45 protein-coding genes and 1 tRNA gene (2 of these 46 cut by a window edge) are annotated in these 57,671 nt (G+C 63.9%); 30 read left to right on the top strand and 16 right to left on the bottom strand.

Translation table 11 applies throughout. The annotated features are described in order from the left end of the window. The 7 genes from AB7290_RS35060 to AB7290_RS35030 form a co-directional block, all read left to right on the top strand. Window positions 1-3,123, top strand: the 3' portion of a protein-coding gene (locus tag AB7290_RS35060) for a DUF3237 family protein (protein ID WP_161495858.1). Its footprint begins 96 nt before the window's first position; the window shows 3,123 of its 3,219 coding nt (coding positions 97-3,219); its start codon lies beyond the left edge, outside the window; it ends in the stop codon at window positions 3,121-3,123. A 929-nt stretch (window positions 3,124-4,052) separates the two neighbouring features. Next, window positions 4,053-4,670 (top strand): DUF3237 domain-containing protein, encoded by a 618-nt coding sequence (locus tag AB7290_RS35055; RefSeq protein ID WP_161495857.1) that lies wholly within the window; start codon window positions 4,053-4,055, stop codon window positions 4,668-4,670. 126 nt (window positions 4,671-4,796) lie between these two features. Beyond that, entirely contained in the window at window positions 4,797-5,705 is a 909-nt protein-coding gene (locus AB7290_RS35050; RefSeq protein WP_071917688.1) for an encapsulin, read from the top strand. A 121-nt stretch (window positions 5,706-5,826) separates the two neighbouring features. After that, the gene (locus AB7290_RS35045; RefSeq protein ID WP_085402187.1) at window positions 5,827-6,408 is read left to right on the top strand and encodes a hypothetical protein; all 582 of its coding nucleotides are present in this window, start codon (window positions 5,827-5,829) and stop codon (window positions 6,406-6,408) included. Window positions 6,409-6,766: 358 nt separating this feature from the next. Further along, window positions 6,767-9,712 (top strand): FAD-dependent oxidoreductase, encoded by a 2,946-nt coding sequence (locus tag AB7290_RS35040; RefSeq protein WP_201266197.1) that lies wholly within the window; start codon window positions 6,767-6,769, stop codon window positions 9,710-9,712. Window positions 9,713-9,900: 188 nt separating this feature from the next. Then, the gene (locus AB7290_RS35035) at window positions 9,901-10,599 is read left to right on the top strand and encodes a VOC family protein (protein ID WP_085402185.1); all 699 of its coding nucleotides are present in this window, start codon (window positions 9,901-9,903) and stop codon (window positions 10,597-10,599) included. A gap of 9 nt (window positions 10,600-10,608) precedes the next feature. Beyond that, window positions 10,609-10,863 (top strand): hypothetical protein, encoded by a 255-nt coding sequence (locus tag AB7290_RS35030; RefSeq protein ID WP_085402184.1) that lies wholly within the window; start codon window positions 10,609-10,611, stop codon window positions 10,861-10,863. Here the strand turns inward: AB7290_RS35030 and AB7290_RS35025 are convergent. Further along, entirely contained in the window at window positions 10,853-14,236 is a 3,384-nt protein-coding gene (locus tag AB7290_RS35025; protein ID WP_354079037.1) for an adenylate/guanylate cyclase domain-containing protein, read from the bottom strand. The two genes, AB7290_RS35030 and AB7290_RS35025, sit on opposite strands and share 11 nt — an antisense overlap. A 697-nt stretch (window positions 14,237-14,933) precedes the next feature. Between AB7290_RS35025 and AB7290_RS35020 the strand changes: the two genes are divergently transcribed. Together AB7290_RS35020 and AB7290_RS35015 are read left to right on the top strand one after the other, a co-directional pair. Then, entirely contained in the window at window positions 14,934-15,164 is a 231-nt protein-coding gene (locus tag AB7290_RS35020) for a hypothetical protein (RefSeq protein ID WP_085402182.1), read from the top strand. A gap of 70 nt (window positions 15,165-15,234) precedes the next feature. Continuing rightward, window positions 15,235-15,633 carry an ester cyclase gene (locus AB7290_RS35015; protein ID WP_085402181.1) on the top strand — a complete coding sequence of 133 codons (399 nt, stop codon included), beginning with the start codon at window positions 15,235-15,237 and terminating at the stop codon, window positions 15,631-15,633. 220 nt (window positions 15,634-15,853) lie between these two features. Here AB7290_RS35015 and AB7290_RS35010 read toward each other — a convergent pair. Both AB7290_RS35010 and AB7290_RS35005 read right to left on the bottom strand, forming a co-directional pair. After that, window positions 15,854-15,929 (bottom strand) — tRNA-Ile (locus AB7290_RS35010). Window positions 15,930-16,275: 346 nt separating this feature from the next. Then, a complete protein-coding gene (locus tag AB7290_RS35005; protein WP_085402202.1) occupies window positions 16,276-17,253 on the bottom strand; it encodes a Bug family tripartite tricarboxylate transporter substrate binding protein in 978 nt (325 codons plus the stop codon). A 107-nt stretch (window positions 17,254-17,360) separates the two neighbouring features. On the opposite strand from AB7290_RS35005, the gene AB7290_RS35000 reads away from it, so the two are divergent. Then, a complete protein-coding gene (locus tag AB7290_RS35000; RefSeq protein WP_085402180.1) occupies window positions 17,361-18,338 on the top strand; it encodes a TAXI family TRAP transporter solute-binding subunit in 978 nt (325 codons plus the stop codon). Between the two features lie 125 nt (window positions 18,339-18,463). Here AB7290_RS35000 and AB7290_RS34995 read toward each other — a convergent pair whose 3' ends face one another. Beyond that, window positions 18,464-19,693, bottom strand: a complete 1,230-nt coding sequence (locus AB7290_RS34995; protein ID WP_085402179.1) for an ABC transporter substrate-binding protein — start codon at window positions 19,691-19,693, stop codon at window positions 18,464-18,466. 98 nt (window positions 19,694-19,791) lie between these two features. Beyond that, a complete protein-coding gene (locus tag AB7290_RS34990) occupies window positions 19,792-20,685 on the bottom strand; it encodes a helix-turn-helix transcriptional regulator (protein ID WP_063985273.1) in 894 nt (297 codons plus the stop codon). A 326-nt stretch (window positions 20,686-21,011) separates the two neighbouring features. On the opposite strand from AB7290_RS34990, the gene AB7290_RS34985 reads away from it, so the two are divergent. Genes AB7290_RS34985 through AB7290_RS34970 form a run of 4 tightly spaced genes read left to right on the top strand, consistent with a single transcriptional unit; the run spans window position 21,012 to window position 26,144 of the window. Further along, window positions 21,012-21,845, top strand: a complete 834-nt coding sequence (locus tag AB7290_RS34985; protein WP_085402178.1) for a substrate-binding domain-containing protein — start codon at window positions 21,012-21,014, stop codon at window positions 21,843-21,845. A 54-nt stretch (window positions 21,846-21,899) separates the two neighbouring features. Next, entirely contained in the window at window positions 21,900-23,006 is a 1,107-nt protein-coding gene (locus AB7290_RS34980) for a molybdopterin-binding protein (protein ID WP_085402177.1), read from the top strand. A 12-nt stretch (window positions 23,007-23,018) separates the two neighbouring features. Continuing rightward, entirely contained in the window at window positions 23,019-24,968 is a 1,950-nt protein-coding gene (locus tag AB7290_RS34975; RefSeq protein WP_085402176.1) for a molybdopterin biosynthesis protein, read from the top strand. Between the two features lie 45 nt (window positions 24,969-25,013). Continuing rightward, window positions 25,014-26,144 (top strand): FAD-dependent monooxygenase, encoded by a 1,131-nt coding sequence (locus AB7290_RS34970; protein WP_085402201.1) that lies wholly within the window; start codon window positions 25,014-25,016, stop codon window positions 26,142-26,144. Between the two features lie 33 nt (window positions 26,145-26,177). Here AB7290_RS34970 and mobA read toward each other — a convergent pair whose 3' ends face one another. Further along, entirely contained in the window at window positions 26,178-26,813 is a 636-nt protein-coding gene (gene mobA, locus AB7290_RS34965) for a molybdenum cofactor guanylyltransferase MobA (RefSeq protein ID WP_085402200.1), read from the bottom strand. Beyond that, complete coding sequence (gene fdhD, locus AB7290_RS34960) at window positions 26,800-27,690, bottom strand: formate dehydrogenase accessory sulfurtransferase FdhD (protein ID WP_085402175.1); 891 nt, start codon at window positions 27,688-27,690, stop codon at window positions 26,800-26,802. Before fdhD ends, mobA begins: the two co-directional genes overlap by 14 nt. A 209-nt stretch (window positions 27,691-27,899) precedes the next feature. Here fdhD and mobB point away from each other — a divergent pair, with 209 nt between their 5' ends. From mobB to ybaK, 8 genes are all read left to right on the top strand, one after another. After that, the gene (mobB, locus tag AB7290_RS34955; RefSeq protein ID WP_085402174.1) at window positions 27,900-28,427 is read left to right on the top strand and encodes a molybdopterin-guanine dinucleotide biosynthesis protein B; all 528 of its coding nucleotides are present in this window, start codon (window positions 27,900-27,902) and stop codon (window positions 28,425-28,427) included. Between the two features lie 9 nt (window positions 28,428-28,436). Next, window positions 28,437-29,693 (top strand): molybdopterin molybdotransferase MoeA, encoded by a 1,257-nt coding sequence (locus AB7290_RS34950; protein WP_085402173.1) that lies wholly within the window; start codon window positions 28,437-28,439, stop codon window positions 29,691-29,693. A gap of 43 nt (window positions 29,694-29,736) precedes the next feature. Beyond that, complete coding sequence (locus tag AB7290_RS34945) at window positions 29,737-30,000, top strand: sulfurtransferase TusA family protein (protein WP_085402172.1); 264 nt, start codon at window positions 29,737-29,739, stop codon at window positions 29,998-30,000. A gap of 319 nt (window positions 30,001-30,319) precedes the next feature. Continuing rightward, window positions 30,320-31,975, top strand: coding sequence for an OFA family MFS transporter (locus AB7290_RS34940; protein WP_085402171.1), 1,656 nt, complete (start codon window positions 30,320-30,322; stop codon window positions 31,973-31,975). Window positions 31,976-32,085: 110 nt separating this feature from the next. Further along, window positions 32,086-32,358, top strand: coding sequence for a hypothetical protein (locus AB7290_RS34935; protein WP_063985265.1), 273 nt, complete (start codon window positions 32,086-32,088; stop codon window positions 32,356-32,358). A gap of 152 nt (window positions 32,359-32,510) precedes the next feature. After that, window positions 32,511-34,214, top strand: coding sequence for an NADH-ubiquinone oxidoreductase-F iron-sulfur binding region domain-containing protein (locus AB7290_RS34930; protein WP_085402170.1), 1,704 nt, complete (start codon window positions 32,511-32,513; stop codon window positions 34,212-34,214). Beyond that, the gene (gene fdhF, locus AB7290_RS34925; protein ID WP_085402169.1) at window positions 34,211-36,979 is read left to right on the top strand and encodes a formate dehydrogenase subunit alpha; all 2,769 of its coding nucleotides are present in this window, start codon (window positions 34,211-34,213) and stop codon (window positions 36,977-36,979) included. Before AB7290_RS34930 ends, fdhF begins: the two co-directional genes overlap by 4 nt. 144 nt (window positions 36,980-37,123) lie before the next feature. Then, complete coding sequence (ybaK, locus tag AB7290_RS34920) at window positions 37,124-37,597, top strand: Cys-tRNA(Pro) deacylase (RefSeq protein WP_085402168.1); 474 nt, start codon at window positions 37,124-37,126, stop codon at window positions 37,595-37,597. Between the two features lie 10 nt (window positions 37,598-37,607). Here the strand turns inward: ybaK and AB7290_RS34915 are convergent, their stop codons facing one another. Next, a complete protein-coding gene (locus tag AB7290_RS34915; RefSeq protein ID WP_085402167.1) occupies window positions 37,608-38,291 on the bottom strand; it encodes a GntR family transcriptional regulator in 684 nt (227 codons plus the stop codon). A gap of 150 nt (window positions 38,292-38,441) precedes the next feature. On the opposite strand from AB7290_RS34915, the gene tcuA reads away from it, so the two are divergent. The 4 genes from tcuA to AB7290_RS34895 all read left to right on the top strand — a co-directional run bounded on the left by tcuA (window position 38,442) and on the right by AB7290_RS34895 (window position 41,732). Then, the gene (tcuA, locus tag AB7290_RS34910; protein ID WP_085402166.1) at window positions 38,442-39,833 is read left to right on the top strand and encodes an FAD-dependent tricarballylate dehydrogenase TcuA; all 1,392 of its coding nucleotides are present in this window, start codon (window positions 38,442-38,444) and stop codon (window positions 39,831-39,833) included. Further along, entirely contained in the window at window positions 39,820-40,926 is a 1,107-nt protein-coding gene (gene tcuB / locus AB7290_RS34905; RefSeq protein ID WP_085402165.1) for a tricarballylate utilization 4Fe-4S protein TcuB, read from the top strand. The genes tcuA and tcuB overlap by 14 nt, the downstream gene beginning before the upstream one ends. Window positions 40,927-40,996: 70 nt before the next feature. After that, window positions 40,997-41,155 carry a DUF5993 family protein gene (locus AB7290_RS34900; RefSeq protein ID WP_201266196.1) on the top strand — a complete coding sequence of 53 codons (159 nt, stop codon included), beginning with the start codon at window positions 40,997-40,999 and terminating at the stop codon, window positions 41,153-41,155. Between the two features lie 25 nt (window positions 41,156-41,180). After that, complete coding sequence (locus AB7290_RS34895; protein WP_354079026.1) at window positions 41,181-41,732, top strand: disulfide bond formation protein B; 552 nt, start codon at window positions 41,181-41,183, stop codon at window positions 41,730-41,732. Here the strand turns inward: AB7290_RS34895 and AB7290_RS34890 are convergent. Then, window positions 41,725-42,420, bottom strand: a complete 696-nt coding sequence (locus tag AB7290_RS34890; protein WP_085402164.1) for an esterase/lipase family protein — start codon at window positions 42,418-42,420, stop codon at window positions 41,725-41,727. The genes AB7290_RS34895 and AB7290_RS34890 overlap by 8 nt on opposite strands. Further along, window positions 42,413-45,817, bottom strand: coding sequence for an acyl-[ACP]--phospholipid O-acyltransferase (locus tag AB7290_RS34885; protein WP_354079024.1), 3,405 nt, complete (start codon window positions 45,815-45,817; stop codon window positions 42,413-42,415). Before AB7290_RS34885 ends, AB7290_RS34890 begins: the two co-directional genes overlap by 8 nt. A gap of 679 nt (window positions 45,818-46,496) precedes the next feature. Between AB7290_RS34885 and AB7290_RS34880 the strand changes: the two genes are divergently transcribed. Further along, a complete protein-coding gene (locus tag AB7290_RS34880; protein ID WP_085402161.1) occupies window positions 46,497-47,129 on the top strand; it encodes a TetR/AcrR family transcriptional regulator in 633 nt (210 codons plus the stop codon). Window positions 47,130-47,142: 13 nt separating this feature from the next. Here the strand turns inward: AB7290_RS34880 and AB7290_RS34875 are convergent, their stop codons facing one another. The 4 genes from AB7290_RS34875 to AB7290_RS34860 form a co-directional block, all read right to left on the bottom strand. Next, on the bottom strand, window positions 47,143-49,731 hold the full coding sequence (locus AB7290_RS34875; protein WP_245344127.1) for an autotransporter outer membrane beta-barrel domain-containing protein: 2,589 nt from the start codon (window positions 49,729-49,731) through the stop codon (window positions 47,143-47,145). Between the two features lie 312 nt (window positions 49,732-50,043). After that, the gene (locus AB7290_RS34870) at window positions 50,044-51,357 is read right to left on the bottom strand and encodes a GGDEF domain-containing protein (RefSeq protein WP_085402160.1); all 1,314 of its coding nucleotides are present in this window, start codon (window positions 51,355-51,357) and stop codon (window positions 50,044-50,046) included. Between the two features lie 246 nt (window positions 51,358-51,603). Beyond that, window positions 51,604-52,908, bottom strand: a complete 1,305-nt coding sequence (gene pncB / locus AB7290_RS34865; protein WP_028159033.1) for a nicotinate phosphoribosyltransferase — start codon at window positions 52,906-52,908, stop codon at window positions 51,604-51,606. An 80-nt stretch (window positions 52,909-52,988) separates the two neighbouring features. Next, window positions 52,989-53,918, bottom strand: a complete 930-nt coding sequence (locus tag AB7290_RS34860; RefSeq protein ID WP_085402159.1) for a LysR family transcriptional regulator — start codon at window positions 53,916-53,918, stop codon at window positions 52,989-52,991. Between the two features lie 95 nt (window positions 53,919-54,013). Between AB7290_RS34860 and pcaH the strand changes: the two genes are divergently transcribed. After that, window positions 54,014-54,796 (top strand): protocatechuate 3,4-dioxygenase subunit beta, encoded by a 783-nt coding sequence (gene pcaH / locus AB7290_RS34855; RefSeq protein WP_041955084.1) that lies wholly within the window; start codon window positions 54,014-54,016, stop codon window positions 54,794-54,796. A gap of 4 nt (window positions 54,797-54,800) precedes the next feature. After that, entirely contained in the window at window positions 54,801-55,427 is a 627-nt protein-coding gene (gene pcaG, locus AB7290_RS34850; RefSeq protein ID WP_085402158.1) for a protocatechuate 3,4-dioxygenase subunit alpha, read from the top strand. 24 nt (window positions 55,428-55,451) lie between these two features. On the opposite strand, the gene AB7290_RS34845 is transcribed toward pcaG, so the two are convergent. Together AB7290_RS34845 and AB7290_RS34840 are read right to left on the bottom strand one after the other, a co-directional pair. Then, window positions 55,452-56,066, bottom strand: coding sequence for a LabA-like NYN domain-containing protein (locus AB7290_RS34845; RefSeq protein ID WP_085402157.1), 615 nt, complete (start codon window positions 56,064-56,066; stop codon window positions 55,452-55,454). A gap of 321 nt (window positions 56,067-56,387) precedes the next feature. Then, on the bottom strand, window positions 56,388-57,293 hold the full coding sequence (locus AB7290_RS34840) for a helix-turn-helix domain-containing protein (RefSeq protein WP_085402198.1): 906 nt from the start codon (window positions 57,291-57,293) through the stop codon (window positions 56,388-56,390). Window positions 57,294-57,344: 51 nt separating this feature from the next. On the opposite strand from AB7290_RS34840, the gene pobA reads away from it, so the two are divergent. Beyond that, on the top strand, window positions 57,345-57,671 hold the 5' portion of the coding sequence (gene pobA, locus AB7290_RS34835) for a 4-hydroxybenzoate 3-monooxygenase (protein WP_085402156.1). The gene runs 846 nt beyond the window's last position; 327 of the gene's 1,173 nt are visible here — the first part of the coding sequence; its start codon is at window positions 57,345-57,347; its stop codon lies beyond the right edge, outside the window.

Genomic DNA, 57,671 nt, shown 5'->3' with positions numbered 1-57,671 from the left:
CAGATTCCTCATAGCAAAGAGGACGTTCAAGAAGTCCTTCGCACCTTCGAGCAGCAACTGTCCCGAGAAGCGAAGAGCAAGTTGACTTTGGACGCGTTCGTGCCGCCACCGTCCGATGTCGATAATGAGCGGTACGAACCACTCTTCGACAAGTACATCATCACGGGCAAGACCTATACGACCGCCAGCGGCGCAGTCGTGCCGAATGAGCTTCAGTATTATAACGGTCAAATGGTGCACCTCTACGGCGAGTGCTCCAATGTACCTCTCGTGAATGCCGCATTGGCCGGCAGTGGCTACAGGCCGATAACCTTGAAGTACGCGGACGGCAGGCACGCGGCTGTCGCACAGCTCTGGTCGAATAAGTTCACCGACACCTCGATCCGGCCGTATGCCGCCATGTTCATAGTGGTTGCTGCCGTGGCGGACAACGCTCCCGAAAGCCAGGCGTCCCTGAAGGCGGCCTCCAACGGCGCATCGAGCGTGCTTGTGATGCTTGATGGATCGTTCGATCCCGCAACAGCGGTGTATGAGAACAAAGCGCGGATGTACATGTTCCGACTGCTCGATACGACCCAGGTTGCGATCGACGTCGGCCGCGAGCGCATGGGTACCGACAAGCGGCCCGGGACCATCGATATGGCGTGCATCGGTCGCCGGCTTCACTTGTCGATCAAAGACCAGCACAGACGTGGCGTCGTCCAGGGAGACCTGGCGCTTACCGGGGATCCGACGGCATACGAGTCAGTGGTAGCTCAGGCGGCCAAAACAGCCGGCGTCACGCTGCAGGCGCTTCCGCGCGGTGCCGAATGCGTCTACCCGGCGGTCGCGCGCATCGGGCAGGGGCCGGTCGTTTGCTGGCAGTGGCGAAGCGATGTCGCCCCTCGGCTGCAGCCGGTGATGCCAGGATCTTTGCACTTCGACCGGAGCTCGGAAGAAGGTCGGACCCTTCTCGCATGGGGCTTCACGCCCAAAGTGCTGGGTTTTTTTCCCAAGGTGAGGGGGGTGATCACCGGCCTGGCGGATCAGACCCCGCGTTGCGCCCGCGACAGTTCGGCTGCATGCGAGGGAATGGCAAACGCCGGCTCGCGCCTTCGTTGGGGGGCATCCGAAGAGGCCGCCTCTGCCCCATTCCGCTTGGCTTGGAATACGAGCTTCCTCGGATCATTGAAGGTGGTGCTCCGCAAAGAATTGGTCGGCCCAATGTCCGACGGCCTCCGGGTCAATTGGCACATCACGGAAGGGACCTTCGTTGGGCCGGGTCACGATGCCGTCGTGTTACCCGGCGCGGCGGACTGGATGCATATCCGCCCGGATGGAATTGCGATCGTCAACGTCCGGGCGTGTTTCGAGACGCGGGACCGCGTTCGCGTGTACGGCGCCTACGGCGGGGTCGCCGATTTTGGTCCCGACGGCTACGCTCGGGCGCTGCGCGGTGAGTATGACCAGCAAATCTCCGCCGTGGTCACACCGACATATGAGACTGCGGATCCGAGGCTCGAATGGCTCAACCGCGTCCAGTGCATCGGTGTGGGGAAGGTGGACATGAGCGCGCTTCGCGCGCAGTTCGACATGTACGTGGTGCGGGTGGGGGAGCGAGCACAAGAGGCGTCCAGCGCTGCAGCACAGTCACCGATACCGGAGCAGATCATCACCGCGGTTGAACGTTTTCGCGCCGCGATTCCTGCCAATTTCGATCCGATCTACGTCGAGAAAGTCGTCATACCGTTCTTCCTGACGAACGTTTACGAAGGGGAGCGGCCCCTGTTGCCAATGATTGACCTTAATTTCAGTAAGGAGAATGCACTCCCTCGTGATCGTTTTGGTCTCATCTATCGTGACTGGAAACCGACCCCTGAGGAGGGCGTGATGGTTTTCCTGCAAGGTCTCGAGAAGCGGGGTGAGAATAATCTTCGCAAGCGAATTTATTTTTCGGCGGTGACGCCCGATCTCTATAAGCCGATGTACCGCGCCAAAGTTACAGCTTTTTTTGACAAGCTCTTAGATCAGAAATTTGCTGACAGGCCATTCATGCAGCACTACCTCGACCACTATTTCGACCTCTATTGGGACCTTCACCTTGGACTTGTTGGCAGCGATATTCCCCGTGAGGTTCGTGAAATAGGAAAGGCGTTCAATACGGTCTTTGCCTATCGGGATCCGTTGCTGCCAGTTACCTACCAAAACTATATGAAGGTTCGTGAGCTTCAGGATTTTCTCAAATCGTGGATCGGCAAACGCATCAGCGATATCCAATCGGGCAAAATCAAAAATCCCGAGAGAACCATGGCCTGGCATTGGCTGAAGAATGCCCAGGACGGCGGTCATTTCAGCAAGAAGGACATGGTCATTGAGTGCCTCCACGATTTCGTCGCGCTAAGCCAATGGGGCAATGCGATTTTCCGGGTCATGTCGCTCCTGTCGGAAGACCGCGGCGACCAGGCCGTGCGAGCATCATTTCAGAAGACAATGGGCGGAAATTTCGACACTGCCGGAGGTGCGTCTTTCTCGCCACTTGAGCTATTCGTAATGGAATTGTTTCGCGTGATTTCGCCGAACGGTGGCAGCGTCTCCGCCATCCATGATGCGAGATCAAGCGTCCGCGGGGAGGCTCCGCAGCAAAAGCTCGACATGCCGTTTGAAAGGGACAGCTATGTATCCACACCGCATGCCAGCACCAGCCTGGATCCGGTTCACTGGACGGATCCGAATACGTTCGATCCGCAACGATATCTCCGCGTCCCGACCAGCGCGCAGATCAACGATGACAAATGTCGGCAGATCGGCCTGGCACGGTGTCCCTTTGACATCACCAGTTTCAAGATCAAGGACGGACGAAACGCCCGTATTACAAATAGCGGCTTCGGCACGTTATTTGTCGTTGCGGACGAACGAAGCTATCCGGTTTGTGACTATGCCGGCTTTGCTCCGTTCGGCTTTGGATACCGACGATGTGCGGGTGAACGACTGACAATTCTCGTATTTGAGGATTTTTTGCGAAAGGTCTGGCGCGACAAGATCGCGTTTCGGAAGCTTGATCTGGCGAATCCTGCTCGCGTACCAGTCGGACTGGACGCGGTGATCCAAGACGATATCGGGTTCTACAGATCCGCCTTGCGATAGGGTATCGCGCCGCTGGCAAGCGGTTTTTCGTCGCCCTAAGTGGGCTGGCGCCGGCGTGTTGAGATCCGCCAGTCGCCCAACTACCGGCAGCAGCCCCTGTCCTGTACACGCAATACAATGTAGTCTATTAGACAGAACCAGGATCCGAAGTCGGTCGAGCAAATGCAAGGCAAATGCTATGGATCGAAAAGCGCGGTAGAAGACTCGGGGCTCTCTCCTCCGGGGGCGTCGCCGCTGTCGCGTTTACCGGGACTTGCCGATGCGGCTGGCGTCCAGACCGGGGCGGCCCAAAAGCGCGGCCTTCTTCGACAACCTTTTGACGCGCTTCGATCAGCACGCCAAAGCGCTGCGCGCTTGGGAGACCCCTCGGTGCGGCAGGCGGCGGCTTGGACACCCCCCATGGTGACCAATCCCGGCGATCTCATTGCGCGCGCACTCGAAATCCTCGCCGAGGAAGACGAAGCATGGCGGGTGCGCCGGGGCCTCGATCTCACGCCGCGGAGCGTCCGATGAATTCCCCGTCGCGCGGATTCGTCAATAGACGGCCGTGCGTTTTCGCGGAAGCTGCGGCAAAGCCCTTACCTATTCCGGCGTGTGACCGGTTTCTTCCGGCGCCTTCTTTGACGCTGCAAACGGATGAAGCTCCAGCTACGGCAGCATGCATGCCTTCGATGCAGCGCGCTTGGGACGGCTCGGAGTTGCGATGGGGCGAGGCGGATACGCCCGTGCCCCCCGCGGTGATTTCTCCGGGAACCCCGGCATCTGTGACGGTAGCGGTCTCTCCAGTGCGGCCGGGTCACGCCGTCACGGTGGAGTACCGGGTGAACGGAGGCCCGGTCCGCCAGGCAATCGGGCAATCCGCGCCGCGCGTCCACGGTGCGAACGGTCGGCTATTCCGGGCGCTCCTGCCGGGCCAATCCGGCGGAACGGTGGAGTTTCTGCCGGTGCTTGGCTTTGCCGGCCAGCCGATCTCTCCGCGCCTACGGGAGTCCGCCGAATGTCCCCGGTATCAGGTGGGCTGCGGAGCGGCACCGGTCGAGACCGCTGCTCTACCTGCAGGCGAGCTCCGCTGGGACTGGGATACCACGTTCCTCTGGGCCGGCACGGTGGCCATCCGTACGGAGGTAATAGGCGTTGTGCCGGATGGACTGCGGATCAACTTGCACGTCACGGAAGGACGCTTCGTTGGGCCGCGCTTCGAGGGGATCGTCCGGCCCGGCGGGGTCAACTGGCTGCGCATCCGCAAGGATGGTGTTGGAATAGTCAACGTGACGGAGTGTCTGCAGACGCTGTCTGGCGCGCGGATCGACTGCTTGTATGATGGCATCCTTGACCTGGGTGCGGACGGCTACGCACGTGCCATCCGCGGAGATTTCGGTATACTGCCGCCGTTCGTTCTTGCTCCAACCTACGCGACCGCTGACAAAGAACTCGCTTGGCTCAACCGCGCCCAGTGTATTGGCGTTGGCAGAGTGGACATGAAGACGCTTCGCGCCTCGTACGACATATACGTCGTAACGGCGGGGGCAGCAAAACATGTAGACTGAAGACTCATTCGAAGCCGCACTCGTGGAGTGCGCGCCGACGGTGTTTTGAGCTCAAGATATTTGCGTTCGTGCGCAAGCACAAACGACATCTCGTTCCCGATGTATCTAATTAGGGGGGCCTCTGAGATGACAACCGATAATCCGCAAGTGCCTTGGACCGACGAGCAGTGGGCTCGCGTCAACAAAGCCGTTCAAGAGGAAGCTAGCCGCGCACGGATTGCGGCGACGTTCCTTCCGTTGCTTGGACCGCTGCCCGGGGATACCGACTTCGTGAGGAAGGAACTTATCTCGCCGAATGCGATAGCTATTCAGGACAGGGATGTCATCCAGTTGGCGACGTTACAGGTAAGGGTGACCGTGCGCGGTGCGCAGATGGCCGATCCGGAGATGACCAGCGTGCTGGCCTTATTTCGGCGCGCTGCCAACGTACTGGCTCGCCTTGAGGACGCCGTCGTCTTCAGGGGATTAGGGCAAGACGTAGCATACAACGCAGCATTCCCGGGACAGAATAGGGTTGCCCCCCCTATAGATGTCGGCCCTGCGTTCCCAAATAGGGTCTGGGAAATCACCGGCGGGCAGGTAAGCCCTGGACTTTGGAGAAACCTACCGGCGCAGCAGGTTGTTAGTATTCCATGGCTGCCGCCGCGCCTGGACCTGGTGGGCGCGATAGCCGGCGCCATTGGCCGCCTGGAAGAGCAGGGCCATTTCGGACCGTTCGCGGTGGTGCTTGACCAGAATCTGTTTCTTGTCGCTCAGACTCCAACGGCGCTTCTTGTATTGCCGCAAGATCGCATCCTCCCGTTTCTGGGCGGCGGTCCGCTGCTCCGCTCATCCACGCTTGACGTCGCTGTCGGCGTTGGGTCCGGCGTGGTAGTGGCACTTGGCGGCGAGCCAGTCGAGCTAGTCATCGCCACAGACGTATGTGTCCAGTTCCTGCAAGTCACAGCCGATCCAAATTTCGTCTTCCGTGTGTGCGAGAAGATGGCGCTCCGCATCAAGGAATCCGAAGCGATCATACCGCTGAGGGGACCGTAGCGATTGACATCCGGCGATCGCGGCGTGTGCGGACAAATGTCTCGGGGCTAAGGTGGCGGTCCATGGGTCATTGTCTCAGTGAACAAAGACGGGAATCTCGAAACCAATTGGAGAGATCTCAATGGATAAAGCTACGGAAAAGAACCTGGCGGACTTGCGCGAGCTGGTAGCGGCCCAGCAAATGAAGCTGGATGCGCTATGGGCCAAGGTGGAAGGTGCGCCTGAGGCAGGCAAAGAACTGGCTACCATTAAGGCGCGTATGGCAGAGCTGGACGTAAAAGAAAAAAAAGGCGTGGTAGCGCCAATCGAAATAGGCACTGAAGTTTTGAGATCTGTCCGTGCGATGACGGAGAAAGACGCCCTGCAGATAATTGTGCAAACCAAAAGAGTGAAGATCAATGTGGTCGATGAGATCACGCTAAAGGACGTGACACTGAAAAACCAAAAAATAACTGTGCAGGCGCCGACCGACCTCGGTGAAGGTCTATTGGTTGTCATTGACTTAATTAACGAACGCTGGGGGAAAATCATTACCCTCGCATATGATGTGAAAGCAAACGCGCAGGGACTCTATCTCGTACTGCGCGATGCCGCTTCGCAAAAAAAATTCCGTCAGCAAGAAGAAGAAAATTCCGTCAGCCAGAAGAGCAACTCCTACGAAGAAAGCGTTAAGGCCAAATCAGCAAACTCACCGACGGCGTAATCAAAAAATGTGCATCGGCGGTTTCCCGCGTGATGCCGTAACGAGATTTAGGCACGAAAATCGCAGCGAAGCGGCGCTTATGTGATAGTTGAACGCCGTAGTTCAGATCTGATCGCACAGCTACGCCCAATTCCTAATACGGATCGCTTCGAGCTTTTCTACTTGGTCAAATACAGATGGCCGCTGGCGTACGTTTGGCAACTTTGGGCAATGAAGCTCATGCTTGAAAGTGCTCGTGAGATCGTCGAAAATGATCCGATGTATCGCGTCCCGCGCGCTCGGTGACGCCTCCAAAGCTGGCTAAAAGTCGGACTAAGTGGTCATGGCTCGGTGAAGCATGCCTACTAAGGTTATCGTCTTGGGCGGCGGTGTCGCCGGCATGAGTGCCGCGCACGAGTTGGTCGAGCGCGGCTTTGATGTCGTGGTGCTCGAGAGCGGCGATATTGCGGGAGGCAAGGCCCGCAGCATTCCCGTCTTCCACGAGGGCGAGGACACCAGCGGACATCAGGTCGCCGATGGCGCTGGGAGTTCGATCCAGCATCGGGTGCCCGGCGAGCATGGGTTTCGATTCTTCCCAGGTTTCTACAAGCACGTAATCGAGACCATGCGCCGCATACCGTCGTTTGACGGGAGCAAGGTGGCGGATCACCTGGTGCCGACCACGCGACTGGAGTTCACGCAATACGACGAGCCCCCGTTCGTCGTACCGGCGGGCTTTCCGCTCTCGCCCCGCGATGCCGGCACCACGTTGCGGGACATCCTGCTGTTGTTCGAACACTCCACCGGCCTCACACCCGACGATCTGGCATTCTTCGGTGCGCGCGTCTGGCAGATACTCACGTCGTGCCCCCAGCGCCGGCTCGCAGAATACGAACGCACGAGCTGGTGGGAGTTCGTCGGCGCCGAGCAGCGGTCGGAGTCATACCAGAAGTTCCTCGCCACCGGCATAACGCGCTCGCTGGTGGCGTCCAAAGCGCGCAAGGCCAGTGCGCGCACTATCGGCGACATCTTTGTGCAGCTGGTGCTCACGATCCTGAATCCGATCGCGGGATCGACTGATCGCGTGCTCGATGGGCCGACGAATCTCGTCTGGATCGACCCGTGGCTTGCGTATCTCGAATCGAGAGGGGTGCGGTACGTCAAGAACGCACGGGTCGAGGAGATCCTTTACGAGAGCGGACGGATCACCGGCGTCGTCGCTCGCCAGCACGGCCAGCGCATCATGGTGCATGGCGACCACTACGTGGCGGCGCTCCCGCTCGAGGACATCGCCCCCCTGGTGAGCGACCGCCTGGCGGCAGCCGACCCGACGCTCGCCAACCTGCGCGCGCTGGCTCCGAACCTGGAGTGGATGAACGGCGTGCAGTTCTATCTGCACCGCGCGGTGCCGTCGGCGCACGGGCACGTGATTCACATCGACACCGAATGGGCGCTCACGAGCATCTCGCAGCTTCAGTTCTGGCGTGATGTGCCGTCTGAGCTGTTCCGAGACAGCGATGTGCACGGCATCCTCTCGGTCGATCTTTCTGATTGGACGGCGCCGGGATCGGACGGACGCCCAGCCATGCGGTGCTCGCGTGAAGAGGTGGTGCGCGAGACATGGAATCAACTCAAGCGCTCGCTCAATGATGCCGGTGATGAGGTGCTGCGCGATGAGGATTTGCATTCGTGGTTCCTCAGCGCAAACATTGAGAACGATCCCGCACGCCCGGGCTGGCTACGGAATTCCGAGCCGCTTCTGGTGAACCAAGTCGAAACCTGGGCCTTGCGTCCCGAGGCGACCACCGCCATTCCAAACCTTTTTCTGGCGTCGGACTACGTTCGCACGCATACCGACCTCGCGACGATGGAGGCAGCCAATGAGGCAGCTCGGCGCGCAGTGAATGGCCTGCTTGACGCCGTGAAATTCGACGGAAGCCGCTGTGAGCTGTGGCCGCTGCACGAACCTGAAATCCTCCTGCCATGGCGGCTGCGCGATGCTGCGCGATACCAGGCCGGCCTGCCGTGGGACGCTTCACTCGCGCAGGTAGCTGCCCACGCCTTACGCGGTGCGTCGCCGCTGCTGGAGCAGGCGAGCTCCCTGCTCGAGCAGGTATCGCCGTTCACCCATGCCGTCGCCGACACGCTCGACTCGCACAGTGCCGCCGCGGATGATGTCGGCGCGCTTGATGCGGTCGACCCGGCGACGATGGCGCGCCGCTTGGTTGATGTGCCCACCCTGCAGGATGCGTTGATCAAGGTCGCGGATACTGTGCCATTGGCCGGCGAGATCGTAGGCCCGGCCGGCTTTCTGGACCGCCTGGTGTGGTATCGCGACATGCTGGCCGATATGCTCACAGAAGGTGTACCGACGTGGGAACCGCAGCGCCACCTGTATGGGCTCGTGACGGATTTCATGGGCCGGTCAGGCAAGGGCCTTCGTCCTGCCCTCTGCATCGCGACCGCGAGAGCGCTGGGCGGCCGCGCGGAGGATGCGTTTCCTGCCGCCGCCGGCCTGGAAATGCTGCACAATGCATTTCTCGTGCACGACGATATTGAAGACGGTAGCGACTGGCGGCGTGGCGTTGCGACAATGCATCGCCGCGCCGGGATTCCAATTGCCGTGAACACCGGCGATTCCATGAACGCACTCGCTATGCGCCTTTTCCGCAAGACCGGCGAGCGGCTCGGCCCGGTGACGGCGCTGCGCATCTTCGACGAAGTCGATCACATGGTCGTCGAGACCTTGGAGGGGCAGGCCAACGAACTAGGATGGGTACGAGACAATGATCTCACAGTTACGACAGACGATTATCTGCGGCTCGTGCTCAAGAAAACGGCCTGGTACAGCTTCATTCACCCCATGCGGATTGGTGCACTCGTTGCCAACGGCGAGGACCAGAATCTCGGTCGATTTGATCGGTTTGGCTATCTGCTTGGACTGGCTTTCCAGATCACCGACGATGTTCTTAACCTGGTTGGCGACATTGGGCGTTACGGCAAGGAGATCGACGGAGATCTCTGGGAAGGCAAACGGACGCTTCTGCTCGCGCACGCCCTGGGTCGGGCGAATCCCACTGACCGTGCGTGGATTAGCACCTTTCTGGCGCGGCCCCGCGAGCGACGTTTGCCGCGCGAAGTGCTGAGGCTACATCAGATCATCGCGGACGGCGGGAGCATCCCATGGGCGCAGCGAGCGGCAGCCGAATTTGCAGAGGCTGCAGCGCGCGAATTCCACAACTCGGCGTTCGCCGGTGTGCCTGCAGGTCCAGACCTCGAATGGCTGCGCACTTGCATAAACTTCCTGACCCAGCGCGACGCGTAATCGGGTTCAGGTTGGAATGAATGGGGGCATCGTAACCCGATTGCTCTTAGATCCCTTGATTGAGTCCCGCCAGGAAAGCTGCATCTGCGCGCGACCGCGGCACAGCCGTCCTACTGCAATTTTCCAGGGTTATAGTAGGTTGTCGCGGAACGTCTGCGCGACAACGTTCGGCAGCACCGGAGAATCGTATGGAGCGCCTCAGCAAGCCAATCGATGCGGACATCCCGTTGCTTGAGAAAAGCGCTGATCAGCTCGGCTATGTGGTGCCCGATCTTGAGCAAGCCATCAAGGGCTGGATAGACCAGGGTATCGGGCCCTGGCTCACGATTGGTCCGGTGGTGGTCACTGATAACAAGTATCTGGAGAGGCCCTCACGCCCGCTGATCATGTTCGGATTCTGCCAGGTCGGCGGGGTGCAGCTGGAGCTTATTCAGCCGCTCGACAATGAGCCGTCAAGCTGGCGCGCCTTTCTTGCGGCCGGAAGGAGCGGTCTTCAGCACTGCGGTTTTTGCGTCGAGCCGCACGATTACCAGCGGTCCGTCGCGCAGACCAAGGCGTGTGGCGCGACGATCCAGCAGATGATGTCTTTTTCGGGCGCCCGCTTCACCTATTTTTCCCTGCCTGCTCGCGCCGGTCCTCTGATGGAACGAATTCGTCTTGGAGAGGTGGCGCCTGAAAAAGCAAATGCAGTGCGCAATTCCATCGCGGGGGGTTGCGAGATCGTAGAACTGATCGAGCTCCAGCCCCGTATCCGCGAGATGTTCGCAAAAGTTACGCAAGCAGCGGCCACTTGGGACGGCAAGGCCAGGCCCGTTCGTCACCTGATAGGGCCTGTCGCAAAGGCAGCAATCGGTTCGCACTTGCTCCGAACTATGCGATTCCGGTGATGTATTTTCGTGGCGGCGCGACGCACGGTATGTGGCGGCATACTCGCCTTTGACGGCGGCGCATTGGCCTTGATCGCGATCCGCTGCACCGGCATCACGCCGAACGAGCGCGGCCGGTTTGCGAGGCTTGGCGGCCAAGCTCGATCCGCCGACATCGCGCGGCGATCCTTTGAAATCGATGGTTGCGGTCATGGCGGCATCGATGCGCGCGCCTGTTCGAGCGATCAATTGCGCGACGTTTCGCTGCTCTCGCTCATGCCTTGAGCTGCTCCAGCAGCGATTTGGCCTCCTTCAAGTCCAGCGTGTCGAAACCCTCGGTGAACCAACCATAGACCGGGGCGAGAATATCGTGGGCCTGCTGTCGTTTGCCCTGATCGTACCACAGCCGCGCCATGCTCACAGCCGCACGCAGTTCCCAGGACTTTGCCTGCTGCTGACGAGCGACCGCCAGCGCATGTTCGAAATATTCTTCCGCTTTCGTTGCGTTTGGGTTGGGCGACGATAGCTCGATTTCGCCTGCCATGCGCTTGATCTCGGCCTCAAACCAACTTTCCTTGGTTGTTTCTACCTGGGTCATCGCTTCGCGAATGCAGTCCCGTGCATCATCGAAGTGGTCGAGTTCAGCATGAGCGCCCGCCAGATACGACAAGCAGAATGGCACTAGCGCTGTTGCCGCCGTTGACCGACGTGCGATGATACCCGAGTCGATCACATGGACCGCGTCTGAGGCCTTCCCAGTGAGGGCCAAGACGCAACCTTGGACCACCATTCCGAGCGACCCCCAAAACAATGAACCTCTCTCGTCTGCCAGGGGGACAAGTTCATTAGCTTCGGCGCTTGCTGCCGCATAGTTTCCGCAGCAGATATGCGTAAAGGATGTATGGAACAGGGCATACATCAAAGTGGCTGCTTGGCCGATCTCGCGCGCTTCCTTGAGCGCCTGTTCAGCGTCTCTGCCTGCAGCCTCCGGGAAGCCAAGAAGCCATAGAGCCCAGGACCGATAGGATAGGGCTGCGACCCTAATGTCCTGGCCAAATCGAGCCGCCAGCGTACGATGCTCGGCGGGTTCGTAGATCGCGATCGCCTGATCGTAATGTGCCAGACTTTCTGCAAGGACGCCCGTACACGTCAGAGACGTAGCCATAATACGATGCCCAAGCATGAGCGGAACCATTGTTCCCTGCTTCTCGGCAAGCGCCAAGCACTCTGTCGCAAGGTCGAGGAGAGCGTCGCTTTTGAACTTTATATAGTTCGTGACCCAGAACCCATAGAGGACTGAAAACAGGAGCAACGGGTCTTCAGGGGGCTCTCCGAGTGACTCCGCTTGCTCGATGAAGGCGCGGGCTCGATCGAGAGATGCGATAGTCTCAGGGGCCGCGTGGCCCTTGGTGTTCATCAAGGCATTCACAAGCGCGACCTCCAGTTTGATCTGGTCGCCACGCAGCGCTGGTGTGCCCGGCAGCGTCGCAATCTGTGAAAGAGCGCGGATTAGCTGAACCGTCGCCTCTACTAGCGCTGAACGCGCTAGCGACCGCTGTCCCGCCTTGCCCCATAAGGCCGCCGCCCTCTCGATCAGCCCGGCCTCAGTGCAGTGATGTGCTAGCCGTTCCGGCTGGCTCTCGGCTGTTTCGGCGAATTGGCTTTCAATTGCTTCGGCAATGCGTGCATGGAGCGCGCGGCGGGGCTGGCGCAGCAACGTGCTATAGGACGCGTCCCGCACCAAAGCATGCTTGAATAGGTAAGTTGCATTCGGCGGCGAGCCTAACCTGAAAAGCAAACCAGCCTTTATGAGACGGTTCAGCACTGATCCCAGTTCCGCCGCTGGCACGCGCACCACCGCCGCCAGGAGAGCATGCGAAAACTCCCGGCCGATCGCCGCGCCAATCTGTGCCACTTCTTTGGCGGGGCCGAGCCGGTCGAGCCGCGACATCAATGAGGCGTGCAAACTTGCGGGGACTGCCCAGGCCGGGGACGGAATGACGGCAATCGTGCGTTCGACTGCGCCGTGGCCCTCCGCCTCCAGCACTGCCTTCGTCATCTCCTCCACGAACAGGGGGACGCCATCGGTACGTTCGATGATGTCCTGCCTGATGCCCGCCGGCAGCAGCTTGCTGCCGACTACGCCGTCGATCATGGCGCCGACTTGGTGTTTCGTCAGCCGATTGATCGTCATGGCGGTCACGTGCTGCCGCCCGATCCAGGGCGGATCGAATTCCGGGCGGAATATCACAATCATTAGCGCGCGAAGGGTCTCAATCCTGGCCACGATCCGGCCGAAAGCTTCTAGGCTCGTAGGATCGGTCCAATGCGCATCCTCAAAGATTATCAAGACTGGGCTTTGCCGTGTAAGCGCTTCTAATTGTGAGATGAGCGCTTCGAATGTTCGCTGCCTGTGCTGCTGCGGGGTCAATTTGAGGGCGGGATAGCGTCCATCATTCGGAAGCGACAGCATCTCGGCAAAGAGCGAAGCGTCCCCGATCGAGGTCGAGGTCTGAGCGAGCAGGGTATCAAGCTTGTCGAGCCTCGCGTGCAGTGTATCGTCGTGCGCCAGCCCGGCGGCACGTTCCATCTGCCCGATGATCGGATATAGCGCGCTGTCGGTGTGCTGCGGCGAGCAGACATAGCGCAAACGCGTATGCGGCTCTCCGGTGAGTCGTTCCAGAAGCGCGGCAGTGAGACGCGACTTGCCGATCCCAGCCTCACCGGCGATCAGGACCGCCTGGCCTTCACCTGTCTTTGCCCTGGCCCAACGCTGTAGAAGCAATTCGAGTTCTTCCTCCCGCCCGACGAGGGCAGTCAGGCCAGTCGCGTGTAGCGCCTCGAAGCGGCTCTCCACGGAGCTCGCCCGCAACGCCACCCAGGCCCGCGTTGGCGCGGCGATGCCCTTGAGGTCCTGCGGCCGGAGGTCTTGTAGCTCGAAGAGGTTTCCGAGCAGCCTTCGGGTGCCTTCGGCGATGACAACCGTGCTCGGCTCAGCGATCCCCTGCAGACGAGACGCCAGGTTCGGCGTCTCGCCCACCACCCCGCGTTCCTGGGCCTCGCCGGCACCAACGAGATCGCCAACCACGACCAAGCCTGTCGCGACCCCGATACGCACCCGGAGCGGCTCCTGGATACCCAGATTGCCGATCGCCTCGATGATCGCCAGTCCTGCGCGGACGGCACGCTCGGCATCATCCTCATGAGCGTGGGGATAGCCGAAATAGATGAGCACCCCATCGCCCATGTACCTGGCCACGAAGCCGTCGAACCGGGCGACCGTCTCCGCGACGCACTTATGATAAGCGCCGATTACCGAACGCAGATCCTCTGGGTCGAGCGTGGTCGAGAGCGCGGTCGAGCCAACGAGGTCGGTGAACATCACCGTCAGTTGGCGACGCTCGGCGTCGTCTCGCCGAGTTGGCTCGATATCCACGAGTGCAGAAGGTGCCGTTACGGCAGCCGAGACGTTGCTGAGATCGCGGATCGCATGCAGCATTTTCAACCGGTGGCCGAGCGAAACGCCAAGGTCTTTGAGATGTTGGTCGGTCAAGTCGGGGAGAACGGCCATATCAATGTCGTTCTCGGCGAACCTCTGCGCATACTCGGACATGCCGAGCTTTTTGAGCCAGTCCGCAATTTGTTGCACCGCGGTCACCGTGATCCGTGCGTCGCCTATCTAAGTGTTGGCCCGACGACTACAGAAAGAGATTACACAAGAAAGACCGCGAAAGCACGTCCTCACGGGCGCGGAATCGCGATACCAATCGAGCCCTGAATGCCCGCCCTGTGCGCTAGCGATTGGTATAGAGGACCAACAAATCAATGCATGACGTACCGACGCTCGACATGGAGCAGGCCCGGGCGCTATTCCGACAGTTTGCCGAATCCGTGCCCGCGCGGACCTCGGACCAGCGAATTGCTGATCGATGCGCTGGCGAAGATCGCCTGCCCGGGCCCCCCGGCAAAATTGATTTGCCGCTCGGGGCACCGGACCGTTCTCTGGAAGTCGACGACCTTGCTTCACGCAGTCGATGCAGATGAACACCGCATCGATCCAACCGCATCGATCCAAGAGCGCAGCTGCGTCCGCCCACACCCGCCGCAGTAGCAAACATGTTGCCCGCTAGACTAGGCAAATCCGCCGAGGCGCTTGGCGATGCGGTGCGGATGGCAAGTGATTTTGCTCAGCGCGTCGACATTGTCGAGCGCTGGGTCGGGTCGATGCTCGAAAGCGGCACGCAGGACTGCGCGATCGGCCTCTCGTCCCGGATGATGGTCGCCGCCGGCGGCCGCGCGCGGATCAAGGACTGTGTTGCAAAATCCGGCCTTAGCCAGTCAATTCCAGCGCCGGTTTGCGACGCAAGTCGGAATGGCACCAAAGCTGTTCGCACGCACCATCCGGGTTCGACCGGGCGCTGGCGTCTCGTCGCAATACCCCGAGCCGTTCGTGGAAGGATATCATCCACGAACTCGGTTATTTCGACCAGGCCGATTTCATCCGCGAACGCCACGCCTTTGCCGGTCTGCCGCCTGGCGGCTTCGTCGGCGAGTGGGACAACATCTTTTTTCCGGCGGATGACTGAAATTTACAAGCGCACTTCTGGGTCCTCGCGCTAGGTCTGTCGTCAATCGAGCTGCGGGAGAGCGGTTGTCATGTTGACGAATCTGGCGCGCTTCAATGCCATCATAGAGCGCGGCTTTTCCCAAGGCGACCTCACGGACGCGGACGAAATCTGCGCCGAGAACCTCGTCGAGCGCGAGTATCTGTCGCCCACCGATATTCCCGGTCCGCAAATCCTGAAGGCGCAAATCGAGGATGCGAGGCGTAGCATCAGGGATCTGACACTTGCGGTCGAAGCGGTCGTGGAGGCTGGCGATACTGTGTGGGCACGCAGCAAGGCAACGGGCGTCGATCCACGCTCGGGCAAGCCAGTCGCCATTGATGTCATGGACATCTGCCGCTTTGCCGACGGCAAGCTCGTTGAGCGCTGGGGGGTGCCGGACCGGTTTGCGCTTCTTCATCAGGTTGGAGCGCTGCCGCCACGCAAATAGGTCGAATGGGCCCATTTGAGTCGAAAAAAAATCCCGTAACCAATGGCCTCCTTTCAGGCGCCCCTCCGAACTAATCGATCCGCGATTCCTTGGAAATCAGCCAAATCAACTCGCGATTCAATGGAATCCCGCGAGATCGCACCACAATTCTTTGGAATTCGACTCGTGAATCGTTGGAATCGAATCGGACCCAATTTGGCGCGACAGTGGTTGATTTGCTTGGTGGGCCCGGCAGGACTCGAACCTGCAACCAGACCGTTATGAGCGGCCGGCTCTAACCATTGAGCTACAGGCCCCGCCGCGAGACGGCCGCGGAAACGCGCGGCCGGCAACGGTGCGCGGTTCGTTTACAGGGATGGAGGCGGGGGTGCAATGCTGGCTCTGGCGTAAGGGAACGCCGAAGCAGTACCGCGTGTAATTTTTGAATAACCGAAACTGGCGATGATGCACTCATACGCCTGTTTTGCCCGACGAGTCAAATGGCCCTCGCGAGGAGCCATTTTTCATCGTGCGTAACCCCTTGTAATCGCTGGCCTGTTCTACGGTGCATGGGGTTGTTTTCGCAGTTATTGTGTTGAGGGAGACCCTTGGGTCCCCCGAACGTCTTGCCAGCGGGCGGACGAAGCCGGCCGCGAGGTCTGCCTAGTCCACCGAAACCCCGGCGAACTCCACCACCTTCTTCCACTTCTCGGTCTCATCCGCGACCAGCTTGCCGAACTCGGCGGGCGTCATTGGCTTCGGGATGCCGCCATTCTCGGTCAGCCGCGCGATGACCTTCGGGTCCTTCAGGGCTTCGCCGACGGCCTTGTTGAGGATCTCGATCACCTCGGGCGGCGTGCCCTTCGGCGCGGAGATGCCGTAGAAGCCGACCGATTCGAAGCCCGGCACGGTCTCGGCGATCGCCGGCACGTCGGGCACGGTTGGCCAGCGCTGCGGCGAGGTGACGCCGATGGCGCGGACAGTGCCACCGCGCGACTGCTCGAGCGCGGAGGGAAGGTTGTCGAAGATCAGCTGCACCTTGTTGGAGATGATGTCGGGGAAGGCGATGGCCGAGCCGCGATAGGGCACGTGCACCATGTCGCACTTGGTCATCACCTTGAAGAGCTCCGCCGACATGTGCACCGAGGTGCCGTTGCCGGACGAGGCAAAGGAGATCTTGCCGGGATTGGCCTTGCAGTAGTCGATGAACTCCTGAACCGTCTTCACCGGCATCGCATTGGAGACGACCAGCATGTTGGTGAGCTGCATGATGCTCGCGACCGGCACGGTGTCGCGCAGGAAGTCGTAAGGCAGCTTCTTGTAGAGCGAGGTCGAGATCGCGTTGTTGGGTGCGACAAACAAGAGCGTATAGCCGTCGGGCGCTGCGTTGATCGCGGCGGCGGCCGCGATGTTGCCGCCGGAGCCGGCGCGGTTCTCGACGATGAATTGCTGGCCGAGGCGATCCGAGAGCGCCTGCGCCATGATCCGCGCCACGATGTCGACCGGGCCACCGGCGGCGAAGCCGATCATCCAGTGCACGGGGCGGTCGGGGTAGCCGGCGGCGGAGGCGGGAGGGGAGGCGTTGAGAAGAGTTGAAAGGAACAGCAGCCCAAAAACAGTGTTACGCAAAATTCGCAACATGACGTCTCCCATTGTTCTATTGTCGTTGGGCTGCATGCTTTCACAAAAACCGCCCGCTGCCTACATCGCCGCAAGTCGATGTTGACGCGGGGCGGTCGGGACTCATCATGAGATTCGCAATCACAATCCTTCTCGGCGCGGCGCTGCTCGCAAATCCACTCGCAAGCCCCGCCGCTGCTCAAACCGGAGGCAAGGCCATTCCGACCACGACACTCAGCCTGGGCACCGCGACGCCCGGCGGCGGCTTTCCGCTCTATGGCAATGCCTTTGCGGAAGCGATGAACGCGGCCGATCCGCAAATCACCATCGCGCCCCGCAACACCAAGGGCAGCAACGAGAACATTCCGCTGCTGGAGAAGGGCGAGCTCGATCTCGCGCTGGTCGCGGGCGAGCCGGCCTACGAGGCCTTTGCCGGCATCGGCCGCGCGCCTGTGCGGTTGAAGATACTCACCGCGATCTATTCCAACCCCGGCATGTTCGTGGTGCGGGCGGACAGTCCGTACAAGACCATTCGCGATCTCGTCGGCCAGCCCGTCGCGTTCGGCGCCAAAGGTTCGGGCCTGCCGATCCTGGCGCGCTACGTGCTCGATGGCCTCGGCCTGAAGCAGGACGAGGATTTCAAGGCGATCTATCTCGACCGCGCCGGCGATGGCCCCGCGATGGTCGAGGATGGCCGCGTCGTCGCGTTGTGGGGTGCCGGCATCGGCTGGCCCGGCTTTGCCGCGGTGGCATCGAGTGCGTCAGGCGCGCGCTTCATTGCGCCGACCGCTGAGGAGATCACGCGCATTCGCGCCAAGCATGCGTTCCTGAAGCCGCTCACCGTGCCGGCCGGCTCCTATCCGAAGCAGGCCGAGCCGATCGCCTCGCTCGGCTCGTGGAGTTTCGTCCTCACGCGCGAAGACCTGCCCGATGACGTCGCCTATCGTCTCGCGAAGACGCTGCACGGCGCCGAGGCGACGTTCTGCAAGCAGCTCGCGCAGGCCTGCGAGACCACGGCGTCGAACACGGTCGCGGCAGCGCCGAAGCCGGAGCTGATCCATCCGGGCGTGAAAAAATACTTCCGCGAAATCGGTGTCATGAAATAGGACGCGACTGCATCGACAATCGTCGTGCCCGGGCTTGTCCCGGGCATCCACGTTCTTGGCGCCGTACGAAAGATCGTGGATGGCCGGGACAAGCCCGGCCATGACGACGACCTCTCGCTACAGCATCACTTCTTCACCAGCGGACACGCCGGGTCCGGTGGGCCAAACGCCTTGTCGCCCGAGATGGTCGTGAGGATCTTGTAATAGTCCCACGGATATTTGCTCTCCTCCGGCGTCTTCACCTGCACCAGCCAGAGATCGTGCACCATCAGATTGTCCTCGCGCAGTTTGCCGTTGCGGGCGAAGAAATCCTCGATCGGTTTTTCCCGCATCTTGGCCGCGACCTTGAGCGGATCGTCGGTGCCGGTCTCCTTGATGGCGTTGAGATAGTGCATCACGCTCGAATAGACGCCGGCCTGCCACATCGACGGCATCTTGTTCATCTTGGCGAAATAGCGCTTCGACCATTCGCGGGTCTTGTCATCCATGTCCCAGTAGAACGACGTGGTCAGCAACAGCCCTTGCGCCGCCTGCAGGCCGAGGCCGTGGATGTCGGTGATCAGCGCCAGCAGCGCCGCCATCTGCTGGCCGCTCTTGAACACGCCGAACTCCGAGCCGGTCTTGATCTCGTTCATGTTGTTCGGGGGACCGGCGGCAATGCCGATGATCTTGGCCTTGGAGGCCTGCGCCTGCAGCACGAAGGAGGAGAGGTCGGGGGTTGCCAGCGGCGGCCGCACCGAGCCCAGCACCTTGCCGCCATTGGCGGTGACGACGCTGGAGGCGTCGCGCTCCAGCGAATGGCCGAAGGCGTAGTCGTCGGTGATGAAGAACCAGCTGTCGCCGCCGCGCTTCACCACCGCATCCGCAGTGCCGACCGCGAGTGCGCGGGTGTCGAACACCCACTGGATCGCGTAGGGCGAGCAGAACTTGCCGTGGAAATCCGCCGTGCCGGTGGAGTGGGTGATGAACAGCCGCTTCTTCTCGTTGGCGACGTTCTGCACCGCGAGCCCGACCGCGGAAACCGGCACGTCGACGATCAGGTCGACCTGGTCGACATCGTACCAGCGCCGCGCGATGCCGCCGCCGATATCGGCCTTGAGCTGGTGGTCGCCGATCACGATGCTGATCGGCTTGCCGAGCACCTTGCCGCCGAAATCGTCGATCGCCATCTGCGCCGCCGTCACCGAACCCTGGCCGGTCGGCGCGGAGGCGGGGCCGTTCATGTCGGTGAGCACGCCGATCTTGACGATGTCGTCGGAAACCTGCGCCGACGCCGTACCCGGCAGCAGCGCCGCCGCCAAGAACGTCGCTGCAAAGCCGGCCGCGACCGGAAGTCCAAATCTCGTTGGATTCACGCTTGTCCTCCCCTGATCCGGCTCGTTGGCCGGTGTTGCCCGGGTATGGCCCGGCTGAATTGGTTTCTTTTGCAACTATTTGGGGGCGGGCGTCAACGTCAGGCCGCGAAGCGGATCTGTCCCGCCGGCGAGGGATCGTAGCCGGTCAGCTCCTCGGCGCGCTGTCGCAGCCGTCTTTCGCTGAGGAACCGGATCAGGGCCTGCATCGGCGGGCGGAAATAGCTGCGTTGCCGCATTGCGAGATCAAAATTCTCCCAGACCAGCGGCACGAAATCGAGCCCGGCCGAGCGCGCCGCCGCACGCGTCGCGATTCCGCAATCGGCTTGTCCCGCGCGGACGATCTCGGCGAGATCCGGCCCGGTGAGCGCCGGTGTCTCGATCCGGCGCAGATCGCGCGTCGAGGCGCCGGCGCGCTTCAACAGCACGTCGAGCAGCATCTGCGCGCCTGTGCCCTGTTGTCGCATCGCCATCCTGACACCGAGCGCAAGCACGTCGGAGAGGCCGCGCAGGCGTTTCGGATTGCCCGGCGGCAGCACGAGACCCTGCTCGCGGCGCACGAATGCGACCAGCACCGCATCATGCAGGTCAGGCGCGTCACGCAGCGTCGTCGCACTGGCGTCGGAAGCAAGATTGCCGTCGGCCTCCAGGCTGTGGAAGTGCACCGCCGCCGCCATCACCTCGTCGCGTTGCAAGCGCTCGAGCCCGCGCGCGCTGCCCTCGCTCATCGATCCCAGGCCCGAGCCGGATTCACGCAGGCTCCAGTCCAAAAGCTCGTCCTGGCTGCCGCCCACGACCGGCGGCGGCTCCGCAGTCAGCATGCCGGCCGGCCGCGCCAGTCCCGACAGGACCCAGAGGTCGAGCTCGTGCCGCGGGAAGAGCCACTTCCCGGTCACCTTGGTGCAGGGGATCGCGCCAGTGGTGACGAGTTCGTAGAGCTTGCGTTCGCCGAGCCGAAGGTAGTCGGCGGCTTCGCTGGTCGTCAGGAATTCCATCCTGCATTCCTATGCAAATTCTTGCTTCTTTTTGGCGTTCGACGCAGGTGGAATTCTGCATTTCAATTTACGTCCGGCAGGACCATGCCCGATCATCTCGCTGCTTTGCAACACATCCTCACGCGCGATCTCTGCTTTGGTGAACGATCCTGAAGCACCCGCGTGGCGCGGGCCTTGCGGCCGTCGCGCTCGCAATTGCAATGGGCGCACCGCGCGAGCCGCATTGCCGAAATGTCCCGAGTGGGGAGCGCAACGCGCAAACGCGTCACGAGTGTGGCGCAATCGATCATCATCATGATCGCGTCTTAGCCAATGGGAACCCGATCATGGTCGTCCGCCGCCTGTCCGTTGCACTCGCGCTTCTCTGCGGCCTCGCCGCGGGCGTGGCGGCGTCATTTGCGGAGGACCGCGCGATCGTGCTGGCCTCGACCACGGCGACACAGGAGTCCGGCCTGCTCGATCATCTGCTACCGATCTTCCGCGAGAAGACCGGCATCGAGGTGACGGTGATCGCGCGGCGTGCCGATGAAGTGCTCGACGGCGCGCGCAGGGGCGAAGTCGACGTCGTGCTGATGCACGCACGGCCGCAGGAGGAGAAATTCGTCGCCGACGGTTTTGGCGTGAAGCGTTTTGACGTGATGTACAACGACTATGTGCTGATCGGACCGAAGAACGATCCCGCCGCCGTGAAAGGCAAGGACATCGCCACCGCGCTGAAGGCGATCGAGGCCAAGGGCGCGCCGTTCGTGACGCGCGGCGATCGCTCGGGCACCCATGGCGCGGAGCTCGCGCTCTGGATCGTCGCCGGCATCGATATCGCCGCTGCCAAGGGCGCATGGTATCGCGAAGTCAAGCAAGGGATGGACGCAGCCCTCGACGCGGCGCGCACGGCGAACGCCTATGTGCTGTCCGACCGCGGCAGCTGGATCGCCTTCAAGGATCGCGGCGATCTCGACATCGTCGTGGAAGGCGACAAGCGGCTGCTCAATCAGTACGGCGCGATGCTGGTGAATCCGGAAAAGTTTCCGGACGTGAAGAAGGAGCTGGGGCAGACCTTCGTCGACTGGCTGATTTCGCCGGAGGGGCAGGCGGCGATCGCCGGCTACAAGGTCGACGGACAGCAGCTGTTCTTCCCCAATGCGGCCAAGTCCGGCGGCTGAGCTTCGCGTTGCCAGCGGTTGCCAAACCGGGCGATGCATGGTCCATCATGGCGCATGACCCAGCGCCTGCCGCCAGCACTGACGCCGCTCGACACTGCGCTCGCCGCGTTGCTGCGAGGCGTTGATCCGATCGCGACGATCGAGTTGCCCCTGGCGGAGGCCGCCGGCTGCATCGCGGCAGGGACGCCGCTGCTTGCGGCCTGTCCGTCGTGCGACATCGCCGCTGCGGATGGCTGGGCGCTCTGCGCCAACGATATTGTCGGCGCGTCCGCCTATTCGCCGCTGCCTCTGACGACGGCGCCCGTTTGGGTCGATGCCGGCGACGCGATGCCGCCGGGATGTGATTGTGTGCTCGATGCCGACGCAGTCGAGGTGTCGGGTCCACTCGCCCAAGTGCTGGCGGAGGGCGTGCCCGGACGGGGCGTCAGGCGTGCCGGAAGCGACATTGCCGGGCGGGCGCCCGCCGTGGCAGAAGGGCATTTGATCCATCCTGCCGCCTTGCTGCTCGCGCGCACCGCCGGTGTTGAAAAGCTGAGCGTACGGCGGCCGCGGCTGGGCATCGTCAACGTGCCGGGTGCGGCCGTGACGGCGCACATGATTGCCGAGATCGCGCGCGCGGCAGGGCTGCAGGTGCAAGCGCGCGAAGCTGCCGCGCGAGATGCGGCATCGATCGCGGAAGCGCTCGGCGATCTCGCCTGCGATCTCGTCGTGACGGTCGGCGGCAGCGGCGCAGGCCGCCGGGATGCCGCGGTTAGCGCGCTGGCCCGGCATGGTGACGTGCTCGCCCATGGCCTCGCGCTCCAGCCCGGACGCACCGCCGCGGTCGGGCGGCTCGGACCGGTTCCAATCGTCGCGTTGCCCGGCTCGCCCGATCATGCGCTTGCCGCCTGGCTCGCGCTCGTGCTGCCGCTCGTCGATCGGCTGTCGGCGCGGCAGTTACGCCGCCGCATGACCTTGCCGCTTGCGCGAAAAATCGCATCCAGTGTCGGCATCGCCGAAATCGCCCTGCTGGCCGAGGAACATCATGCGTGGCTCCCGCTTGCGGTGGGGGAATGGCCGCTTCAGGCCATTGCCCGGGCCGATGCATGGCTGCTCGTTCCCGCCAGCCACGAGGGATTTGCGGCAGGAACGCCGGTCGATGCCTATCTGATGCGGGAATGATATGGGTTTGGCATGACGATGATCCCGCAATCGCAAGACCGTAGCGCGCTCGAACAGGAGCAGTTCCTCCAGATCCTCTCGCGCGAGGACGCGCTGGCGCGCTTTGAAGCTGCGTTGTTCCCGCGCGCGGTCCCGAGCGAGACGCGCAAGCTTGCCGATGCGCTCGGCGCGGCGCTGGCCGAAGACATCACGGCGCCCCTCGACGTTCCGCCGTTCGACCGTTCCAACGTTGACGGCTTTGCCGTGCGCTCGGCCGATCTCGCCGCGGCCGGCGAAGGCGCGCCCGTTCGCCTTGCGCTGAACGGCGAGACCATTCACTGCGGCACCGCGCCGAAGCTGCAAGTGGCGACAGGAACCGCAACGCCGATCGCAACCGGCGGGCCGCTACCGCGCGGCGCCGACGCCGTCGTCATGGTGGAGCACACCCAGCCTGCCGGATCCGATGCGATCGACGTCCGGCGAGCCGTCTCGCCGGGACAGTTCGTGTCCTACGCAGGCTCCGACATCGCGCGCGGCGAGGCGCTGCTGCGCGCCGGCACGATCATCGGCTCGCGTGAGATCGGCATGCTGGCGGCTTGCGGCATCGCCGAGGTGACTGTCGCGCGTAAGCCGCGTGTTGCCGTGATCTCCACCGGTGACGAATTGGTTCAGCCCGGCGAGGCGCTCGCGCCGGCTGCGATCTACGACACCAACGGCGCCATCGTCGCTGCCGCGATCGACGAGAATGGCGGCGAGGCGGTGTTCCTCGGCGCCATTCCCGACGATGAGGCAAAACTCGAAGCCGCCATGCGCCGCGCGCTGGCGGACGCCGACATGCTGGTGCTCTCGGGCGGCACCTCGAAGGGCGCGGGTGACGTGTCCCATCGCATCATCGGCCGGCTCGGCCAGCCTGGCATCCTCGCGCATGGCGTCGCACTTAAACCCGGCAAGCCGCTGTGCCTTGCGGTGTGCGACGGCAAGCCCGTGGTGATCCTGCCGGGCTTCCCGACCTCGGCGATGTTCACCTTCCACGACATGATCGTGCCGGTGCTGCGTCGGATGGCCGGGCTGCCGCCACGCTCCGATGCCAAGGTAAGCGCGACCGTGCCGGTGCGCATCGCCTCCGAGCTCGGCCGCACCGAGTTCGTCATGGTCTCGCTGGTCGGCGGCAAGGACGGCCTGATCGCCTATCCCTCCGGCAAGGGGTCCGGTGCGATCACGTCGTTCGCGCAGGCCGACGGTTTTCTGCGCATCGACGCGCTCGCCGACCAGATGCCGGCAGGGACCGACGCCGAGGTGACGCTGTTCACGCCGCATGTGCGGGTGCCCGATCTCGTCATCGTCGGCAGCCATTGCACCGGGCTCGATCTCGTCACGGCGCAACTCGCGCATGCGGGGCTGACCGTGCGCTCGATCGCGGTCGGCAGCCTCGGCGGACTCGCGGCGGCGAAGCGGGGCGAATGCGATCTCGCGCCGATCCATCTGTTCGACGACAAGAGCGAGACCTACAACACGCCTTACCTCGTTGAGGGGCTCGAGCTCGTGCCGGGCTGGCGGCGGATGCAGGGCATCGTGTTCCGCAAGGGCGACAAACGTTTCGAGGGGCTCGGTGCGAAGGAAGCAGTTGCCGCCGCGCTCGCGGACCCCGCCTGCATCATGGTCAACCGTAACCAGGGCGCCGGCACGCGCATCCTGATCGACCGGCTGCTCGGCGGTGCGCGCCCGGAAGGTTACTGGAACCAGCCGCGCTCGCACAATGCCGTGGCTGCGGCTGTCGCGCAGCACCGTGCCGACTGGGGCATGACCATTGCGCCGGTCGCCCATGCGGTCGGTCTCGGTTTCATTCCGCTCGCGGAAGAGCATTATGATTTCGCGCTGGTGACAGCGCGCAAGCAGCGGTCGGCCGTCCAGGCCTTTCTCGACGCACTCGGCTCGGACGAGGCGCGTACGGCGCTGGAGCGGGCGGGCTTCCGGCCTGCGTAGATCGACGACGCGGCGTTCAAGCCGCGCGACGGGGTGGGGGACGCGATGGCAAGGCCGCTTTCGGTTGCGATCGTCGGTGCCGGCATGGGCGGGCTCGCGACGGCCGCGGCGCTTCGGCGCGTCGGTATCGATGTGATGGTCTACGAGCAGGCCTCCCAGTTCGCCCGCATCGGCGCCGGCATCCAGATCGGCTGCAACGCAATGAAGGTGCTGCGCGCGCTGGGGCTGGAGGCGCGGATGCGCGAGCACTCGTTCTATCCACGCTCCTGGAACAACCGCGACTGGAAGAGCGGCGACATCAAGTTCGACATGATCTTCGGCGAGAGCGCGGAAGAGAAGTTCGGCGCGCCCTATCTGCTCGCCCATCGCGGTGATCTCCACGCTGCGCTGGCGAGCGTGGTGCCGAACGAATTTGTGCGGCTCAGTCACAAGCTCGTCGGTCTCGACCAGACCGGCGGTGGTGTCTGGCTGACCTTTGCCGATGGTACGCGTGCCATCGCCGATGCCGTGGTCGGCGCGGACGGCGTCCATTCGACGGTCCGCGATCTCCTGTTCGACACCGCGCCGGCCAAATTCACCGGCCGCGTCGCCTATCGCACCACCTATCCCGCCGCGCTGCTCGGCGGCGCAGGGATCGACGACTGCACCAAATGGTGGGGCGAGGACCGCCACATCGTGATCTATTACGTCAAGCCTGATCGCAGCGAGGTCTATCTCGTCACCAGCCAGCCCGAGCCGGACTTTCGCATCGAGTCCTGGTCGGCGAGGGGCGACGTGCGCGACCTGCGCGCATCATTCGAAGGCTTTCATCCGCAGGTCACTCGGGTGCTCTCCGCCTGTCCCGACGTGCACAAATGGGCGATCATGGACCGTGACGCGCTGGAGCACTGGGCCGACGGCAAGGTGACGTTGCTCGGCGATGCCTGCCATCCGATGACGCCCTACATGGCGCAAGGTGCGGCGATGGCAATCGAGGACGCCGCCGTGCTGTCGCGCTGCCTCGACGGTGTCGGCCGCGACGGCGTCGCCAATGCGTTCCGCCGCTTCGAGGCTACCCGCAAGGTGCGCACGACGCGGGTGCAGGAGACCTCGCGCGCCAACATCTGGCTCAAGGAGAGGACCGATACGAGCTGGGTTTACGGCTACGACCCCTGGGAAGTGCCGCTGGCGGCTTGAACCGTCTGCTCGCGCTTGCGCCGACGCTTCTTGTCAGGAGGCCGCATCCAGCGCGGCCAGCCGCTCTGCTTCGGCGATGTCCTCGACCGTGTTGGCGTTGAAGAACGGATCGAGCGGCTCGGCCGGCCACGTTACCGTCGCCAGCGGATAGCGCGCGGTCCAGCGGTCGATCTTGCGGAGGTCTTCGACGACCAGCGCGTGACGCAGCTCGTCGCGCAAGGCGACGCGCCACAGACCTATCACCGGATGTGATTGATCGCCTGATGCGGCGACCGCGAGCTGGGCGTTCTCGCGCTCCCGCGCCTCGTGCAACTGCGCCACGAGATCGCGCGGCAGGAACGGGCAGTCGCCTGCGGCGCTCAGCACCCATTCGATGTCAGGCCGGTTCGCCGCCGTCCAGTCGAGCGCGGCAAGGATGCCGGCGAGGGGCCCGGGGAAGCCGGGTACGTCATCGGCGACAACGGGCAGACCGAACGCCGCGAAGCGTGCGGGATCGCCATTCGCGTTGAGGATCAATCCGCTGCATTGCGGCGTCAATCGCGCGATCACGCGCTCAAGGATGGTGCGGCCGCCGATGGTCCGCATCGGCTTGTCGCCGCCGCCCATGCGCCGTGCGAGGCCGCCTGCGAGCAGCACGCCCTGCGTTGCCGGAAAGTCAGTCGTCACCACCTTCACCCTTGCGTTTGTGCTTCGTCGATTCCTCCTCGACGTAAGCAAGGTTCTGGTCGTAGACGATCCGCTCTTCGCCCGCGAGCGCGATGAAGCGCTTACCGCGCGTGCGGCCGACCAGCGTCAGTCCGACCTGGCGGGCAAGATCGACGCCCCAGGCGGTGAAGCCGGAGCGCGACACCAGGATCGGAATGCCCATGCGCACGGTCTTGATGACCATTTCCGAGGTCAGCCGTCCCGTGGTGTAGAGGATCTTGTCGGAGGCATCGACGCCGTGGCGGTACATCCAGCCCGCGATCTTGTCGACCGCGTTGTGACGGCCGACGTCCTCGGTGTAGCAGAGCGGCTCGCCCTCCTTGCACAGCACGCAGCCATGGATCGCGCCGGCCTCCAGATAAAGCGAGGGCATGGTGTTGATGGTCTGCGTCATCTGGTAGAGCCAGGAGGTGCGCAGCTCGGCCTTCGGCAACGCGACGCTCTCGACCGCCTCTAACAGGTCGCCGAACGCGGTGCCCTGCGCGCAGCCCGAGGTCTGGGTGCGCTTCTTCAGCTTGGCTTCGAAATTGGTGTGATGCCCGGTGCGCACCACCACCACCTGGAGGTCGTCGTCGTATTCGACCTCAGTGACCTCGTCATTATATTTCAGCATGTTCTGGTTGAGCAGATAGCCCAGCGCCAGATATTCCGGGTAGTCGCCGATCGTCATCATGGTGACGATCTCCTGCGAATTCAGGTAGAGCGTCAGCGGCCGTTCCATCGGCACCTTGATCTCGACCTTGGCGCCGGTCTGGTCGGTGCCGGTCACGCGCTCCGTCAGGCGCGGGTCGTCAGGGTTCGGAACGATCAGGGGCACCGGGGCTTTGTCGATCTTCATCATGGCCGCGACGTTAGCATGACATTCGGGTCAAGCCGATATAAGCATGCCGTGGAGACAACGAAATGCCTCCGTTCGTCATTGCGAGCGAAGCGAAGCAATCCAGAACTATATCCGCGGTGGCAGTCTGGATTGCTTCGCTGCGCTCGCAATGACGGGGAGAGGCCAGGGGTTCCATCGGCTGACGAGCCGTTGGCGGAGATCGAACGGACATGAAAGTCATCGGCCTTGCGGGCTGGAGCGGTGCGGGCAAGACCACGCTGTTGACGCGGCTGATCCCGCATTTCAACGCGCAAGGCCTGCGCGTCTCCGTCATCAAGCATGCCCATCACCAGTTCGACGTCGACGTGCCCGGCAAGGATTCCTGGCGCCACCGCGAGGCCGGCGCGGCCGAGGTGCTGGTTGCGTCGTCGAACCGCTGGGCCCTGATGCATGAATTGCGCGGCGCCGAGGAACCGCGGCTGCCGGAGCTCCTGGGCAAGCTGTCGGCCGTCGATCTCGTCGTGGTCGAAGGCTTCAAGCGCGAGCCGCACCGCAAGATCGAGGTGCATCGCGCCGGCAACGGCAAGCCGCTGCTGTTTCCCGATGATCCCGGGATTGTCGGGATTGCGACCGACATTGCCATTGAAACCCGCCTGCCGACCGTCCATCTCGATGATATCGAGGCTGCCGCGGCGTTGCTGCTGCGTGCGGCGATGCCGGTCGAGGAAGCGGTGGCAAAAAGCGCCGCGATACGCTGACGAGGCACCATGGCGCAACTGTCGGACGATTGCTTTGCCTTCGGCGGACCGATGATGTCGGTCGACGAGGCCGTTGGTCTGATCACCACGCGCGTTAATGCGATCGCCGATATCGAGACCGTGGCACTCGTTGACGCCGATGGGCGCGTGCTCGCGCGCGATATCGCGGCGCCCCTGCCGCTGCCGCCCTTCACCAACTCCGCCGTCGACGGTTACGCCGTGCGCAACGCCGACCTTCCGGAAGGCGCGGAACGGGCATTCCCGCTCGACGGCCGCATCCAGGCCGGCGGTCTTGCGCAGGCGCCGATCAAGGCAGGCCACACTGCGCGCATCTTCACGGGCGCGCCGATGCCGCCTGACGCGGAGACCGTCTTCATGCAGGAAGACGTCCGCCTCGATGAGGCCGGCAGAATCGTGCTGCCGCCGGGGCTGAAGCCCGGCGCAAATGTCCGCCCGGCGGGCGAGGACATTCCGCAAGGGCACGTCGCGCTGCGGGTCGGCCAGCGGCTGCGGCCGCAGCATGTCGCGCTTGCTGCAGCATTCGGCCTGACCCAGCTCGACGTCGTCAGGCGCATCCGCGTCGCCGTGTTCTCGACCGGTGACGAGCTGGCTTCGCCCGGCGAGCCGCGCGCGGCCTCACAGCTGTTCGATTCCAACCGCTTCATGCTGATGGCGATGCTGCGCCGGCTCGGCTGCGAGGTCTCCGACCTCGGAATCTTGCGCGACGAACGCAGTGCGCTCGCGGATGGATTGAAGCAGGTTGCGGGCAGCCACGATCTGATCCTCACCACCGGCGGCGTCTCGACCGGCGAGGAGGACCACGTCAAGGCGGCGGTCGAGAGCATCGGCTCGCTGGTGCTGTGGCGGATGGCCATCAAGCCCGGCCGTCCCGTGGCGATGGGCATCATCGGCGGCACGCCGCTGATCGGCCTGCCCGGCAATCCCGTCGCCAGTTTCGTCACCTTCGTCCACGTGGTGCGGCCGACGGTGCTGGCGCTTGCGGGCAGTCTGCCGGAGCCGCTGTTGCCGATTCCGGTGCGCGCTGCGTTCACTTACAAGAAGAAGATCGGCCGCCGCGAATATGTTCGCAGCTCGTTGCGACGCGGAGAGGACGGTGCGTTGGAAGCGGTCAAGTTTCCGCGCGAAGGCGCAGGCCTGCTGTCGTCGCTGGTCGAGACCGATGGCCTCATCGAACTCGGCGACGATATCACGCGCGTCGAGCCGGGCCAGAGCGTGGGTTTCCTGCCCTATGCGGATTTGCTCTGAACCTCGCGTTGACGCCATCGCCTCACCCCGCCATGTTGCGCCCATGACCAGAACCACGCTCGATCTCACCGGGTTGAAATGCCCGCTACCTGCCCTGAAGACGCGCAAGGCGCTCAAACCGTTACAGCCGGGCGATCAGCTCGAGGTGCACTGCACCGACCCATTGTCGGTGATTGACATTCCGAACCTGATCCGCGAGACGGGCGACACGGTGGAGATCACCGAGCGCAACGAGGCGCGCATCGTGTTCTTGATAGAAAAGGTCAATGGATCGATAGAGAAAACCAATGGTGCGCTGCGTTCGTAGTGCACGGTCACTCTACTGATACCTACCTTTTGTCTATCGACATCAATCGTGGCTTCTGCCCCAATTGACAACCTCCGTGCAGGCGCGGAGGTTGAGTCTTGTCTGCGATACGCGGATGAACGGGCCAAGCTCACGAAGCCTGCACGGTGTATCGGCATAGAGCCCCGCTCGAGGGGTTAACGACTCGGATGCGCGTGACGATCCTGGCGCGCGTCAATGATTGTGCGGAGCAGCAGGGACCGTGGCTGCGCCGCAAGGGCTGAGGACCAGGATTGCAGCGGCAGGCTTGCTCAGAAGGGCAACTGCAGGGGAGGACTACATGGCAACAATCGAGAGCGCTGGAACACTTTCGGGTGCCGGCGCAGGTTTTCTGGATCGCGAGCGAACCATCGCGACCGCCGGCTTCAATCGCTGGCTGGTGCCGCCGGCTGCGCTGTGCATCCATCTCTGCATCGGCATGGCCTACGGCTTCTCGGTGTTCTGGCTGCCGCTGTCGCGCGCGATCGGGGTGACCGCGCCGAAGGCGTGCGCAGACATGTCGCTGTTTCAGGAGCTGTTCACGACCAGCTGCGACTGGAAGGTCGCCAGCATGGGCTGGATGTACACGCTCTTTTTTGTGCTGCTCGGTATCGCGGCCGCGGTCTGGGGCGGCTGGCTGGAGCGCGTCGGTCCGCGCAAGGCCGGCTTCGTCTCGGCGCTGTGCTGGTGCGGCGGCCTCTTCCTCGGTGCGATCGGGGTCTACACCCATCAGCTCTGGCTGTTGTGGCTGGGCTCGGGCGTGATCGGCGGTATCGGTCTCGGCCTTGGCTATATCTCGCCGGTGTCGACGCTGGTGAAGTGGTTTCCGGACCGCCGCGGCATGGCGACCGGCATGGCCATCATGGGCTTCGGCGGCGGCGCCATGATCGGCGCGCCACTGGCGAACCTGTTGATGAACTACTTCAAGACCCCGACTTCGGTCGGCGTCTGGGAGACCTTCGTCGCGATGGGCGTCATCTACTTCGTGTTCATGATGATCGGCGCGTTCCGCTATCGCTTGCCGCCGCCCGGCTGGCAGCCCGAGGGCTGGACCCCGCCGTCCAAGGCCAACGCGATGATCTCGAAGAGCAACGTCCATCTCAACGACGCGCACAAGACGCCGCAGTTCTGGCTGATCTGGTGGGTGCTGTGCCTGAACGTGTCGGCCGGCATCGGCGTGATCGGCATGGCCTCGCCGATGCTCCAGGAGATCTTCGCCGGCAAGCTGATCGGCCTGCCCGAAGTCGGCTTCAACGCGCTCGACGCCGGGCAGAAGGCGCAGATCGCCGCGATCGCCGCGGGCTTCGCCGGATTGCTGTCGCTGTTCAACATCGGCGGCCGCTTCTTCTGGGCATCGCTGTCGGACAAGATCGGGCGCAAGAACACCTATTACACGTTCTTCATCCTCGGCATCGTGCTCTACGCGCTGGCGCCGACGTTTGCGGCGATGGGCTCGAAGCTCCTGTTCGTGCTCGGCTTCGGCATCATCCTGTCGATGTATGGCGGCGGGTTCGCCACCGTGCCGGCCTACCTTGCCGACATGTTCGGGACCCAGTTCGTCGGCGCCATCCACGGCCGGCTGCTGACGGCGTGGTCCACCGCGGGCATCATCGGCCCCGTCGTGGTGAACTACATCCGCGAGTTCCAGCTCGCGGCGGGCGTGCCGCGCGATCAGCTCTACAACACGACCATGTACATCCTGTGCGCGATGCTGATCGCGGGCCTGATCTGCAACTACCTGATCAAGCCGGTCGATTCGAAGTGGCACATGAAGGACGCCGACGTCGCCAAGCTGCAAGCGGCGAGCGCCAGCGCCGCTGCCGCGGGGCCGCACGGCTCCTACGGCATCGGATTCGGCGGGCTTGACGTCAAGGCGGCGCTGTTCTGGGCCTTCGTCGGCGTGCCCCTGCTTTGGGGTGTCTGGAAGACGCTGGAGAGCGCGGTCAAGATCTTCTGATCGCCGTCGAGACTGCCGCGGGATGCTGATCATCGGCGTCCCGCGGCGTTCGCCTTTTAGACATCATCAAGAGTCGGACTTAATCAAGAGTGGGACTTAGGGGGATTGAAATGCTTCGCACCCGAATTTGCCTTGTGGCCGTGTTGCTTGTCGCTGGCCTTCATGCCGCATCCGCGCAGACGACGCCGCCGGCGGCGCCTGCCGCAACGACCGAAGCCAAGCCGGGCAAGATCAAGCTCACCATGCAGAAGCTGAAGGACATGAAGGCGAAGTGGGCGGCCAACAAGCCGAAGCTCAAAGCCTGCCGCGCCGACGTGAAGTCCAAGGGCCTCGCTGGCGACGACCGCTGGTTCTACATCGAAGAGTGCATGAGCAAGACGTGAGGCCGCGCCACAAATCGGGTCGATGAAGGGGCATGGAGCCGGGCGGCTGCATGCCCCTTAAATGCTTATCGGAACGCATGAATTCTCTTGGCATCTGGTATGCCACAGGCTAGAGTTGGACTCGTTCTAAAGAAGAGATACGAGACGCATCGATGAGTCACGACGTGCACGAGGTCCGCTCGTTCGAACACCCGGGCGAGGGACGGAAGCGAGCCAAGGCCACGCCCAAGGGGCGGCAGGTCGATCCCACCGCCGCGCACGAGATCGAGCAGCTGCTCGGCGACAGGCCGCGGCGGCGCGACCTCCTGATCGAATATCTGCACCTGATCCAGGACAAATATCACCAGATCTCGGCCGCTCATCTCGCCGCGCTTGCCGACGAGATGAAGCTCGCCTTCGCCGAGGTGTTCGAGACCGCGACCTTCTACGCGCATTTCGACGTGGTGAAGGAAGGCGAGCCCGATATCGCGCCGCTGACGATCCGCGTCTGCGATTCACTGACCTGCGCAATGCTCGGCGGCGACAAGCTGCTCGCCGACCTGCAGAGCACATCGGGTCCGGGCATCCGCGTCGTCCGCGCGCCCTGCGTCGGCCGCTGCGATACCGCGCCGGCGGCTGAAGTCGGTCACAACTTCGTCGATCACGCGACCGTGGCTAATGTGATGGCGGCCGCGAAGGCCGGCGATACCCACGCGCATCTGCCTGAATACGTTGACTACGACGCCTATGTCGCCGGCGGCGGCTACAAGCTGCTCAATCGCGTGCGCTCGGGCGAATTGCCGAAGGACGATCTGCTGAAGGCGCTCGACGACGCCTCGCTGCGCGGCCTCGGCGGCGCCGGCTTCCCCACGGGCCGGAAATGGCGCGCGGTGCTGGGCGAACCCGGCCCGCGGCTGATGGCGATCAATGGCGACGAGGGCGAACCTGGCACGTTCAAGGACCGCGTCTATCTCGAAAGCGATCCGCATCGCTTCATCGAAGGCATGCTGCTCGGCGCGCATGTCGTGCAGGCCTCCGACGTCTACATCTATCTGCGCGACGAATATCCGGCATCGCGCGAGATCCTCGAGCGCGAGATCGCAAAGCTTCCTCCGGGCGGTCCGACGCTGCACATGCGCCGCGGCGCCGGCGCCTATATCTGTGGCGAGGAATCCTCGCTGCTCGAAAGCATCGAGGGCAAGCGCGGGCTGCCCCGGCACAAGCCGCCTTATCCGTTTCAGGTCGGCCTGTTCGGCCTGCCGACGCTGATCAACAACATCGAGACGCTGTGGTGGGTGCGCGACATCGTCGAGAAGGGCGCGGATTGGTGGAAGGGCAACGGCCGCCATGAGCGTCACGGCCTGCGCAGCTTCTCGGTCTCGGGCCGCGTCAAGAACCCCGGCATGAAGCTGGCACCCGCCGGCATCACCGTGCGCGAATTGATCGACGAATATTGCGGCGGCATGGCCGACGGGCACCAGTTCTACGCGTACCTGCCGGGCGGCGCGTCGGGCGGCATCCTGCCGGCGTCCATGGACGACATCCCGCTCGATTTTGGCACGCTGGAGAAATACGGCTGCTTCATCGGCTCGGCCGCGATCGTGATCCTGTCGCAAAAGGACAGCGTGCGCGCGGCCGCGCTGAACCTGATGAAGTTCTTCGAGGACGAGAGCTGCGGCCAGTGCACGCCGTGCCGTGTCGGAACCCAGAAGGCGGCGCAGCTGATGCAGAAGCCCGTCTGGAACCGCGCACTTCTGGAAGAATTGAGCCAGGCGATGCGTGATGCCTCGATCTGCGGGCTCGGACAGGCGGCATCGAATCCGCTGTCTACCGTGATCAAATATTTCCCTGACGAGTTCAAGGAAGCGGCCGAATGACCAAAATTACGTTCGAGCTCGACGGCAAGCAGGTCGAGGCCAAACCCGGCGAGACGATCTGGCAAGTTGCAAAACGCCAGGGCCGCGAGATTCCGCATCTGTGCTATTCGCCGGCGCCCGACTACCGCCCCGACGGCAATTGCCGCGCTTGCATGGTCGAGATCGAGGGCGAGCGCGTGCTCGCCGCCTCCTGCAAGCGCACACCGTCGGTCGGCATGAAGGTGAAGACCGAATCCGCGCGTGCGGTGTCCGCGCAGAAGATGGTGATGGAGCTGCTCGTCGCCGACCAGCCGGCGCGCGAGACCTCGCACGATCCGGATTCGAAGTTCTGGCATTGGGCCGAGACCACAGGCGTCACCGAGAGCCGCTTCCCCGCCGCCGAGCGCTGGGCGACCGACGCCAGCCATCCGGCGATGCGTGTCAACCTCGATGCCTGCATCCAGTGCGGCCTCTGCGTGCGTGCCTGCCGCGAGGTCCAGGTCAACGACGTCATCGGTATGGCGTATCGCAGCCATGGCTCGAAGATCGTGTTCGACTTCGACGATCCCATGGGCGAGTCCACCTGCGTCGCCTGCGGCGAATGTGTGCAGGCCTGCCCGACCGGCGCGCTGATGCCGGCCGTCATGCTCGACGAGAAGCAGACCCGTGTCGTCTACGCCGACAAGAAGGTGGATTCGCTCTGCCCGTTCTGCGGCGTCGGCTGCCAGGTGACCTACGAGGTCAAGGACGAGAAGGTGATCTACGCGGAAGGCCGCGACGGGCCCGCCAATCACAATCGTCTCTGCGTCAAGGGCCGCTTCGGCTTCGACTATATCCACCATCCGCATCGTCTGACCAAGCCGCTGGTGCGGCTGCCGAATGCGAAGAAGGATTCCAACGACCAGGTCGACCCCGCTAATCCCTTCACGCATTTCCGCGAAGCGAGCTGGGAAGAAGCGCTCGACATCGCGGCCAAGGGCCTCGTCAGGATCCGCGATGAGAAGGGCGTGAAGGCGCTGGCCGGCTTCGGCTCGGCCAAGGGCTCGAATGAAGAGGCCTATCTGTTCCAGAAGCTGGTGCGCACCGGTTTTGGCTCGAACAATGTCGATCATTGCACGCGGCTCTGCCACGCCTCGTCGGTGGCGGCGCTGTTCGAAGGCCTGAGCTCGGGCGCGGTGTCGGCGCCGTTCTCGGCTGCGATGGATGCCGAAGTCATCATCGTGATCGGCGCCAATCCGACCGTGAACCATCCGGTCGCCGCGACCTTCATCAAGAACGCGGTCAAGCAGAATGGCGCCAAGCTGTTCGTGATGGATCCGCGCCGGCAGACGCTGTCGCGCCACGCGACCAAGCATCTGCAATTCAAGCCGGGCTCCGACGTCGCCATGCTGAATGCGATGATCAACACGATCATCACCGAGGGCCTGACCGACGACCAGTATATCGCCGGCTACACCGAAGGTTTTGAGGACCTCAAGGAGAAGATCAAGGAGTTCACGCCGGAGAAGATGGAGGCGATCTGCGGCATCCCGGCGCAAACGCTGCGTGAGGTTGCGCGCACCTATGCGCGGGCAAAGTCGTCGATCATCTTCTGGGGCATGGGCATCAGCCAGCATGTCCACGGCACCGACAATGCGCGCTGCCTGATCGCGCTGGCGCTGATCACCGGCCAGGTCGGCCGTCCCGGCACCGGCCTGCATCCGCTGCGCGGCCAGAACAACGTGCAGGGCGCCTCCGACGCCGGCCTGATCCCGATGTTCCTGCCGGATTATCAGCCGGTCAGCCGCGACGATCTGCGCGGCAATTTCGAAAAACTGTGGCAGCAGGATCTCGATCCCGTCCGCGGTTTGACCGTGGTCGAGATCATGAACGCGATCCATGCCGGCGAGATCACGGGCATGTATATCGAGGGCGAGAATCCCGCGATGTCCGATCCCGATCTCCAGCATGCGCGCCAGGCGCTGGCCATGCTCGATCATCTCGTCGTGCAGGATCTCTTCGTCACCGAGACCGCGTTCCATGCCGACGTCATCCTGCCGGCCTCGGCCTTTGCCGAAAAGGACGGCTCGTTCACCAACACCGATCGCCGCGTGCAGCTCGCGCGCCAGGTGATCAAGCCGCCGGGCGATGCGCGGCAGGATCTCTGGATCATCCAGGAGATCGGCAAGCGGATGGGCCTGCCCTGGAATTATTCCGGCCCCGGCGACGTCTACACCGAGATGGCGGAGTTGATGCCCTCGCTCAAGAACATCAGCTGGGAGCGGCTGGTGCGCGAAGGTGCCGTGACCTATCCGGCCGATGATCCGAACAAGCCCGGCAACGAGATTATCTTCACCACGGGCTTCCCGACCGCGAGCGGCCGCGGCAAGATCGTGCCGGCCAAGGTCATCCCGCCGGATGAGCTGCCCGACACCGAATATCCGATGGTGCTCTCGACCGGTCGCGTGCTCGAGCACTGGCACACAGGCTCGATGACCCGCCGCGCGCAGGTGCTCGACCAGATCGAGCCGGAGGCGGTCGCGTTCATGTCGCCGAAGGACATGCACCGGAAGAAGCTCGCGCCCGGCGATTTCATCCGGCTGGAGACCCGCCGCGGTGCGGTCGAGGTCAAGGTCCGCTCCGATCGCGACGTGCCGGAGAACATGGTGTTCATGCCGTTCTGCTACGCGGAGGCGGCGGCCAACCTGTTGACCAACCCGGCGCTTGATCCCTTCGGCAAGATCCCGGAGTTCAAGTTCTGCGCGGCCAGGGCCGAGCGCGCGGAGATGCGGGACGCGGCGGAGTAATTTCGCCAGGACGACGGCTGTGGCGGGCATCCGCGCCCACACCGTCATTGCGAGCGTAGCGAAGCAATCCAGACTACCTCCGCGGTAAGATTCTGGATTGCTTCGTCGCTTCGCGCCTCGCAATGACGGTGGTAAACGTGACCCATGTCCAAAGTCACCCCAGCCACGCGCGCGCTTGCAGCCGCCGACGTTGCCTTCACCGTGCACACCTACGACTACGATCCCGACGCCGAGAGCATCGGCCTGCAGGCCGCCGCTGCGCTTGGTGAGGACCCCGCGCGCGTGCTGAAGACGCTGATGGCGCTGGTGGACGGCAAGCCGATCTGCGTCGTCGTCCCGTCCGACCAGGAAGTCTCCATGAAAAAGCTCGCCGCTGCCGCGAGCGGCAAGTCGGCGCAGATGATGAAGCCGCCGGAGGCCGAGCGCGTCACCGGCTACAAGGTCGGTGGCATCAGCCCGTTCGGGCAGCGCAAGCCGGTGCGCACCGTGATCGAGCAGAGCGCGCTCGCACATGATCAGGTCTATCTCAACGGCGGCCAGCGCGGCTTGCAGGTTCGGCTGAAGCCGGGCGATGTGCGCGATGTCCTCAAAGCGGTCGTCGCGGATGTGCTCGCGTGAGCGCCGCGCGTTACTGCTTCTGCAGCAGTTTGAGCCGGCAGCGCAACGCCTCGCGGATATGCGCCCGCGCAAGCTGCTCGGCCTTGTCGCCGTCGCGTGCGGCGATGGCGTCGATGATGGCCTGGTGCTCGCCGTGGCTGGTCGAGGGACGGCCCGTCACCGTGAAGGTGGTCGGGCCCAGCAGCGCGATCCAGTCCTGCAATTCGCGCGAGGCGTTGTCGAGATAGCGGTTGCGCGCCGCGCGGCAGATGGCTTCGTGGAAGGCGCGGTTGAGCCGCGCCATCTCGGCAGCGTCTGACGCCGACGCCTCGACAAAGGCCTGCTCGATATCCCTGAGCGCGTGGACTTCGGGAGTGGAGGTGTGCTCGGCGGCCAGGCGCGCTGCAGCACCTTCCATGATCTCCCGCATGGCGTAGAGCTCGAGCACCTCGGAAATATCGAGGTCGCGCACGATCAGTCCGCGGCCGCCGGCGGGCTCGACGAAGCCGCGGGCCGCGAGACGGCCAAGCGCCTCACGGACCGGCGTGCGGCTGACCTTGAGCCGCTGCGCGACCTCTTCCTCGCGCAGCCGGTCTCCGGCACGGTAACTGCCGGCCTGGAGCGCCTCGCACAGCGAGCGGAACACGGCTTCGCCCAGTGCCACGCCGCCGCCGCGTGTGATCGATCCGCCTGACTTTGCCACGCGCCTGGCCATCTTCCCTCACGGCGCATCCTGCCCATGCAGAGATGGCACTTGCCGCGCCGATGTATATCTTTGTATACAAACGTACGCAATGGCTGCCGTGGGTCGATCGGGGTCCTCGGCGGCAGAATGTCTCTAACTTCGTCGCATCGGGCAGACGGGATGAGCAGCAAATACGACGTGCTGGTGATCGGCGGCGGCAATGCGGCACTGTGCGCGGCGATCTCGGCGCGCCGCGGCGGTGCCTCGGTGCTGGTGCTGGAGGGCGCGCCAAAATTCTATCGCGGCGGCAACACCCGCCACACCCGCAACATGCGCTGCGCCCATGATGCGGCGACTGAGATCCTGACCGGTCCCTACACCGAAGAGGAATTCTGGCAAGATCTGCTGCTGGTGACGGGCGGCCAGACCGACGAGGTGCTCGCCCGGCACATGATCCGGGAGTCCAAGGATATCCTGAACTGGATCGTGGAGCAGGGCGTGCGCTGGCAACCCTCGCTCGGCGGCACGCTGAGCCTCGGCCGTACCAACTCCTTCTTTCTCGGCGGCGGCCGCGCGATGCTGAACGCGCTCTATCTGACCGCCGAGCGGCTCGGCGTCGATGTCGAGTACGACGCCGAGGTCACCGATCTCGTGATCGAGGACGGCATGTTCCTCGCCGCGCGCCTCAAGCGGCCGATCAAGGGCGAGACCGAGATCCGCGCGACGTCGCTGGTCGCCGCTGCCGGCGGGTTCGAGGCCAACATCGAATGGCTGAAGCAATATTGGGGCGAAGCCGCGGACAATTTCCTGATCCGCGGCACGCCCTATAATCGCGGATCGATCCTGAAGATGCTGCTCGACAAGGGCGTGCAGGAGGTCGGCGATCCCACCCAGTGCCATGCGGTCGCAATCGACGCCCGTGCGCCGAAATTCGACGGCGGCATCATCACCCGCCACGACTCCGTCGTGTTCGGCATCGTCGTCAACAAGCATGCCCAGCGATTCTACGACGAGGGTGAGGACATCTGGCCGAAGCGCTATGCGATCTGGGGCCGGCTGGTCGCGGCGCAGCCCGACCAGATCGCCTACATCATCTTCGATTCCACCGTCGTCACCAGCTTCATGCCGACGCTGTTCCCGCCGATCGCCGGGCAGACCGTCGCCGTGCTGGCCGGCAAGCTCGAGCTCGATCCGGCTGCGCTGGAGAAGACCGTCACCGAGTTCAACGCGGCCGTGCGGCCCGGCACCTTCGATCACACCATTCTGGACGACTGCGTGACTGAAGGTATCACGCCGCCGAAGACGCATTGGGCACGCAAAATCGAGACCCCGCCTTATCTCGCCTATCCGGTGCGGCCCGGCATCACCTTCACCTATCTCGGCACGCGCGTGAACAAGGAGGCGCGGATGCTGATGGCTGACGGCAAGCCGTCCGCCAACATGTTCGCGGCCGGCGAGATCATGGCCGGCAACGTGCTCGGCAAGGGCTATGCGGCCGGCATGGGCATGACCATCGGCAGCGTGTTCGGGCGGATCGCGGGACGGGAAGCGGCGAAACATGCACGGAACTAGAATTCTGGACGAAGCCGACCGTCTGATGACGGTCTGTAATTCCTGCCGCTACTGCGAGGGTCTTTGCGCGGTATTTCCCGCCATGGAGATGCGGCGCGCCTTCTCCGACGGAGATCTCAACTATCTCGCAAACCTCTGCCATTCCTGCGGCGCCTGCTACGTCGACTGTCAGTTCTCGCCGCCGCACGAGTTCAACGTCAACGTTCCGAAGACGCTTGCGGTTGCGCGCGCCGAGTCCTATGCGGCCTATGCCTGGCCGCAGGCGCTGTCCGGTGCCTTCGCCCGCAACGGGCTCGTCATCAGCGTCATCGCCGCGCTCAGCATGGCCGCCTTTATCCTCGGCTTTGCGGCCCTCAACGGCCACAGCGTGTTGTTCGGTGTGCACACCGGCCCTGGTGCCTTCTACAAGCTGATGCCGCACAACGCGATGGCCGCATTGTTCAGCGCCGCCTTCCTCTACGCGATCCTCGCGCTGGTGATGAGCGTGCGTGCCTTCTGGCGCGACATCGGAGCTCCCATTGGCGGTCGCGCCGACGGCGGCTCGATCTTCCAGGCTGTCCGCGATGCCGGCGAGCTGCGCTATCTCCACGGTGGCGGCGTCGGCTGCTACAACGAGGACGACAAGCCGACCGACCGGCGCAAGCTTTTCCATCACCTGACGTTCTACGGTTTTCTGCTATGCTTCGCCGCGACGTCGGTGGCGACGCTCTATCACTACCTCTGGAGCCGCGAGGCGCCGTATCCGTGGTGGGATCTGCCCGTGGTGCTGGGGACACTCGGCGGCATCGGTCTCATCGTCGGTCCGATCGGCCTGTTCGTCGCGAAAACGCGGCGTGCACCGGAACTGCTCGACGAGCAGCGCTACGGCATGGACGTCGGCTTCATCGCCATGCTGTTTCTGACCGGCTTCACCGGCATGGCGCTGCTTGTCCTGCGCGAGACCGCTGCCATGGGACCGCTATTGGCCCTGCATCTCGGCGCGGTGTTCGCGCTGTTCATCACCATGCCCTATGGCAAGTTCGTGCACGGCATCTATCGCTTGGTGGCGCTGGTGCGTTATGCGCAGGAGCGGCGCAGCGAAGCCGGCTCTTGAGAGGCATGCGCGGCTGACGTATTTCTGGGCCGTTCGCGCACAGCGCGAATCGCTTAGGGAGCCCGCGCTCATGTACATGTTTCTGCCTTTCCTGCTGGCGCTCGCGGGCTGCGCGAGTGCCTGGCGTTCGCGCGCGGGACTAAGCTATGCGCTCTGGAGCGCAACAGTCGTGGTCACGGTCGCATGGTTCTTCCACCACGCGACCGATCCACTCAAATTCTCGTTCTGACGGTGTCGAGATGGGCACTGCAGAGATGAGCGAGCAACGGCCGGTCGGCGCGATCCTGAACATGCTTGGGCTGCTCGGGATCTCGTTGATCCTGACGGTGGCGTTCACCTATCAGCTTGCGCTCGGCGAGCTGCCCTGTCCGCTTTGCCTGTTGCAAAGGGCCGGGTTCATCGCGGTCGGCATGGGGTTCCTGTTCAACATGCGCCTCGGTGAACGCGGGTCTCACTACGCGATGATCCTCGTTTCCAGCCTCGTCACCGGCTTCATCTCGATGCGGCAGGTGTCACTGCATCTTGCGCCCGGCGATCCTGGATACGGCTCGGCACTGTTCGGGCTGCACTTCTATACCTGGGCGCTGATCGCGGCGATCGGGATCGTGTGTTATGTCGCGCTCGTCTTCATCCTGAAGGATGTGACCGGCAAGCGAGACGGGGACGCGCCTTTGAACGGTGCGGCATCGAACACGGTCTTCGCGATCTTTGCGTTGCTGGTCGCCGCCAATCTCTTGTCCACCGTGCTGGAGTGCGGCGCGGGGCAGTGCGACGACAACCCGGTTCGCTATCTCCTGCTCAAGTGATCGGATTGAAGCGGCCGTCGTGCAGGAACGCGATCGTCTGCTCGATCGCGACGGCATTTCGTGGAAGTCCGGTGTGCGATGCCTTGACGACGATGTGGTCGGCCATGTCGGCCAGCTTCGCGCTTGCGACTGAAACCCGTCCGTCATTGGGCCGCGGCAGGACAAAGGCCGAGGCGATCGGCGCGATGGTGCGGCATCCCGCGATGACGCCGATCGCATAATCGGGAGGCGGCAGGGCGGCGAGCACAGGGGGCTGGGCTGTCGAAAGCTGCGAGCCGGCTGGACCGAAAACAGCGCGGTAGAGCGAGAGGTCCTTCAGGAGATCGGCGACTTCGCTGCCGCCGTTGGGCGTGCCCAGCATCACGACGCGGCCGAGCCGCACCGGACGATATCTCGCGATGTAAACCCGGGCGAGCAGCCCGCCCATGGAATGGGCGACGAAGTGGATCGCGCCGTCGCATTGCTTTGCAAACGCGGCGACCGGCGCGTGGATGTCTTCCGCAAGCTCCTCGAGCGGCTTCTTGCGGCTGGGGTAGTCGAGATTGAGCGTGGCGAAGCCGTGACGCTGCAACGCCCGATCCAGCCTCTTCAGCGTCCAGGCACCGACGCCGATGCCGTGAAGCAGGACCACGCCGTCGCACCGGGCTTCCGCCGGAGCGACGGCCGTGGACTTGTCGTCTTTACGCAACCTCGCGCTCCGGCGAGGACGCCTGCTCACGGGCCATCGTCGTTGCCGTGACATAGTCGGTCTTGCCGGTGCCGAGCAACGGCACCTTGTCGACCACCATGATCGCCGCGGGCACGGTCAGCTCGGACGCGCCGATCGCCTTGGCCTGGCCCTGCATCGCACTGCGCTCGGCGGTCTTCTCCGTCGTCAGCAGCACGATGCGCTCGCCCTTGCGCTGGTCGGGGATCGACACGGCGACCGAGGCGGCTTGCGGCCACAGCGTCGTCGCGATGCTCTCGACCGCCGACAGCGAGACCATTTCGCCCGCGATCTTGGCGAAGCGCTTGGCGCGGCCCTTGATGGTGATGAAGCCGGCCGCGTCGATCGCCACGATGTCGCCGGTGTCGTGCCAGCCCTCGGCGAGCGGTTCGAGCACGCCGGGATTTTCGGCCCTGAGGTAACCGAGCATCACGTTCGGTCCGCGCACCGAGAGGCGTCCGCCTTCCTCGATGCCGGGGACCGGATCGAGGCGGCTTTCCATCAGCGGTGACAGGCGGCCGACGGTGCCGGGACGGTTGGCCATCGGCGTGTTCATCGCCAGCACCGGCGCGGTCTCGGTGACGCCGTAGCCTTCCAGGATGCGGATGCCGTAGCGTTCCATGAACACCTGACGTGTGCGATCCTTCACCGCCTCCGCGCCGGCGATCACCAGGCGCAGCGTGCGGAAGTCGTAGGCGTGCGCCGAACGGGCGTAGCCGGTGAGGAAGGTGTCGGTGCCGAACAGGATCGTGGCGCCGGTCTGGTAGATCAGCTCCGGCACGATGCGGTAGTGCAGCGGCGAGGGGTACATGTAGATCGGAATGCCGGCGAGCAGGGGCATCATCATTCCGCCGGTCAGCCCGAACGAGTGGAACACCGGCAGCACGTTGAACACCTTGTCATTGGCGTTGGCATCGACCCGGGCCAGCGCCTGCGCCGCATTCGCAAGGATGTTGCGATGGGACAGCACCACGCCCTTGGGCGTGCCTTCCGAGCCCGACGTGAACAGCACGACAGCCGAATCGTCGGCCTGGCGGGCGACGCGCGGCGCAGTGCCTGCGAGCAGGCCCTTGATCTTGTCGGCCGTACCGATCGAAGCGCGGACGTCCTCGAGATAGACGACGCGCGCCTCTGCGGAGACCGCGGCCATCAGCTTGTCGAGCTTGCCCTTCTCGATGAAGGCCTTTGACGTGAGCACGGTTTTGACCTGCGCGGCCTTCATGGCGGCGAGGACGTTGACCGGGCCGGCCGAGAAGTTGAGCATCGCCGGGACCCGGCCGATGTTTTGCAGCGCCATGAAGACGACGGCGACACCCGCGGAATTCGGCAGCAACACACCGACATTCTCGCCGGCCGTGGTGCCGGCCTCGAGCTTGCGGCTCAAGACCTGCGCGCCGAGGATCAGCTTGCGATAGGTCAGCTTGGTGCCGAGCGCGTCCTCGATGATCACCTTGCCGGTATCGCGGTCGCGATAGGCATGTCCGAGTGCTTCGAACAGGGTGTGGTCGAGCATGGCGTTCTTGACCATGGCGTCGATCATCACGTCCTGGAGCGCGGCGCCCGCGGCATTGCGGCGTGCCTTGCCCTTCAGCGCCGGATCGACCGGAAGCTTGACCGGCGGCAGGATCGTGACCGTCACCCGCGGAAACCAGGAGCGCTTGATCTGGCTGCCGTTGAGATAGCTGAGATGCGACCGCTGCGCGCCCTCGATGCGAATGGGCACGACCACCGCGTCGGCCTTGTCCGCGATCATCGCGGTGCCGTCATAGACCTTCATCAGCGAGCCGGAGACGGTGATGCGTCCCTCAGGGAAAATGACCACCGGCTCGCCGGCGGCGACGAGCTTGATCAGGTCGCGCGCGGCCAGCGGCTTGGTCGGGTCCATGGTGTAGTGCTTGACGACGCGCAGGAACGGCTTGGCCCACCAGGCCTTGGAGATGCCGGTATCGACCGCGAAGCTCGCATCGATCGGCAGCACGGCGTGCAGCAGCGGGCCGTCGATCAGGCTGACATGGTTGGGCGCGATCAGCATGCGCGTGCCCGGAGGCGGCAGGTTCTCGAGCCCGCGAACCTCGGTGCGGAACAGCGCGCGGAACAGCAGCCCGCCGAAATCGCGGACGCCTTCCTTGCCCCACTTGGTCAGCACGAACCACACTGCGCCGAAGCTGGCGACGCCGAGGCCGAAGAAGATCCAGCCGACATGCAATCCGCCCGCCTGCAACAGCGCGACGAACAGCGAGCCTGCTACCATGAAGGCGGCTTGCAGCACGTTGCCGGCGGCGATGATGCGGGCGCGCTCGGACGGTGCCGACCAGGCTTGCACGGCAGCGAAGGAGGGAACGACGAACAGGCCGCCGCCGAACGCGAAGGCGACGAAGTCGATCAGCATGCGCAGCCCGGCGAACGAGGTCGCGAAGTCGACCGCAGCGATGTCCTGGCCCCTGGTGGTCACGCCGATGGCCCAGGCGAGATCGAGACCGGCAAAGCCCATGATGATGGCGCCGATCGGCACCAGCGCGAGGTTCGGGCGGACATGGCTCAGGCTGGCGGCGAACAGCGAGCCGATGGCGATGCCGATCGCGAAGGTCGCGAGGCACAGCGTCACCACGCCTTCGGTGCCACCGACGACGTCCTTGACCAGCGCAGGCAGCAGCGACAGCACGATGGCGCCGACCAGCCAGAACCACGAGACGATCACGGTGCCGTCCCACAGCCGCTTGTCCGCGTAGAGCGTCTTCAACAGGCCGACCGTCGAGGTCCAGGGATTGGCGTTGACGGGCAGGTCGGGGGCGGATGGCGTCGTCTGCGGAATGCGGGAGGCGAAGGCCCAGGACAGCAGGGCCAGCACGACCACGGCCGATGCAACCCAGCCCATATGCGCGGAGCCGGCCACGAACTGGCCGCCGGCGACGGTGCCGAGCAGGATGGCCATGAAAGTCGCGCCTTCGACCAGCGCGTTGCCGGTTGCGAGCTCACCGAGCTCGAGCTGGTCCGGCAGCATGGCGTATTTCACGGGGCCGAACAGGGCGGCGATGGTGCCGAACAGCGCGAGCGCCGTGAACAGCAGCGGCACCGAGTGCAGGAAGAAGCCGGCGGCGGCAAAGGCCGCAGCAAAGATCTCCGCGAATTTGAGCCGCCGCGCGACGACGGATTTGACGTATTTGTCGGCGAGCTGGCCGCCGAGCCCCGACAGGATGAAATAGGGGAAGATGAAGACGGCGCCTGCGACCGTCACCAGCGCGTCGCCGTGACCGGTCGCGGCACTGTAAAGCAGGATGATGACGAGTGCGTTCTTGAGCACGTTGTCATTGAGCGCCGAGAAAAATTGCGCCCAGAACAGCGGCGCGAAGCGGCGTGACGACATCAATTCCCTGATCATGACAAGTCCTGTTTTGGGAAGGCAGCCTGAGATTGTTAGGTTGTCGGTGAGGCGTCACGACCGGAAGCTTACGGGACGAACGATGGCTGGATGACGACGGTCGCCGGCCTGCTCTGTCCCCTCGACCCTTCCGATCCTGTTGGTCTCCAAATGGTCTCGTTAGGTTCGCAAATATCTGGTCGCAGCCGTGGTTCGGACGGACCGGCCGCGCTGTCCCGGATACCGCGCCGGGCGATGAGGAAATGTTGAACCGCATCGCCAAAGGCCGCGACATCGGCTGCGAATGTCGGGACATGGTAAGTCCTTCCTTGCAACCGGGTCTTGCATTCGAGCCGACCGGAACGTCCCGGGTGCGCCCGCCTCACGTGAGATGAGCGAGGTGGCGAAAGGGCGAGAGGCGGCCGAGCAGGCTGAACCGGCGGCCCGCGTGACGGGCACGGGCGCGGCTCGCCCGCCACATCCGGAAGGTCGCGCGGCGCTCGGTGAGCACGCCGGCAATGTCGCAGGCATTTGCGATGCGATCGATCGGCGCCATCGCGAACCGCAGCAGGGTGCGGCCAAGGCCGGTCACGAGAGCCGCGGCGTCGTCGACGAAGGTGGAGGCGATATCAACAGCGAGGGTTTGCATTTTGCAGATCTCCGGGTTAATTTGAACAATGTTCACATGAGTAGCTTGAAAATGAACAATGTTCAAGAAGAATCGCCACGCGACCAGAAAAAAAATCGGCGGAGGCTCCAGATCCTGGAGATCGCCCGCGGCATCATTTCAGCTAAGGGACTGAGATCATTGAAAGTTCGTGACGTTGCGGAGGCCGCCGGTTGCTCGGTGGGCAGCGTCTATAACGAGTTCGGCGACTTCGACGGGGTGATCCTGACGGTGAACCGGGAGACCGTTCAGGCGCTGACGGTACGGCTCGCCGAGGTTCCGGCCGAGGACCCCGTTCGCCAGCTCTACGGGTTTGCCGAGACTTATCTCGAATTCTTCGCCGAGCACGCAAACCTGCTGCGCTCGCTGTTCGAGCATCGGATGGAGGACGATCGTCCTTATCCCGACGACATCCTTCAGATGGTGATGGACGCTTTCGCGCTGATGCATCCAGCCCTGGTGCGGCTGCTACCGGCTGCGGACGACGTGAGGATCGCGCTGCTGTCGCGCACGCTGTTTTCCGCCGTGCATGGAATCATCTCGCTCGGCCTGGAGGAGCGCATGGTGGCGGTGCCGCCCCAGATGCTGCGCCAGCAGGTCGAGCAATTCCTCGATACGCATCTTGCCGGCCTCGGGATCGTGCCGGTCGGCGCGCGGTCGTCTTGAGGAGACCAAGCGGCTACCACGCGTATCGCAGGCTCGCGGTGCCGGAATAAGTGGTGCTGCGCGCCGCGAACTCGCCGTCGAACTTCGCCGACAGGGCAACGCCGTTCGAAAACTTCAGCTCGGCACCGGCAGATGCGAGCGCGGTGTCCTTTGCCGGCGTTGCGCCGTTGACGATGAAGCTCGCGCCGGGCAGCGCCTGGAATGCGGCGACGAGCGTCGGGTCGCTCACCCAATCATGGGCCCAGGCCGCGCGGCCGCGCAACGTGAGGACCGAATTCGGCGTGACCAGCGTCGCGCGATCGAAGCGCGCGCCGAGCTCGCTCCGTGTGTCGGAGGCCGTGCGTCCCTGATAGGTCAGGCCAAAGCCGCTGCCGGCCAGATCGGCCTCGGTATAGGTCGGTGTGCGAAAAGCCTGCGCCTGCGCCGCCACATATGGCGTGAAGCCGCCAATCGGCGTGGCGAAGCGATAGCCGCCCTCGATGCGGCCTCCGACGGTTTGCGCGTCGAATTTGGCGGTGAGCTGGTTGCCGAACGGTGCGAGCCGATCTGTCGACATCCAATGATTGGCCACGGCGAGAGAGGCGGCAAAATAGGCTGGCCCTGTGCGCACGGCGGTGTAGACGCCGGCCTGGATTGCATCGCTCTTGCCCCCGCCGATCGCCTGCGCGAGATCCCATTTGGTGCCGCCGCCCGACAGCGCGAAACCGACAAGCGCATCGCGGCCGAAATGATAATCGGCGCCGGCCGCGACGCCGCCGGCGCGCGCGCCGAGGTCGTGACTGCCGATCACGACGGGGTCGCCGCCGGTGCGGTTGGTGCCGCCGAACGCCGTGCCCCAAGCCGTCCAACGCTCCGCAAAGGCCGGCGCTTTCATGGCCGGCGTCCCCAGCACCTTGTTGTAGGCGAGGGCGATATCGTCCGGCAGCGCGGCGCGTTCGGGGCTGAAGCCGAGCGCCGTGTCGCCGGTGCTCATGCCACTGCGTCCACCCACGAACGGATCAAGCATGAGGCCGAGGAATTGGCTCGTGAACTGGAAGGCGCCCTGCTGCGCGCCGGTGGCCGCTTCACCCGAAAGCTGGTCCAGACTGTAACGGAGCTGGGCGTCGCTCTCGCCTGCGAAGGAGGAGAGGAAAGGCAGGTTGGGACCGAACGCGCTCAAGGCGCCGGCCACGGCCTTCTGGTTTTGCGTTTGGGCGATGGAGAGGAATGCGGCGTTGTTGTAGTTGAGCGTCAGGAAGACGCTGAACCCGTCATAGCTGAGGGAGGAAGCGAAGAGCTGCGGATTGTATCCGCTGACAGTGACGCCCGAGAAGCTGCCGATGACGCCAGTCGTCGTGCTGAGGATCGTGTATTGCGTCGAGGGGTTATAGGCGCCGGCGATCGTGTTGACTGCGACGGTGCCGCCGTTCAACGTTGCGTTGACCGCGAGGATCTTCTCGGATTGTCCGGTAGCGGTGACGGAGATCGCGTAGGTCGAACCGGCGTTGAACGTGACGTTGCCATTGCTCGTCAGCGTACCGAGATTGCCGGGCAAGACCGTGCCGCCTGACAGCACGGTCATATTGCCGATGGCGCCGTTGCCGCTGAGAATGCCCCCGCTGACGGTCGTGGCGATGTTGGGCATCGAGCCGTTCACCTCGAGGGTGCCGGCCAGGATATTCATGCTCGCGATCTCGGTCGTCGAACCGTTCATCGTCCAGGTGGAGCTGCCGGTCTTTTCCAGCGCCTCGAATTCCCGGAACTGACCGGCCGCGCCGAATATGCTGAGATTGAACGCTGCGTTGGCAGTACCGCCCAGGCGCAGCGTGTCCGTTCCGTTGCCGCCGAGGACCCATCCCGTGATGCTCGATCCCGCTCGCAACTCGAAGACGTCGTTGCCTCCCTTCAGGTCGACAGCCGTGCTGACGCCACCGCTGATGATCGTGCCTGAGTTGATGATGGTGTCCTGATTGGCCGAGCCGATGATTGCCGTGCCCGAGGCACTTGATATCGTGCCGGCGTTGCTGACGACGTTGCCGTCGGCCGCGCCGCTCAGATCGACGGCCGCGACATTGATGGCATGGACAAAGCCGCTCGACAGGATGTTCGCCTGATTGTTCGCCGACCCGGCACCGATGCTGATGCTGATGGCTCCGGTCACGCCGTTTCCGACCGTACCTCCGATCACGATGATATTGTTGCTCGAATTGGCCAGTGCGAGCCCCGACGTGGCGAGGCTCGATGACCCAACCATGGCGCCGGCATCCACTGTGATCGTGTTGCCGCCACCGCCGATCACGTCAATGCCGTCGCTGTTGGCAGAGGTGACGGTTGCGTTGCCGAAGACCTTGACCGCACTATTGGATGCCGCCTCGAGGACAACGCTGGCAAAGGTCGGGTCGTTCACGGAGGTCGCGGTGCCGTCGCCAATGTTGACGGTGACACCGCTGACCACGGGCGCCGTCTTGACCTGGGTGTTGCCCGCTCCGGTGCAGGTGATCGAATCGCCTGACTGCAGCGCTGCCTGCGCGCCGCTTCCGGTCACCACACAGGCCGCCTCTGCCGGCGTCGCGAGCCACGGCAGCGCACTACCTGCGGCAACGGCGCCGATCGCGGTGCTCAAGAGAAACGCATGCCGCCGACACGTCTTCGCGCGACGGATCTGGGGCGGGGGCAACAAACCATTCCAGGGCACCTGCAAACTCCTCTTTCGGCACGGTCCGGGCGGAATTCGGACCGCAACGTTGGCTGGTGCCATGCTTAGCGGGGGAGGTTCCGGCCATCGTGGATCAGCGCGCAAGGCGGTGTGGCGGAAAGCGAAAGACGCAGTTTTTTCGGGAGCAATGTGGCCGCGGCGTCACACAGCTTCGCCGTCGCGACGCCGTTGGACGATGTCTGCAATCGGATGCCGGGGTTGAGAGGGCGCCGGCGCCTATCAGCCTCGCGCCGCGACGGCTTCGCGCGGACGGGTTGCAACGACGACGACGTCCGGTCTGCCGTTGTCGACCTGTACCCGGTTGCGCCCCTTTTCCTTGGCACGGTAGCAGGCGGCATCCGCGCGCCGCATGGCGTCCTCGAGCGTGGTGTTGCCGTCCGCGATACAGGCGACGCCGATGCTGGCGGTCACCGCAAAGCAACGATCATCCCAGGCGAAGGTGAACAGCTCGAGCGATCTGCGCAGGCGTTCGGCGATATCGACGGTGGTCGAGGGCGAGCATTGCGGCAGGATCAGGCCGAATTCGTCGCCGCCGAGCCGGGCCACCAGATCATGCGGCCCCCGGTCCTGTTGCAGCAGGCGCGAGACCTGGCAGAGCAGGCGGTCGCCGGCGAGGTGGCCGCAGGTGTCGTTGACGCTCTTGAACTGGTCGAGGTCGAGCAGGATCAGGCCCAGCGAGCCCGCCGCGGTGGTGTCCAGCACGCTTTGCAGGCGCGCCTCGAAGGCGCGGCGGTTGGACAGGCCGGTCAACCAGTCGTGCGATGCCTGCCATGCCAGGCGCTCCCTCTCGGCATGCAACGCATCCTCGAACGCCTGTCGTTGCAGCATCAAGCGCCGCGTGTGCCAGATCAGGAGCAGGATCAGTGTCGCGGCCGCCACGATGTTGATGCACGTCAGCGTTACCTTGATGGCGCGGGAGCCTTCGCCGAGGACGGTCGAGAACCGCTTTGCATGCACCGTGAACTGCGTGTTGAGTTCCGAGAGCCGCGACGACAGCAGCCGCAGGCGGTCGCGGTCCTCAATGGGTCCGTGCGCCAACTCGGACCGGATGACCTCGCCGAAGACGCTGAGCTCCAGCAACATGGGATCGGTGGCCGCCCACTCGTGGATCGCTTCCTGGAGGAAGCTGACGCGGCTGAAATAACGGAACAGCCAGATCAATCCCGGAACGTCATCGGGATGGTTGCCGCCTTGCAGAAACCCGACGCGGGCGGCCTCGACGTCGACCGGATCGCGCTCGAGTGCCCAGCGCGCGAACTCATCGCCGATGGGAACGGCAAGGGACGCCTGGTAGTGGGTGAACTGGCTCGCCTCGCCTGAATGCAGATAGAGATTGAGGAAATAGACGGCGTTCTTCTGTGACCGCGACCACATCGCTTCGCCCGCGACATAGGCGCGGACCGATGACATCACTTCGAGGCTGAATCCCGCGATCGTTGCCTGGAGCACGACGACCATCACGAATGGCGAGACAAGTTTGATGACGTGAAGGAAACTACGCCCCTTCGTCGACGTCGCTGTTCTGCGAAACACCCTGCATTCCCCAAATCGATCAACGACCCCACCGGAGCGTCGCGCCTGCAACGCCAAGTAGAGGGGAAAGTTGCTTAACTCGACCCCAAAGACGCAAGCGACTGCACTGCAGGGTGAAAGCGTCGTGAAGCGGATGCCCGCAGATCGTTGCAAATGCCGACGAACCGGAACCGATACGGTCGTAGCGAACCGATGCCTCGCATTCGTCCTGCGCGGTTTACCTGATCGAGAGAGTTTGGTCCGGCGCTAGACCAGCACCGGCTTGCGCACGCGGCCAGCGTCGCCGAACACGCGCAAATAGCGTTCGATCTCGGAGGGCATGCCGGTCGCCTTCTCCGGATTGTCCGAGAGTTTGACGGCCGGGTGGCCGTCAACCGACGACACCTTGCAGACCAGCGAGATGGGATCGAGATTGAACGAGCCGTCCGGCGGGCAGCCGACGAAATCATTGGTGAGGTTGGTGCCCCAGCCGAAAGAGAGCCGCGAGCGACCGGAGAAGTGGTGATAGGTCTCCTCGATCGAGCCGACATCCATCGCATCGGAGAAGACGAGCAGCTTGTCCTTGGGGTTGCGGCCCTTCTTTTCCCACCAGGCGATGATCTCCTCGCCGGCCTGGATCGGTGGCGCGCTGTCGGGGCGGAAGCCGGTCCAATCGGCGACCCATTCCGGCGCATCGCGCAGGAAGGATTTGGTGCCGAAGGCGTCGGGCAGCGCGATCAGGAGATTGCCGCCATAGGTCTGGCGCCATTGGTCGAGAATGCGATAGGGCGCCCAGCGCAACTCCTCGTCGTCCTTGGCAAGCGCAGCCGCGACCATCGGCAGCTCATGCGCATTGGTGCCGATGGCTTCGAGATCATTGTCCATCGCCAGCAGCACGTTGGAGGTGCCGATGAAGGACGGGCCCAGGCCTTCCTTCACCGCCTCGACGCACCAGCGCTGCCAAAGGAAGCCGTGGCGGCGGCGGGTGCCGAAGTCGGAGAGCCGCAAATTCTCGAGCTGGCGCAGCCGCTCGACCTTGGTCCACAGCTTGGCCTTGGCGCGGGCATAGAGCACGTCGAGCTCGAAGCGGCCGCGGCCCTTCATCGCGGCGCGCGACCGCAACTCGTTGAGGATGGCGAGCGCCGGAATTTCCCACATCGTGGTGTGGGTCCAGGGGCCGTGGAAATGCAGCTCGTACTGGCCCTCGACCTTGCGCAGCTCGTATTCGGGCAGCCGGAATTCGGCCAGCCAGCGGATGAAGTCCGCCGAGAACATGTGGGTCTTGCCGTAGAAGGTGTTACCGGCAAGCCAGATCAGCTCTTTCTTGGCGAAGCGGATGGTGCGGGCGTGGTCGAGCTGGGCGCGCAGCTCGCCCTCGTCGATGATCTCGGCCAGCCGCACATGGCGCGAGCGGTTGATGACCGAGAAGGTCACCTGCTGATTCGGATAGTCCTCCCGAATCATCTGCAACATCAATAGCTTGTAGAAGTCGGTATCCAGCAGGCTGCGGATGATGGGGTCCAGCCGCCAGCTATGATTGTAGGTCCGGCTCGCAATATCGGTCACTGTCATGGGACAATTCTAGCGTGGCGGCCCTCGCGCAACCAGTGGGTTTGGCGAAGGGCAGACTTCCCTGAAACCGTAACCGAGGCTCAGTCTCCGGCCGCCGTTGCCGCCACGGTTTCGAGCTGGCCGCGGATCCAGCGATGGGCCGGGTCTTTCTGATAGCGCTGATGCCAGACCATGAACATCGGCAGCTCGGCCAGCGTCTTTGTCCGCGACGCTAGCGGAATCGGTACATGCGCGAAACCGCGCATCACACCGGAGGCGAGCAGGCTCGGCATGCTCGCCAGCATCTGCGAGCCGCGCAGGAAGGGCGGCACGCCGGAAAAGCTCGGCACGGAGATGGCGATGTCACGCAGAAAGCCGTTCGCCGCCAGCCGGCGGTCGAAGTCGAGCCGCTCGTTGTCGGTATAGACCACCGTGATGTGGCGTGCCGCGAGATAGGCACTGCGGCCGGCCGGAGCTGTGCGCACCTTGGGATCGAAGTAGCAGACGTAGTGATCGCTGAGCAGCCGCTTCTGCACGATGTCCACGCCGGATGGCGGCAGCGGCGTGACCATGAGATCGCAGCGGTTTTCGCGCAGCATGGCGGGCGACGGCGACTGCGAGGGGATCACGCGCAGGTTCAGGCTCCTGACCTGTCCCGCGACATGGTCGAAAAACCGCGGCAACAGCAGATCGCGCTGGAAGTCGTTGGCGGCGATCGTCAGCGAAAGCTGCGCGCGCGCCGGCTCGAAGGTGACGCCGCCGGCAAAGCTGCGCATCTCGTCGATCAGCGCCCGCGCTTTCGCGGCCAAGGCCTGGGCATGGGCGGTGGCGACGATGCCGCGGCCGGATTTGGCAAACAGCGGATCGCCCGCGATCCGCCGCAACTTGTTCAGCCCGTGACTGACCGCCGATTGCGTCAGACCAAGCCGCGTCGCTGCCGCCGTGACCGAACCTTCCTCCAGCACGGCAAGGAACAGTTCGAGGGCGTGGCCGTCGAGCGCCAAATGATCGATTTCCTTCATGTAATTCATTATAATCGATCTATTTATCTTGAGAATAGATCGTCCCATGATCTCCCGATAAGCCGCGCCCCCGGACCCGGGCGCCACAGGGAGAGACAACGCCGATGAACGTCCAGGCGCCAGCCTTGCAGGATCCCCGCCTCAACCGACCCGAGCCGTTCACGCCGCGCGACGGCGGCTTCTTCCAGCGCGACCATTCGATCCATCCGCCGGCGCATGCGCCCGGCTACAAGTCCTCGGTGCTGCGCTCGCCGCGCCAGCCGCTGCTGTCGATCGAGAACTCGGTCTCGGAGATCACGGGTCCGGTGTTCGGCCACAACGATCTCGGCCCGCTCGACAACGATCTGATCCGCAACTACGCCAAGGACGGCGATCCCGTCGGCGAGCGCATCATCGTCCATGGCCGCGTGCTCGACGAGACCGGCCGCGGCGTGCCGAACACGCTGGTCGAGTTCTGGCAGGCCAATGCCGGTGGCCGCTACCGGCACAAGAAGGATACCTATCTCGCCCCGATCGATCCGAATTTCGGCGGCTGCGGCCGCGCGCTGAGCGACGACACCGGCTACTATTATTTCCGCACCGTGAAGCCGGGCCCCTATCCCTGGCGCAACTTCGTCAACAGCTGGCGTCCCGCCCACATCCACTTCTCGGTGTTCGGCTCGGGCTTTGCGCAGCGGCTGATCACCCAGATGTATTTCGAGGGCGATCCCCTGATCCCGGTCTGTCCGATCCTGACGACGATTCCGGACAAGGACGCGCTCGACCGCCTCGTGGCGCCGCTCGACCTCAACGCCTCGACGCCGTTCGACTCGCTCGCCTACCGCTTCGACATCGTGCTGCGCGGCCAGCGTTCCACCTATTTCGAAAATCGCACCGCGGGGAATTGAGCCAATGCCGCAGCCGCTCGACTATCTCAAGGAAACCGCCTCGCAGACCGCCGGGCCCTACGTCCATATCGGCCTGATCCCTGCCATGGCCGGCTTCGACATTTTTGAGAAGAACTTTTCTAACGTGCTGGTGACGCCGAACACGCCAGGCGAGCGCATCACGCTGGAGGGCAAGGTGTTCGACGGCAGCGGCACGCCGCTGCGCGATGTGCTGCTCGAAATCTGGCAGGCCAACGCAACCGGCCGCTATAACCATCCGGCCGATCGCCTGGCCGGCGCGGTGGACGAGGAGTTTCGCGGCTGGGGCCGCGCCGGCTCCGATTTCGACAGCGGCCTCGTCACTTTCGAGACCATCAAGCCGGGCGCGATCACGGACAAGGCAGGCCGCAAATGCGCGCCGTACGTCAATATCTGGATCGTCGCGCGCGGCATCAACATCGGTCTCAATACGCGACTCTATTTCTCCGACGAAGAAGCCGCGAATGCCGCCGACCCCGTGCTCAACCTGGTCGAGCCGCCGGTGCGGCGCGCGACGCTGATCGCCACGCGCGGTGAGCGCGCCGGCAAGGTCGTGTACTCCTTCACGATCAATCTGCAGGGGGCGGAGGAGACGGTGTTCTTCGACGTCTGACGATCCGCCGATCGCCCCGCAGGATCATTCCACCTGGTCGCCTCGATTGATCGATCCGCGCGTGGTGGCTTGCGGTGGTTGCTGGCGCATCTCGCGCGATCCCGGCCGCTCGGCCGGGGCGCGCCCCACTCTTGGCTTCAGCTCCGTCAAATCGATGAAGACGTCGGCCTGCCGGCGCAGTTCGTCGGCCACCATGGGAGGCTGGCTCGCAAGCGTGGAGACGACCGTCACGCGGACGCCCCGGCGTTGCACGGCTTCCACCAGTGAACGAAAATCCCCATCGCCCGAGAACAGCACGATCTGATTGACGTGCTCGGCGAGTTCCATGGCATTCACGGCGAGTTCCACATCCATGCTGCCCCTCATCTTGCGGCGGCCGGTCGTGGCGTCAACGAACTCCTTGGCGAGCTTGGTGACGACGGTGTACCCGTTATAGTCGAGCCAATCGATCAATGGGCGGATTGACGAGTATTCCTGATCCTCGCTCACGGTCGTGTAGTAGAAGGCTCGCAGCAACGTACCTCGGCCGTGAAATTCGCCGAGCAGGCGCCTGTAGTCGATATCGAAACCGAGCGCCTTGGTGGCGGCATAGAGATTGGGGCCATCGATGAAGACCGCAATCTTCTCAAGCGAAGACATTATGCACTAATCCCCAGTTCCGCATTGAAGCCGGCAGGTTCAGCCGCCAGGGCTGTGTGCCGGCCGGAAAACGCCGAAGTCGCCGATGGCCCGCGGAAAAAAGGCGGCGCAGACGGCCGGAGGGGGGGCCGTCCCGCGCCAGTTAAGGGAGGTTGCTGCTATCAGCGCCAGGATTCCGAATGTAGTCACGTTAAGGCGTGCACATGCCACGCTCAATTGTACGGAGGTAAACGGCGCGTATCCAAAGGGTTGGATGCTCTATACGAAGGTAAGTGGCGCGCTGGTTCGGATCTCGACAGCCCGGCGCGATCACGAATGGCCTCAAGCTTCGCCGCCATGGAGTTGGGCGCGAAAGGCGCGCGGCGACAGGCCCGTGGCCGCGGCATAGACGCGGCTGAAATAGGCGGGATCCTCGAAGCCGAGCGCGTAGGCGATCGTCGAGACCGGCAAATTGGTGTAGACGAGGTTGCGACGCGCCTCGCGGATCAGCCGGTTGAGGATCAGGTGCGAGGCGGTGTCGCCGGTCGCCGCCCGCGTCAGCCGGTTGAGATGGGTCGGCGTGATCGACAGCGCGCCTGCATAGTCCGCAACGCTCCAGCGTTCCAGATGATGCTGTTCCAGCAGCGCCTCGAAGCGGCGGAACAGCCCGCTTTCCGCCGTGCCGTTGCCGCCGCTCTCGCTGGTGAGCGCGCGGGCCACCAGCCCGATCATGGCCGCCGACAGTGCACGCAGCACGTGCGCGCGGCCGAAATCGCGTGCGGCGTGCTCGGCGAAGATCTGCTTCATGGTGGTGCGGATCTGCGGCGTGCCGCGCACCACGGCCGATCGGGACAGGGTGCCGCGCAGTCCTTCCGAGGCAAGCAGTGCCTCGTCCAGAATTTCCGCAGCGATGGTCAGCACCCAGCCTTGGGTATCGGGCTCGAAGCGGAAGCCGTGGACATGGCCGACCGGCACATTGACGACCTGCATCGGCCGGAGCGGCACCACGCGCCCGTCGAGCGTCGCCTCGCCACCGCCGCGCTCGATCAGCAGCACCTGGTGCAGCCGGGCATGGCGGTGCACGGCCAGCGTCCAGTCGTGCAGCACCGAGCGCGACGCGATCGTCTCGCAATGCACGACGTCGGGCAGATCGCCGGACTCGCCGAAGAGGTTGTAGACCCGGATTGCCGGGGCTGAGGCTGCGGTTCTCATGTTCGAATAGTACAAGACAAAGACGAAACCCTCCATCGGTTTGCGGCGCCCCATCTGCAAAAAACGCGGCGACGGGAGGACGTAAAAATGAAAGTTCAGGTCTGCATCATCGGCGGTGGGCCGTCCGGGCTGCTGTTGTCCCAGCTTCTGCACCTGAAGGGCATCGATACGGTCGTGCTGGAGAAATACAGCCGCGACCACGTGCTCGCCCGCATCCGTGCCGGCGTGCTCGAGCACGGCTTCGCCAGGTTGATGCGCGAGGCGCAGTGCGGCGAGCGGATGGACCGCGAGGGCGAGATCCACAACGGTTTCGAGATCGCGCATGACGGCGTGCTCTCCCATATCGACCTGCACAAGCATTCCGGCGGCAATTCGGTGCTGGTCTACGGCCAGACCGAGCTGACGCGCGACCTC

The sequence above is a fragment of the Bradyrhizobium sp. 613_E4_N2_2 genome, from assembly GCF_052075995.1.
In the GTDB taxonomy this organism is placed as follows: Bacteria; Pseudomonadota; Alphaproteobacteria; order Rhizobiales; family Xanthobacteraceae; genus Bradyrhizobium; species Bradyrhizobium barranii.
The sequence above is the reverse complement of the archived record's forward strand: the minus strand, read 5'-3'. Positions and strand labels throughout refer to the sequence as shown.

Excerpts from the sequence above, each read along its gene's own strand:
- AB7290_RS35050 (WP_071917688.1), top strand. The coding sequence starts at position 4,797 with ATGACAACCGATAATCCGCAAGTGCCTTGGACCGACGAGCAGTGGGCT.
- AB7290_RS35045 (WP_085402187.1), top strand. The coding sequence starts at position 5,827 with ATGGATAAAGCTACGGAAAAGAACCTGGCGGACTTGCGCGAGCTGGTA.
- AB7290_RS35035 (WP_085402185.1), top strand. The coding sequence starts at position 9,901 with ATGGAGCGCCTCAGCAAGCCAATCGATGCGGACATCCCGTTGCTTGAG.
- AB7290_RS35015 (WP_085402181.1), top strand. The coding sequence starts at position 15,235 with ATGTTGACGAATCTGGCGCGCTTCAATGCCATCATAGAGCGCGGCTTT.
- AB7290_RS35005 (WP_085402202.1), bottom strand. The coding sequence starts at position 17,253 with ATGTTGCGAATTTTGCGTAACACTGTTTTTGGGCTGCTGTTCCTTTCA.
- AB7290_RS35000 (WP_085402180.1), top strand. The coding sequence starts at position 17,361 with ATGAGATTCGCAATCACAATCCTTCTCGGCGCGGCGCTGCTCGCAAAT.
- AB7290_RS34990 (WP_063985273.1), bottom strand. The coding sequence starts at position 20,685 with ATGGAATTCCTGACGACCAGCGAAGCCGCCGACTACCTTCGGCTCGGC.
- AB7290_RS34985 (WP_085402178.1), top strand. The coding sequence starts at position 21,012 with ATGGTCGTCCGCCGCCTGTCCGTTGCACTCGCGCTTCTCTGCGGCCTC.
- AB7290_RS34980 (WP_085402177.1), top strand. The coding sequence starts at position 21,900 with ATGACCCAGCGCCTGCCGCCAGCACTGACGCCGCTCGACACTGCGCTC.
- AB7290_RS34975 (WP_085402176.1), top strand. The coding sequence starts at position 23,019 with ATGACGATGATCCCGCAATCGCAAGACCGTAGCGCGCTCGAACAGGAG.
- AB7290_RS34970 (WP_085402201.1), top strand. The coding sequence starts at position 25,014 with ATGGCAAGGCCGCTTTCGGTTGCGATCGTCGGTGCCGGCATGGGCGGG.
- fdhD (WP_085402175.1), bottom strand. The coding sequence starts at position 27,690 with ATGATGAAGATCGACAAAGCCCCGGTGCCCCTGATCGTTCCGAACCCT.
- mobB (WP_085402174.1), top strand. The coding sequence starts at position 27,900 with ATGAAAGTCATCGGCCTTGCGGGCTGGAGCGGTGCGGGCAAGACCACG.
- AB7290_RS34950 (WP_085402173.1), top strand. The coding sequence starts at position 28,437 with ATGGCGCAACTGTCGGACGATTGCTTTGCCTTCGGCGGACCGATGATG.
- AB7290_RS34945 (WP_085402172.1), top strand. The coding sequence starts at position 29,737 with ATGACCAGAACCACGCTCGATCTCACCGGGTTGAAATGCCCGCTACCT.
- AB7290_RS34940 (WP_085402171.1), top strand. The coding sequence starts at position 30,320 with ATGGCAACAATCGAGAGCGCTGGAACACTTTCGGGTGCCGGCGCAGGT.
- AB7290_RS34935 (WP_063985265.1), top strand. The coding sequence starts at position 32,086 with ATGCTTCGCACCCGAATTTGCCTTGTGGCCGTGTTGCTTGTCGCTGGC.
- AB7290_RS34930 (WP_085402170.1), top strand. The coding sequence starts at position 32,511 with ATGAGTCACGACGTGCACGAGGTCCGCTCGTTCGAACACCCGGGCGAG.
- fdhF (WP_085402169.1), top strand. The coding sequence starts at position 34,211 with ATGACCAAAATTACGTTCGAGCTCGACGGCAAGCAGGTCGAGGCCAAA.
- ybaK (WP_085402168.1), top strand. The coding sequence starts at position 37,124 with ATGTCCAAAGTCACCCCAGCCACGCGCGCGCTTGCAGCCGCCGACGTT.
- AB7290_RS34915 (WP_085402167.1), bottom strand. The coding sequence starts at position 38,291 with ATGGCCAGGCGCGTGGCAAAGTCAGGCGGATCGATCACACGCGGCGGC.
- tcuA (WP_085402166.1), top strand. The coding sequence starts at position 38,442 with ATGAGCAGCAAATACGACGTGCTGGTGATCGGCGGCGGCAATGCGGCA.
- tcuB (WP_085402165.1), top strand. The coding sequence starts at position 39,820 with ATGCACGGAACTAGAATTCTGGACGAAGCCGACCGTCTGATGACGGTC.
- AB7290_RS34900 (WP_201266196.1), top strand. The coding sequence starts at position 40,997 with ATGTACATGTTTCTGCCTTTCCTGCTGGCGCTCGCGGGCTGCGCGAGT.
- AB7290_RS34895 (WP_354079026.1), top strand. The coding sequence starts at position 41,181 with ATGAGCGAGCAACGGCCGGTCGGCGCGATCCTGAACATGCTTGGGCTG.
- AB7290_RS34885 (WP_354079024.1), bottom strand. The coding sequence starts at position 45,817 with ATGATCAGGGAATTGATGTCGTCACGCCGCTTCGCGCCGCTGTTCTGG.
- AB7290_RS34880 (WP_085402161.1), top strand. The coding sequence starts at position 46,497 with ATGAACAATGTTCAAGAAGAATCGCCACGCGACCAGAAAAAAAATCGG.
- pncB (WP_028159033.1), bottom strand. The coding sequence starts at position 52,908 with ATGACAGTGACCGATATTGCGAGCCGGACCTACAATCATAGCTGGCGG.
- AB7290_RS34860 (WP_085402159.1), bottom strand. The coding sequence starts at position 53,918 with ATGAATTACATGAAGGAAATCGATCATTTGGCGCTCGACGGCCACGCC.
- pcaH (WP_041955084.1), top strand. The coding sequence starts at position 54,014 with ATGAACGTCCAGGCGCCAGCCTTGCAGGATCCCCGCCTCAACCGACCC.
- pcaG (WP_085402158.1), top strand. The coding sequence starts at position 54,801 with ATGCCGCAGCCGCTCGACTATCTCAAGGAAACCGCCTCGCAGACCGCC.
- AB7290_RS34845 (WP_085402157.1), bottom strand. The coding sequence starts at position 56,066 with ATGTCTTCGCTTGAGAAGATTGCGGTCTTCATCGATGGCCCCAATCTC.
- AB7290_RS34840 (WP_085402198.1), bottom strand. The coding sequence starts at position 57,293 with ATGGAGGGTTTCGTCTTTGTCTTGTACTATTCGAACATGAGAACCGCA.